The following is a 53,157-nucleotide window of genomic DNA, read 5'->3' on the forward strand; positions in this document are numbered from 1 at the left end:
ATATGGGTGGGCGAGCCATGAAATAAATTCATCGGCCAAAACTCCGCTATGGCTCGTAAAGCTTGGGGATTGGTCTTACTCGCTCTACCTCACGCATTACATTGTCTTGGTGGCATTACGGCGCCTTTATAGATCCGCTGTGCCGGAGGGTCTGAATGTGGGCGCTCCAGGTGTTTGGGATAATCTCATTTTTGCCATTATCGCTTTATCCTTGAGCATTTTGACGTCCGCTATTTTCTATAATTTTGTAGAGCGTCCATCCTTACGGATTTTCAAATCGCTTAGGCGCACGACTTAACCTTTTTCTTTCACTGCAAGACTGAAAGCGGCTCTTGCGTGTCCCTTCGATTCTGCCCATAAGAGGGTATCCGAGGGGCACCGTAGCGCTCTGGCGGAGCCGGAATTTTTGATTGAGAATCAAAAATGGCGAAGGTGCCGAGAGCGCAAGCGATCGGAACTCAAACTGGCCTCCTAGACAATACGGTTGAGACGCACCCTTTGAACTTGATCCGGTTGATACCGGCGCGAAGGACGGAAAATGAAACTGAAGGCTCTCACATCTCTTTTTGCTATAGCGTGTCTTGGCGGCGCGGCATTGGCCCATGACCACCCTTCCACCGCGCATTACATCGCGAATGAAGGCGTTTTGGTCAGTCACGGAGAGACGAAAATCATGTTCGATCCGCTCCCTCTCTCTGGCTTTGGCGTTTATCCTGAGCCAAGCTTTGTGCAGATTGCCAAGATGATGTCGCGGCAGGGTGAATATGAAGGCGTTGATGCTGTTTTCATCAGTCATGCCCATCGCGATCATTTTTCAGCCATAGCGATGATAACGTACTTAACCTCAAATCCTGAAGTCCGCCTTGTCGCGCCTCAACAAGCGCTTGATATGATGCAGGATGATGACAATTGGAATGAAGCTTTGCAAAGCCGTATGACCATTCTAGATATGGAAGCAGGGGATACGCCCAAAGCGATCACTATTGGCGATATCACCGCGACAGCCGTTCGCATCCCTCATGCAGGGTGGCCCGCCCCCGCACGCGCATCTGTTCAAAACATGGTTTACCGCGTAACATTAGGCGATGGGGCCACGGTCATGCATATGGGCGACGCTGACCCTCGCCGCCAACACTTCATCCCGCATAAAGAGCATTGGCAAGCCAAACGCATCGACACAGCCTTTCCGCCATACTGGTTCCTAACATCCATGCAGGGCCGTAATATCCTTGAAGATGATATGAATGTGGCCAAAAGCATCGGCGTGCATGTCCCACTTAAGGTGCCAGATGACCTTAAAGAGTCCGGTCAAGATTATTTCTCCAAACCCGGCGAAACGCGGGAGATTGGGGAGTGATAAATGAGCAATTACACGATGACCTTAAGAACGATATTCCGTCAGATGAGACGTTAATTTGGTTAGAAGAGGTTAGTCTAAAGCCATATGTTAGGAATAGGTGGTTTTGGAATCTGACAGTTTTTTTTGGATCTAACTTAGTTATTATCGTTCTTTATTTAACCCAGTTTGGCGAACTAAGCTTTAAAACAACTTCAATTTTGCTTGCTAGTATGAATTTGGGTGCTGTTTGTTTATTTGCGTTAGAAGCACGTAATGACATAAAGCTAAGAAAGGTTCGTACCGTAAATGTTATAACTGATCGACGGGTAATGACATTTGCTTTTAACGATATAGGCAATAAAGCCTCTGCGCATGTGGAATTCGACAACGTAGATGACTTACGTATAGTACCTGAAAATAAAATAAATCGAGTCGAGTTCTTAGCTCCGAAGACAAGCAAAAAAACGTCAATTTTATTTCAAATCCAAACAGCTGAAAGTGTGTCAAATTTTGAAGCTGTAATTTTACCAATACTTGAAAAAGGCAAAATTTCATGAACAAGCCCATAGACCAGAGTGAATTTAAGACCCCTGAGGTAACTACGGGGGGATTGCCGTCATCAAGCAAGGTCTACACCGCGCCCGACGCTGACCCCACGCTGCGCGTGCCGCATCGCTTGGTTCACCTTCACCCCACAGCGAATGAGCCGGATGTGCCTGTCTATGATACCTCTGGCCCTTATACAGATCCCGATGTGGCGATTGATGTTGAGAAGGGCCTTGCCCGTCCACGCACGGCTTGGGTGCTGGAGCGCGGCGGTGTTGAGGAATATGAGGGCCGCGATGTTAAGCCCGAAGATAATGGCGGCGCGACGGGGCGGTTTCTGGCGCGGGAATTTCCGACCAAGAACAAGCCCTTGCGCGGGCTGCCCGGTCACCCTGTCACGCAATATGAGTTCGCCAAGGCGGGCATCATCACCAAGGAAATGATCTATATCGCCGAGCGCGAAAATCTGGGCCGCAAGCAGATGGTCGAGGGCGCAGAGGCCCGCGTCGCCGCAGGGGAGAGCTTTGGCGCGAATATCCCCGCATTTGTCACGCCTGAATTCGTCCGTGATGAAATCGCTGCGGGCCGCGCCGTGGTTCCCGCCAATATCAACCATCCGGAGCTGGAACCACAAATTATTGGCCGTAACTTCCTCGTTAAAATCAACGCCAATATCGGTAACTCCGCTGTGGCCTCTTCGGTTGAGGAGGAAGTCGATAAAATGGTCTGGGCGACGCGCTGGGGCGCGGATAATGTCATGGACTTGTCCACGGGCCGGAACATTCACAATACCCGCGAATGGATTATCCGTAACGCGCCATGTCCGATTGGCACGGTGCCGATTTATCAAGCGCTGGAGAAAGTCAACGGCGTCGCCGAAGACCTGACTTGGGAAGTTTACCGCGATACCCTGATTGAGCAATGCGAGCAGGGCGTGGATTACTTCACTATCCATGCAGGTGTGCGTCTGGCCTATATCCACCTGACCGCCAACCGCGTCACAGGCATTGTGTCGCGCGGCGGCTCTATCATGGCGAAATGGTGCTTGTCTCACCATAAGGAGAGCTTCCTCTATACGCATTTCGAAGACATTTGCGACATCATGCGCGCCTATGATGTAACCTTCAGCCTTGGCGATGGTTTGCGTCCCGGCTCTGTGGCCGATGCCAATGACCGCGCGCAATTCGCGGAACTTGAAACGCTGGGCGAGCTTACAAAAATCGCTTGGGCCAAGGGCTGCCAGGTCATGATCGAAGGCCCCGGCCATGTGCCGATGCACAAGATTAAAATCAATATGGAGAAACAGCTAAAGGAATGCCACGAAGCGCCCTTCTATACGCTTGGCCCGCTGACGACGGATATTGCCCCTGGCTATGACCATATCACAAGCGGCATTGGCGCGGCGATGATTGGCTGGTTCGGAACCTCCATGCTTTGCTATGTCACGCCCAAAGAGCATCTAGGTCTGCCTGACCGTGATGATGTTAAAGTCGGTGTGATTACTTATAAGCTCGCGGCCCATGCGGCGGACCTCGCCAAAGGCCACCCCGCTGCGCAAATTCGCGATGATGCACTTTCTCGCGCGCGCTTTGACTTCCGCTGGGAAGATCAATTTAACCTCGCGCTTGACCCCGAAACGGCCAAGGACTTCCACGACCAAACCCTGCCGAAAGACGCGCATAAAGTCGCGCATTTCTGCTCGATGTGCGGCCCGAAATTCTGCTCCATGAAAATCACCCAAGACGTGCGCGATTATGCGGACGGCCTCACTGATAATGAGAAACAAGCGCTCTATCCCGTCGAAGCCCAAGAGGGGATGGATGAGATGAGTAAAAAGTTCAAAGATCTCGGCGGCCAGATCTACCTCAATGCGAATGGGGACGTAAGAGAACCGATTGATTAGGAGCTAAAGATGCACAAACTCATTAAAGCTTATTTTATCATTGCTTTTACTAGCTTTGTTTTCGTGGGTAATGCTCTTGCTCAAACGGAGAATAGCCGCATTTTTGGTTCTAAAAGTGGCCCAATTGTAGCCGAGGCACAGAGGTATCAACTAGGCAGGCAGCATAAAAAGGCTATTGAGAAATTGAATAAGGCCGTTAAAATAGAAGGCCTTACCCCATACGAAGTGTCAACTATACAGAGAATGATAGGGGCATCATATTATTCACTTCGCAATAATAAAAAGGCCATTCGTGCATTTGACACAGCAATTGAAGCGGGTGGGTTGCTTGATCATGAAGTAAAGACATTTCAGGCGAATATTGCCCAGTTGAATATTGTTGAAAGAAAATATGCGTTAGGCGCCGAGCAATTAGAGAGCTATTTTCTAGAGGGCGGGCCCCAAAAACCAAACCTGATTAAGCTCATTATACAAGCATATTTTAAAACTGAGAATTATGAAGCCGCAATTCCCTGGGGAGAAAAGATGTTGAAAGATGATATTGTTCAAACGCGAAAAGAATATGATACATTGTTATTTCTCTTTGACTCTCCTGAAAAGCGTTCCGAACAAATGATGGTAGCCAATAAAATGGTAAAGTTATGGCCTGAAGATACATCTCTGTCACTACAAGTCGGTTTGTTGCGCGGGAAGGCCAATAAAGAAGGGGTGGACCCGGTATTGGTGACAGGTCAGTCCTATCTCTTGGAAAAAACTGAAACCCCTTCGTCAACGACAGTTTCTAATCAAGAGGCTAAGCCAATTGTTCGAATTCCGGGTATATTTCCAGCTAATGCCGAAAAATCTGGCCACTGTAATTTTCTTTTTGATGTAAATCGCGAAGGCCGCGTTTTTAATATTCGTACAGTAAGTTGTACTGATATTGTATTTGAAAAACCTTCTATCAAAGCTTTAAAGAAGTGGAGGTATAGTCCAAAAATCATCAGTGGCGAAGCTGTTGAAAGTAAAAATCTAGAAAATAGAATTTCCTTTAGATTACGCAATCAATTAGGAGAGCTCATTCCCGAGTAATCCATGCAGATGTAAACATTTGTATCTTGTCGCGAGCCGATTGATTAATCCATTAAAAAGTTGCGGCGACCAAGTTCGCGTCGTCGCTATAATGTAAAGGAGCGACATCATGACGAAAATCTCAACACTTTAAGCTATTCCAGTTACACTTGGCCTTCTATTACTCGGCGCTTGCGCGTCTGTCGCAACAACACCAGAGCAAGTCGCTGAAGCCAAAGCGACCAAATCCGTTGCGGACCAGCTGAACCAGACAAAAAGAACAGCAAAGTCGGAAGATGGCAAAATGATTTGTAAGCGAACACAGGCCATAGGCTCTAAGTTTAACAAAAAAGTCTGTGCCACAGCCGAAGAATGGGAGGCTCGTGCGGCTGCCGATAGAAAGACAACTGAGGGCATATAGCGAAGCACAGGGCCAGGCGCTACCAACTAATCAAGAATTTGTACTAATTGTCTCACTGCTCTTTCGAGATGCGGACCTGACAAAAGGAGTTCGTGGTACCTACGCTTAAGCGGGTTCGCTCGCTTAAGTATTTTCGGGAGCGATGGCCGAGCTTGCGCCCTTTCTCCAAAACCTCTCTCTCACAGCAATCCCGAGAATAGTCGCCGCCAGAGCGAGAGTTACAGCATTGGCAAGTATAATGGGCATCGCCTTGGACGCGATCCCATAGACAAGCCAAAAGGCGACCCCCAGTGTAAAAAGAGAATACATCATAAGGCTAATCCCGCCCGTTTGCCGGGTACGGATCACCAGTAAGGCTTGGGGTAAAAATGAGAGCGAGGTTAATATCGCCGCTGCATAACCGAGCCAGACCACCGCGCTCATGCGAAACGCTCCTGTCCCGTGCGGTTCTTTTTAGCCTTATAGCTATTTCTAAATGTTAGGCTGAGGATGATAGATGCCAGGCATAGCGTAAATGTTTGGGAGAGTATCAAAGGCCAAGACGTCACGAGCACGCCGTAGCTGAGCCACAATATTTTGCCGCTCGTCAACATGCTATACATTAACAGGCTGATGCCTGTGGTCACGCCAGTGCGGATGATCATCACGGCTTGGGGAAGGTAAGCCATGGACGTGAGTAGGGCGGCGATAAAGCCAAATAATTCAATCTGTGTCATATGTCCCATTTAGCTGAGGCGGAGTTTTCGGGAAGCGCCGTTACACCAATTGACCTATGCAAAAATAAGGGGACTAAAATCATCAAATGATGTGATTTTGCACGGCTTTGAACAGGATTTGTGCTATTCATAGAATATTAAGAGAGTGAAATTCTCATAATACATGCCTTTTGCTGAAAGAGCGCCATGTGGACTCCATACATTGCCGCATGATATGTCTTCACCATCATAACTTGCTTGGGGCGATACCATGCGCCAAACTCCGTACAGAGGCTTAGAGGGAGCATATGTCCATATCAACGCGTATAACTTTGCTTAAAGTTTTAGCATTTCTTCTGCTGATCGGGCCGGGGCTGCTTATGGTGACTGCGCCTGTTACAGGGCTTGGCGGCTTAACTGAAATGTTTCTGGATTTTGCTTATCAACCCTATGAGGGCGCGCAGCCCATAACAGGAAAATCTGCGCATTTGCTCAATGCGATACTGGGCGGCATTCTAGTCGGGTTTGGCGCGATGATCTGGGTAGTTTCACAACATGTCTTGCGCAAAAATATCGCCCTCGGCCGGCGCTTGATTCTAATCCCGCTCATTTGTTGGTTCATCACTGATAGCCTCGGTTCAGTCCTCACAGGCGCCTGGTTTAACGCGGTTCTGAATGCAGGAATATTCGGCTCTTTCTTGATAGCGCTTTATGCAGGGAAGGTGGCTGAGTGAGATAGTTTTGGGTGTTATCGCTAAAGGTTCACCGAATAGAACTGGCTTTTGAATCAAAACGGAGTCTTGATTGCCCTAAGTCTCGAGGCGTTAGTGCTTAATTTACTCCGCTCTTTTCGAGTACATTAAAGTTTTTGTTCTATTATATATGAACGAAGGAGTAAGTTTATGCTTTCTCAAATGATATACACATCAACTTCGGCCCCACATGTGACCTTAGAGGATAAGGTCAACGTTGCCTCTTACAGTGTGGCGACTTGTGATGAATTAGGCTTAACGGGCCGTGTTTTGGTTGTGCCGGAAATGGCGATAAATGTTCTTGAAGGTCCAGAGGCTATTGTAAGTGCCTATGTGGCTGCGATCAGAGACGATGCCCTCATTGACCTCTTAATTGTGCATAATACAAAGGCCATAGAGGAGCATGAATTTGACGATTATTCCGTCTGGATGACATATAAGCCCGATGAAACTCCAATAAGGGGCGTTTATCGCCTGACGCCTGACAATTTTGAACAGGCCTTGCCCAAAAATTTACCTCTTAAGACGCGATTATTCATTGAAGCAAACTTTGCCGATCACGGGCTGGAAGTCTAAGCGACTTTCTGTAAAGCAATTCTGCTCTGCACGCCCATCGTCAGTTCCATGCTCTTCTCTCGCGCCGCCTGATCATAAAACGGCATGGAGATGATATATTCATCGGGTTGTAGCTGCTCTTGGAAGCTCGACAGCCGGGTTGCGACTTGGTCGGGGGTGCCGACACAGCTAGCGGCGAGCATACTCTCGACATGGGACGCGATTTGCGGCGGCACTTTTAAATCTTCAACGGGGGCGGGGACTAAGCCGCGCTTGTTTGTAACCATACCGACAAAGGATTGGACAAGGCTCGAGAAGTGAAACCGGGCTTCGGTTTCAGTATCGGCGGCAAAGACGCTACACGCCATCATAAAATAGGGGCGCTCCAGATATTTGGACGGCTTGAAATCGCGGCGGTAAATATCTGCGGCGTCGAACAAGTGCTGCGGCGCAAAGTGGGAGGCAAAGGCATAAGGTAATCCCAAATGTGCGGCGAGCTGTGCCCCAAAGAGGGACGAGCCCAAAATCCAGACGGGCACTTCGGTGCCTTCGCCGGGAATAGCGCGGACAGGGAGCGGCGCGTTTTCATCTCGGTTGGCGAGCAGTTGCATTAGCTCCACGACATCTTGCGGGAATTGATTGGCTGAGAGGGTACTGTCTTTCCTAAGCGCTCGAATAACATTGCGGTCGCCGCCTGGTGCGCGGCCCAATCCAAGGTCGATACGGTCCGGGTGCAGCGTGGCGAGTGTGCCAAATTGCTCGGCAATAGTTAGGGGTGAATGATTGGGCAGCATAATGCCGCCAGCGCCGAGGCGGATGCTCGATGTCTGCGCCGCGATATGCGCAATCAGGACAGAGGTCGCGGAGCTAGCGACGCTCGCCATATTATGGTGCTCGGCATACCAGACGCGGTTATAGCCGAGGCGTTCTGCGGACCTCGCCGTGCTCACGCAATCTTTAAAGCTTTGTGCAATATTGCTGCCTTCGGTAACGCGGGCAAGATCTAGGATAGAAAAGGGAATGCTCATATCCATAAGATGCTATGCGGCGCGGCTAAAATCAATGTTCATATATGAATACAGTCCAAAAGCGGATTTCAGGCCATGTTCAGCTCTATGGCGCTAGGAGCAGTCCGTAAGTCTATTGGAAACAATGAAATGAAAATGCGACCCCTATGCGCGGCGGTGCTCGGCGTGATGATGTTTTCGGACAGTGCATTTGCGCTGAGCTGTATGCGTCCTGATTTGGTCAAGACCTTGGAAGAGGCCAAAACCAGTGAAAAGCTCTATTATATTTTGGTTGGGAAATTTGTCCCGCTCAACCCTCCGGCTAAGACCGAGTTTAATGGTGGATATGTATCGCCGGAAGATCAGTTCAAACCCAAGCCCCCTGTGATCACGCAAAGCTATTTTCAAGGCTATTCCTTGGCACAGGATCCGCGCCGGGATAGCCATCTAACGCGCTTTCCTGTGGATATAGAGACGAGCTGTGTTGGGCCGTGGTGTTCGGGCGTGCCGTCAGGGGATCGGGAGATCATTGCTTTTGTTGAGGCGCGTGACGGACAACCCTCACTGCTAAAAATATCGCCATGCCCTTATTGGACCTTTGGCGCAGAGCCTGAAAGCGTTAAAAAATTGCGCGTTTGCCTTGGTAAGACCTGTGAGTCTGAAGCGCCTGACTGGTAAGCTCTTGCTAATTCCTTTTTATTTGCCCAAAATCAAATAAAAGGGGATTAAACGATGTCACATTTTCTAACGCCGGCGCTCGCGCTGATCATATGGACGCTTATCATGATGATGGTTATGTATAAGCGGCGCATTCCGGCTATGGCGGCGATTTCGAAACGCACACAGGATTTTATCGACGATCCGGCTTTGGGTAATAAACTGCCGGCCTCAGCGCGCTGGGCCGCAGATAATTTTAACCACTTACATGAAAATCCGACGATATTTTACGCCCTAATGTTCGTGATATTTCTCATGGATAAAGTCACGCCGCTCGCGCTCTATTGCGCTTGGGCTTATGTCGCTATTCGGATCGTGCATTCCCTTGTGCAGATCACCACGAATAATGTGTTGGTGCGTTTTGGCTTATTTGTGCTGAGCGCGCTTATGCTTATTATTATGGCGCTCAGCATGGCGGCGCGGCTTATATAGACTCGCTTTGCGCTGCAAGATAATCGGTTTTAAAGGTGTCGCAGCTATCTCTTGGGGCCGGCGTGTCCATGCCTGAAACAATGCGCCAATTCCCGCTATTATCTTTCGCCATGGAAAGCTGGTTCACGCCGCAGCCGACAATCTTGCCGTCAAAGGATATGACAAAGGGTGCCCAGACGGTTGCGAGCTTTCTATATTCCTCGGCGCGTAATCCAAATATCTCTTCATAGGCTTGCCCTGTCTCTAGGGTGCCAACCCAATCCCGCCAGCGCTCAAGGCCATCTGGCTCGACGCTGCCATCTGCTTTGACCCGGCTGAGTCGTCCATGCTCATGGAATATACGATCCACCATGTCCGTGTCGCCGCGATACATGGCTATCATCATGGCATAGGCCGTGCCTTGGGGCGTTGAGAGATCTATAGTCGCGCTGGCATATTCAATTGGGGTGTTATCCTTCGCGGCGGACTGTATGTCCTTGTTGGAACATGCAGCCGTAAGCGATAATATGAAACATGTTGCGAAAACTTTGCGTATAGTCATGGTTTGGCCTGTTAATCTCTATTAGTTTGCGCCTTAATCATCGCTGTTCTATCCACGGGGTCAAGTCTTGTGGAGGTTTCATGTCTGTATTCGTTTTGGCCCAATTTCAAATTCATGACCCTTCGGGTTATGCAAAATATGTCGAGATCGCGACGCCGATATTTATGCGCGAAGGGGTTAAGGTTTTAGCCAATGATGAAGCGCCGCAACCGATTACGCCTGGGCAGAAGACCGATAAGGTTGTCTTGCTCGAATTTCGGGATCACGACCATTATAAACATTTTTTTACGCAGCCGGATTACATAGAGGCCGCCAAGCACCGCGACGCGGCATCCACGATTACAGCCATGCAATTTAAACGGTTTGAAGGCTTTCCGGGTTAAACCGCCTGACATTGTTTACATTTCGTAAAGGCTAAATCTAAACGCTGTTACAACGAAACGGGTGTATTCTGCGTTAACGTTTATACGGGTCGCAACACAGATAACTTTTAATGCCTTTATCACAATTAATATATACCTCTACCTGCACGGCAGAGCTGACGCCTAAGCTGTCTCATGAGATGTCCTATCAAAGCATACAAGTCTGCCAGCAATTAGGTCTGACAGGACGTGTTTTTGCAAATGATATTACAGCCTTCGCAATGACCGAGGGGCCGACGGAGCTGGTAAAAAAATACTATCATGCTGTTTCAGTGGATCCCTTGGTTGAAACTATTTTACTACATGTTGATCGGCCTATTCCAAAACGAGAATTCTCTGACTATCGCGTTCTTCTAAATTCCAAAGAGCGCTATGATTACGGCCCGGCTATTGGTGTCTTAACACCTGAAACATTAGAGCAAGCCTTGCCCTCTCATCCGTCCTCACGCCTGCGGATTATGGTTGAGGCTTTTAAAGAGGACGTTTTGGGAGTCGAAGCTATTTAGCTTTAAGGCTCGAAAACTAGGTCTTAGGCCGATTTATCCACACATATGTTCATTATTTGTTCTTGTTAATTCAGGAATAAAGTCCTAGGAATATAGTCTCTAGGACATCACATGGCAAAACCGCATCTTATACCCTTTAAGCATATCAAACCCCGTCTTGAGAAAGGACGCGGCGCGCGCAGTAATGAGAGCGGACGTTATGAGACAGACCGCCGCGAGCGATTTGAGGATGGCTGGGGCAGCTTGGCTGACTCGGATAAAAAGGGACGCCGCACGACCGTTACGATAGAGCGGCCCAAAACCATTATCAATCGAGTCAACTCTCCCTATGTGGGTTTTGACCGTTCCATCAATCCTTACCGGGGATGCGAGCATGGCTGCATTTATTGTTTTGCAAGGCCCACACATGCTTATCATGGTTTGTCTCCGGGACTGGATTTCGAAACCCGCCTTTTTGCTAAACCTGACGCGCCGCAAATGCTGGTCAAAGAGTTGTCCAATCCCCGCTACAAGGTAAAGTCTATTGCCATCGGCACAAATATGGATGCTTATCAACCGATAGAGAAAGAATTGCGGATTATTCGCGGTGTATTGCGGGTGTTATCTGATTTTAATCACCCTGTATCGCTTTTGACAAAGTCCAACCTTATTATTCGGGACATTGATATTTTGGCGCCTATGGCAGAGCGCAATTTATGTCGGGCTATGATATCCATAACCACTCAGGACAGGGCGTTGGCGCGGGCGATGGAGCCGCGTTGCCCGACGCCAGAGCGCCGCTTCGAAGCCCTGGAAAAGCTCGCCCAAGCGGGTATTCGTACGGGGATTATGTTGGGCCCGATGATACCCGGCCTTAATGACAGCGAGATGGAAAGCATTATGAGGCGCGCCGCTGATCTGGGGGCCAGCTATTCAGCTTATACCATTTTGCGGTTGCCTCAGGAGGTCTCGCCGCTATTCCAAGAATGGCTGCAGGCTTTTACGCCAAACCGCGCAAGCCGAATTATGAAACATATTCGGTCTATGAATGGTGGGCGGGATTATGATCCGGCCTGGTCCAGAGGCGGCGAAATCCGCACGCCCTTTGCACAGCTTATCGCAAAACGTTACCGCTTTGCTCAGACCCGTTACGGGCTGATTCAAGGCGAGAGCAGCGCGCATTCGCGGCATAGTTTGGATTGTAGCCAGTTCAGAATTCCGACACATATAACGGGGCAGGGCGAGCTCTTTGCGTGAAGCGTCATAAAATCATCACTTGCAATGAGCCTTCATCCCGCCCATATGAGCATTACTCGATTATGGCCAGACAATCCGGCTGACTAACCGCGCAAACGATCGCACGGCAAATGTTTTTTCTTCCAAGTCGAATGCCCGCAATCTCCATACTGAGGTTTGCAACTTATATGACGTGAAAGGAAATACCCATGTCAGACGAAATGAAAACAGGAACAGTTAAGTTCTTCAATACAACAAAAGGCTTCGGCTTTATCCAACCTGAAGATGGCGGAACGGACGTATTTGTCCACATCTCTGCTGTTCAGCGCTCAGGTCTTGACGGACTTAACGAAGGTGACAAAGTCTCTTTCGATACCGCCATTGACCAACGCTCAGGCAAAACAGCCGTTGACAACGTCAAAATGGCCTAAGGCAACTGTCTTACAAATAAGACCCTCATCCGCTAAGCGGGTGAGGGTTTTTTTATGCGCTCTCAAAGCTGTAATTTCACAATTCCGTCATTTGCATGTGGCGGTTTAGTTGATATCAACACGCAATAACTCAGAAGATAGAAGGCTAAGTCATGGATGATTTAACGGGTGTGGATGCAACCAATGCGGATGTGCGTGATGATGTGCAAGAGCGTTACGGCGCGGGAGCGAATGCTGTTGAAGCCGCTTTGTGTTGCCCGATTGATTATGACCCGCAATATTTAAAGGTTATCCCGCAGGACGTACTCGACCGTGATTATGGATGCGGTGACCCGTCGCGTTATGTTCGTGAAGGCGAGACGGTTCTTGATCTCGGCTCAGGCGGTGGCAAAATTTGCTTTATCGCCTCACAAATCGTTGGCCCTGAGGGCAAAGTTATTGGTGTTGATATGACGGATGATATGCTTGATCTCGCACGCTCTAACGCACCGATCATTGCGGAGCGTGTTGGCTATGCAAATGTTGAATTTAAACGTGGCCACATCGAAGACCTAAAGCTTGATTTAGATAGTTTGAATGAGTGGCTCGCGAAGAACCCGGTCAAAAATGCCGGCGATATGGAGCGCATGGAAGCGGAAATTCTGCGGATGAAATCAGAAATGACCATGATCCCGGATAATTCGGTTGATGTAATTGTGTCCAATTGTGTGCTCAATCTTGTCTCCGATTCCAAGAAAAAACAACTCTTCGCTGAGATGTTCCGCGTGTTGAAAGTCGGAGGCCGCGTCGCTGTGTCAGATATTATTTCAGACGAAGACAGCCCTGAAGAGCTTAAGAAAGATGCGCGCCTATGGTCGGGCTGTATCTCCGGCGCTCTGACGGAAACAGGTTTCGTGGAGGCTTTAGAGGATGCGGGTTTCCACGGCATCACCATTGATAAATTCGAAGATGATCCGTGGCAAATCGTCGAGGGCATTGAATATCGCAGCGCGACCTATCTCGCCTATAAAGGCAAGCAAGGTGAGTGTCTGGAGAAGAACCAAGCGCTGATCTACAAAGGGCCTTGGAGCCATGTCAAAGATGATGATGGACATGTTTTTGTACGCGGAGAGCGTTCTGCGGTGTGTGAAAAGACATTCAACCTCATGCAGCAAGAACCTTATACAGATATGTTTTATACCGTTGAGCCAAGCGTACCGGTCACAGAGCGTATAGAGTGGCCGGCAGAGGATTGCGGCGTCAGACGTCGTGATCCGCAAGAAACGAAAAAGGGCGCGCCTAAGCTCACCACGGACCCAAGTCAACAAAGTAGCTGCTGCTAGGTCTAAAGCGATGCAACTTATAGGCGGCTTCATGCGTATGTCCTATATGAAAACATCTTTGAAAGTTGTGGCCCTCGCGGCCACCATGGCACTGAGCTTCGCGGCCTGTGCCCCCGTAACCTTGCTCAATGGAATAACGCCATCGGGCAGTTTTTCCAAGGCTGAGGATATAAGCTACGGGCCGCTCGCGCGTCAGTCGCTGGATATTTACAAAGCTGAAAGCCCCAAAGCTGACGCACCTGCTATTGTCTTTATTCATGGCGGGAGTTGGACAGAAGGCTCCAAAGACATCTATAAATTTTTAGCCGAGGGCTTTACCAAAGATGGCTATGACGTGGTTGTCCCAAATTATCGTCTATATCCAGAAACCAAATATCCCGGTATGATAGAAGACAGCGCAAAGGCTGTTGCCTTCGCGGCGCAACAATATCCTGACAGGCCGCTCGTCGTGATGGGGCATTCCGCTGGCGCTTATAACACGCTAATGGTCATGCTCGACCCGCAATATGCGAAGGGCGCGGATTTGGACTTATGTTCGCGCGTTGCTGGGGCGATAAGCCTCTCAGGGCCAACGGGTATAATTCCTTTAGACTCAGAGCCTTACATTACGATCTTTCCCGACCGTTTTACTGGCTCTGACGCGCCGCTGAATAATGTGGCATCACCATCGCCGCCGATTATGTTCGGTCATGGGGTGGACGATACAACCGTCTATCCGCAAAATTCCCAAGCCCTTGCCGATAAAATCAAGGCGCGCGGCGGCAAGGCTGTCGTCAAGACTTATGAAGGCATGAACCACATAGAAGCCGTGCAATTTCTCTCTCGACGTTTTGACGGGAAAGCGACATTGAAGGCCGATATTATGAGGTTCATTGACGGTCTTCCCAAGAGCGGCGGTTTTTGCCGTTAGGTTTTAGCCGCGCGCTTCAATCTCGCGCGATCTTCGGCGCTTAACGTGGTAAGATTTATGTCTAAGATCGCAGCTTCCAAAGCATAAAGAAACATCAAGTGAGGACGCTGCTGAGCAAAAAAATTGGCACGGTGATAAGCTTCTACTGCGCCTAATGCTTTAAGCTGATTTTCCGTATGAATGTCTGCCGCTGCCAACCACTTTTGACAGGCTGGACCCAAATTTCTCATTTCAGATATCTTACGGCTCATATATGCCTCTCCAAGGGGACTTTAGCGGAAAAGGACGATCCCATGCAATTCTATCAAGTCGATGCTTTCGCGGATGCGCTATTTAAAGGCAATCCAGCCGCTGTGATGAAACTCGAGGCCTTTTTATCAGACGATATGATGCAGAGAATTGCGACGGAAAATAACCTCTCAGAGACGGCCTATGTCGTGCCGAGCGGTGATCACTTCAAATTGCGCTGGTTCACGCCGACTGTAGAAATTGATTTTTGCGGTCATGCGACGGTCGCAACTGCTCATGTTATGGCGAGCGAATATGGCCTGACTCCGCCTTTTGCGTTTGAAACCAAAGTGGGGCGGCTTAGCGTTGATATTATTGACGAGCGCTATGTCTTGGATGCGCCTATTTCCCGAGCTGTGCCCACGGATGTAACTGCGCAAATGCGAGCGGCGTTTCCTGTGCCGATAGAGACCGCTTTTACGGCAGGCAATAATCTCTATCTCGTTTTCGAAAATACAGACGAGGTTGCGGCGATAGAGCCTGATATGTCAAAAATCATTCCGCTTTCTGATCATGGCGTAGGCATCACCGCGAAAGGTGAGGGCGAGTATGATTGTGTGTCCCGCTTCTTTGTTCCTGCAGAAGGCATTGATGAAGACCCAGTTACGGGCTCGGCTCATGCTGCGATTGGCCCGTATTGGGCGGCGCGTTTAGGGAAAACGACCCTGAAAGCATATCAAGCTTCAAAACGCGGCGGTATCTTATGGCTTGAAGTTGGGAAGGAACGCCTCACCATCTCGGGTCATGCCGTGACCTATATGAAAGCCGAGATTACAGGGCTTTAGAATAAATCTGGCCCGGTGCCGAGCGGCAGAACGTCAATCACATCATCCGCTGCCCAAGGCCCGGCCCCTTTGGGCAAACGTATCAACACATTCGCCTTCGTCAGCGGGGTGAGGAGTGAGCTGTCTTGGCGTGGGAAGGGCGTGACCTCTAATTGTCCTGTTTTAGACAGCTTAGCAAAGGCTCGCATATAGGTCTCGCGCGGTCCATTCGTATTTATAGGCCCACTCAGTTTGGCTCTGGCATAGTTTAAGCCTTTATTTCCGCCCATAAGCGTTTTTAAAAACAGATGTGCGCAAACTGTGGCCGAGGCAGGGTTGCCTGGTAAGCCTAGCACTGTTTGCTTACCCATCGTGCCGAACCATGTCGGCTTTCCAGGGCGCACCGCAACTTTCTCAAAAATAGAGGTCAGGCCGCATTGCTTGAAGGCGTCTCGCATATAGTCGTGATCTCCAACCGAAGCGCCGCCGACGGGGACGATAATATCGGCGTCTTTAGCTTTATATATGAGGGCTATAATGGCCTCAATACTATCCGAGGCGATGCCCATATCCATGACCTCTCCGCCCCAATGACGTATAAGCGCTCCAAGCCCTGCGGGGTTAGAGCTTATGATATCTGTGGTCGAGACGTGACTGCCAGGCGCTTTCAGCTCATCCCCATTGGCAATGAGAGCAATGACAGGGCGTTTATAGATGGGAAGATCGGCATAATTAGCTGCCGCCGCAATCGCTATATTCATAGGGCCAATGCGGGTGCCTTTGGTGATGAGGGTGTCGCCTAACTTAAAATCTATCCCAGCCTTTCGAATATGGCGCGGCGCATCATTATCAAAAAGTGTTGTGAGCGTGTCTCCTTCACGCTTTGCATTTTCCTGAATAACAATGTGATCAGCCCCTTCAGGTACCGCTCCGCCTGTGAAAATACGCACGGCTTGCCCTGAATTGACACGGCCTTGAAAAGGATGCCCTGCGGGGGATCGGCCGATCACCTTTAACCTTGCGCCGGCTTTGCGCGCATCACTAAGCCTAACGGCATATCCATCCATGGCAGATGCGGCGAGGGGCGGTAGTGTGATTTTGGCGTTAATATCCTCTGCCAATATAGCGCCCATGGAGTCCGCCAATAAGACAGACATAACAGGGCGCTTTGGTTGATGTTTAAGAAGTAAATCAATGGCGTTGATAACAGAAATCATGCGCTATGGATATATGAGCGCTTCTGCTTTACCAAGACCCAATGACGGCCCATTTTGATCATCCCGCGGACATATTGAGTTTTGCCCACGAAGCCGAGCAGCCTTGCGCCCTTATCTGCGTGACCGATATTCGCGGCGGCGCGATGCGGGCCAAAGGAGCTTTGATGGCCGTGCGCGAAGATGGCGAGGTTGCGGGCTATATTTCCAATGGTTGTGTTGATGCTGATATTATTTATCAAACGAAATCCGCGCTCAAAGATGGACAGGTTCGAAGTTTGAAATATGGCGAAGGGTCTCCTTTTAAAGATATTCAGCTACCCTGTGGGGGCACGATCGATCTCTTGGTGGTGCCTCATCCAGATCAAGACATGTTGGGCGAGGCCACATTGAAATTTGCGACACGGCAATCCGCCAAGCTTACCTTTGAAGATTTTACGTGGGAGTATGCGCCGAAATTACGCTTGCGTATAGCGGGTAGGGGCGAGGCGGTCAGAGCCTTATCATCTCAAGCCTTGCAGTCAGGTTTTGACGTACATCTTCAATCTCCCGAAGCGGATATGCATAATGATTTGCAGGTTGTGAAGTTTGATCACCTGACTAATCCTGCAGCGCCGCCCCGCCATAATGATGACGCTTGGAGCGCTGTGATTCTGATGTTCCATGACCATGATTGGGAGACCGCCTTGCTTAGCCAAGCGTTAGCCGGAGATGCGTTTTACATCGGCGCGATGGGGAGCATCCGCACGCATGAACTACGGATTATGGCTTTAAAAAATGCTGGACTTACCGCGGATAATATTGGGCGAATAAAAGCACCGATTGGTCTTATTCCGTTCATGCGCGATGCTAACTTACTCGCCCTTTCAACCCTCGCAGAAGTCGTCAAAACAGCCCAAGAAAGCGGGCGGCTATGACCCCTGAAAATTGTGCTCTGATTATTCTTGCTAGCGGGCTTTCCAAACGCTTTGGGGATGAGGATAAGTTGATGGCAAATTTTAGGGGTAAGCCCTTGGTTCAACATGCTATTGATGCCGCTGAGCCTGTCGCTTTTGCGAAGCGTTTTGCTGTCATTCCGAAACGTTCCGTAAAGCGACGAGAGTTGTTTAGCTCTCAAGGCTTCTCTTTGATAGAAAATGAAAACCCCGAAGCAGGGCAAGGCGGCTCATTAAAACTGGCAGCTACTACAATTCAGGCTAAAGGTTACTCCGCGATGTGCGTGATGTTAGGGGATATGCCATTTATTAGAAGCGAAGATATATCAGCGCTTTTAAAGAGTCCCATGCGTAAAGATAGGGTTATAAGTCATTGTAATAACACGCTTATGCCGCCCGCAATTTTCCAAAAACACGCGCTAACTGAACTCATGAGCATTGAATCAAAGAGCGGCGCCAAGGCTCTGTTTAAATCTGGTAATGTCTCTAAACATCCTTTGTCAGAGACTGCCTCGCGCGATATTGATACGCCTGAAACTTTGGCGGAGCTCTCATGATAGAGATACTTTTTTTTGGACGATTGGGAGATGCGAGCGATACACTGCGCATCGATAAGCCAAAGGATGTGAGCGACACAGATGCTCTTACGGCTTGGCTCTCAAAACAAAACCGGACTCTTGAGGCAGAGCTAAATAAAGCCGGAAATCGTATTGCTGTGAACAAGACGATTATTAGTGAAAATACTCCCTTAAACGACGGGGATGAAATCGCTTATATGTCACCCTTGAGCGGCGGTTAAAATGACGGCAAGCTACCTTAGAATCTGCGATACTTCATTCGACCCCGAGGCAGAGCATAAAGCCTTTCGCGAAGCCGTTGGTGGGGCGGGCGCTATCGTGGCCTTTACAGGATTAGTGCGCGGCGAGGGCAAGGGCCTCACACTCACCCTGTCCCATTATCCTGGCTTCACGGAAAGCCAAATTTCAGAGATTGCGCGGCAGGCCCAAGCCAGATGGCCGCTCGTCGGATGGCGCATACTGCACCGCGTCGGCGCGATGACAGCCGAAGAGCCAATTGTGTTTGTCGCCACGGCGAGCCGCCATCGGCGCGATGCTTTTGAAGCCGCAGATTTCTTGATGGATTTCCTCAAATCCGAAGCCGCTTTTTGGAAGTCTGAAAAGGTGGATGGTAATGAGCGCTGGATTGAACCGCGTGCGCAGGATATCACAGACAAAAACAGATGGAGCTAGGGCCATGGCTGGCATTGATGAAAGCTTAGAATTTAAACCTGTGACCGCTGCTGTGCTGACAGTATCGGATACACGCACGCGTGAGAATGATACGTCTGGGGATATTTTGCAGGCCCGTATCGAAGAGGCCGGTCACAAAGTGCTTGGCCGCGAAATTGTCCGCGATACGATTGAGGGCGTTCAGGCGCAACTAAAGAAATGGATGGATGACCCTGACATTGATGTCATTATCTCCACGGGCGGGACAGGGCTGACGGGGCGCGATATTACTGTGGAAGCCGTCACGCCGCTTTTCGATAAGGTCATAGATGGGTTCTCTGTCGTCTTTCATCAGGAAAGTTTTAAGACGATTGGCCTTTCAACACTGCAATCGCGGGCTTGCGCAGGATTAGCCCAAGGCACCATTATTTTCTGCCTGCCGGGCTCAAATGGCGCGGTGAAAGACGGCTGGGATAAGGTGATAGCGGCGCAGCTCGATAGTCGCCATCGTCCGTGTAATATGATTGACCTCATGCCGCGATTTGGGGAAATGTAAATGTCTAAACTCACTCATTTTGACGAAACAGGCCGTGCGGCCATGGTGGATGTGTCTGAGAAAGCCGTAACCACGCGTAAAGCTGTGGCCGTTGGGCAAGTCAAAATGGCTGCGGCGACGCTCGCATTGGTGCAAAAGGGCGTTAATAAAAAGGGCGATGTGTTTTCTGTGGCTGAACTCGCGGGGATTATGGGGGCAAAGAGGACATCTGACCTTATACCTCTTTGCCACCCGCTTCCGCTTTCAAAGGTCAATGTGCGCATTGAAGTAGATGAGATCCTGCCGGGTCTTACAGTTTCAGCCGAAACGAAAATAAGCGGACAAACTGGTGTCGAGATGGAAGCTTTGACAGCTGTCTCGGTGGCCTGCCTGACAATTTACGACATGCTGAAAGCGGCGGATAAGCATATGGTCATAGGCGAGGTGATGCTGACAGAGAAAACAGGCGGGAAATCCGGCGATTGGACGCGTTAGCCGTTTATCGCTGCAGCAATGCGCTGAAATGCGCCTTTAGCTTCTTTTGTAGGCATTAGCATGTAAACATGCGGTAGGTTTTCAGCCAGATCAATTTGGGCTTTGGGGTATTTGGCCGCGAATCGAATGATATCCGGGTGCAGAGGGTCTTGGTCTCCGGTAAAGATATGTGTTTCCGGCAGCGCTAAAGCTTTCGCAAATATCGGGCTGATCAATGGGTCTTTCACGCCTAGCTCCCCGGCATAGCGTTTTCCGGCTGCCCTCAAATCGGCGTGAACCAGTAATTGCTCGCCCGAACTAAGCTCTGCGTCGGGGCCCTCCATTTCGAGATCTACCCATGGCGCAAGCAAAATAAGCTTATCGGGAGCCTTATGACCGTTAGTTATCAGCCAATCCGCAAGGCCAATGGCGAGATTTCCCCCGGCAGAATCGCCCATGATAATGACGCGCTTTGGCTTCAGCGCCTCAACAGTTTCCATAAAATGGGCCCGCATCCATCCATGCGTTTCCATAGCGGTTGCGTCTGGTGGCAAGGGATAATCGGGCGCGACCAAGGTCGCTTTGGCTGCAGTCGCAATCCCGCCCATCATGGAGAAATAAAGCGGGGAAAACCCTAAAATGAATCCGCCGCCATGCAGATAATATATCAATGTATCATCACCCGCATAAGTCCAAACGGGCTGCCCCTTAAACTCTGATTCACTAATATTATAAGCGCTCATGCCTTTTGGCTTAGGCGCAGCTGTTGCAGAACGACCTTTAGCAAATTGTTTGCCCAGAATTTTACGGCCCCCCGTTAGGCGTAACAGTAGAACAAAGAAACGGTGGGAGAGGGAAACAGCCATGTCTTACCATAACGTCTGCGCCTTCTGTGTAAATTCTATATTTCTTGCCCTCGAACCTTGCTTTTTAAGCGTTAGGCGCATAGCTATGCAACAAATTGCATATAGGAGCTTATCATGCGCGAAGCCGTTATCGTCTCAACTGCCCGTACCCCCATTGGCCGGGCTTATCGGGGTGCCTTTAACAATACCTATTCTCCGACTATGGCCGGACATGTGCTTAAGCACGCTGTTGAGCGTGCGGGTCTTGAAGGTGGTGAAGTTGAAGATGTCATCATGGGTTCTGCGCTACAGCAAGGCACGCAGTCCTCAAATGTTGCGCGTATGGCGACGCTACGTGCAGGTCTGCCAGACAGCGTCTCTGCTATGACCATCGACCGTCAATGTTCATCGGGCATGATGGCCATTGGTATGGCGGCTAAACAAATCCTTGTGGACGGCATGGATGTCGCCATTGGCGGTGGATTGGACTCTATCTCCAAAGTTCAAACGGCCGAGATGCGCGTCGAAGCCGATCCAGAGCTTTATAAAATGCACCCAACGGCTTATATGCAAATGATCGACACGGCTGAAACGGTTGCCAAGCGTTATAATGTGTCTCGCGAAGCGCAAGACGAATATGCGCTGCAAAGCCAACAGCGCACACATGCGGCGCAAGAAGCCGGTAAATTTGATGATGAAATCGTCCCTATGACTTCGGTTATGGGTGTTAAAAATAAAGAAACAGGCGAAATATCCACCCAAGAAGTGACACTTGAAAAGGACGAAGGCAACCGCCCGGGAACAACCCTTGAAGGTCTTGCAGGTCTAAAAGCCGTGCGTGGCCCAGGTAATTTCATCACCGCAGGTAACGCCTCGCAGCTTTCTGATGGCGCGTCGGCTTCAGTGCTTATGGAAGCGAAAGAGGCGTCTAAGCGCGGTTTAAACCCGCTTGGTATTTATCGCGGTATGGCGGTTGCGGGTCTTGCCCCTGACGAAATGGGCATTGGCCCTGTCTATGCGATTCCAAAGCTGCTTGAGAAAAATGGCCTCAAAATGGATGATATTGGTCTGTGGGAGCTCAATGAAGCCTTCGCTGTTCAAGTTATTTATTGCCGCGACAAGCTTGGCATTCCGAATGAAAACCTAAATGTTAATGGCGGCGCAATTTCTATTGGTCACCCTTACGGCATGTCAGGTGCCCGCATGGTCGCTCACGCCCTTATCGAAGGCAAACGTCGCGGCGCGAAATATGTCGTCAGCACAATGTGCGTCGGCGGCGGCATGGGCGCAGCGGGACTTTTTGAGGTCGCGTAGCGTTCCGCAACGCGGAAAAATCGATTGATAATCGATTTTAGCGAAGCGCGGCGAGCGCAAGTGAGCCGCCACAAAATTTATTAGTTTTAGCCGCAAGCTAAGGCACGCGGTGAATTAGGAAAAGAACATGAGCACAGTAGAATTTAAAGACCGCGTTGCCATCGTGACAGGTGCGGGTGGCGGTTTGGGACGTTCCCATGCTTTGGCATTGGCCGCGCGCGGCGTGAAAGTCGTTGTTAATGACCTTGGCGGGTCTGTCGACGGCACAGGCGGCGGATCAACCATGGCCGAAAACGTCGTGGCTGAAATCATTGCGGCGGGCGGCGAAGCCATTGCTAATGGCGCGAATGTCACGAAGGAAGATGAAGTCCAAGCCATGGTCGATGAAGCAATCGCCAAATGGGGTCACATCGATATCCTCGTCAATAATGCGGGTATCTTGCGCGATAAGTCTTTTTCTAAAATGACTCTCGCGGATTGGGATCTTGTCGTGGCGGTTCACCTGCGCGGCTCTGCAACTTGTACCAAAGCCGTCTGGAACCACATGAAAGAGCGCGGCTATGGCCGTATCGTTATGACGACGTCCAGCTCAGGCATGTATGGTAATTTTGGTCAGACAAATTACGGCGCGGCGAAAGCGGGTCTTTCTGGCTTTATGCGTACGCTGTGCCTCGAAGGCGCGAAATATGATATCCGCATTAATACGCTTTCACCCACAGCGCGCAGCCGTATGACAGAGAACTTGATGCCCGAAGATATTCTGGAAAAGCTAACTGTAGAGTCTGTTTCTGCGGGTCTAGTTTACCTCGTATGCGACGACGCGCCCAACCGTATGATTTTATGTGCGGGGGCTGGCGGCTATTCGGAAACCAAGGTTGTTGAAACACAAGGTATCAATCTCGCCGAAGGCGACCAAACACCCGAAAATGTCGCCAAATTCATTGACCAAATCCGCTCTATGGAGGGGGCCGAAGAATTCACAAATGGCGGCCAGCAAGGCACGAAATTCCTCACGCGGATACAGAAGGGTGAATTTATGGTGTAGGGGCAATGCTCCTATCTCCTCATCACAAGACTTGTTCTTGTTACCCATCTCCTACTGTTCCCGCAGAGTTGGTAAGGTTATAAGTCTTGGCTTATTCAAATTCCTCTAATACCTCACTAAACCTCAACTTTGGGTGATGGGTTGCAAGAACAAGTCTTGCAATGAGGAAAGATTAAACAGCCTGCTTGACTAGAGAGGTTCACAAGCCTCTTCCAGCCAAGACTTAACCTTACCCTCAACTTGACCACCAATCTTCGCCCAAACATCAGCGTGATAATTATCGATGTAAGCACGTTCGGTTGGGCTCAATAATTTCACCTCAATCAAATCCTTATGTAGCGGCGCGAGTGTTAAATTCGCAAAGCCGAGCATCTTGCGCTCCCCGCCGTGTATAGCGGCTGGCTCTTTGACATATTGAAGGTTCTCAATCCGAATGCCGTAGCCGTCGGTTTTGTAATAGCCAGGCTCGTTGGACACAATCATGCCCGGCTTCAGCGCGACCTTATTTGGCATTTTGCTGATACGCTGCGGGCCTTCATGTACGCCGAGATAAACGCCAACGCCGTGGCCAGTGCCGTGATCATAATCAAGGCCGTGCTGCCAAAGCGCGTGGCGGGCAAGGACGTCGAGATTGCTGCCTGTTGTGCCTTCGGGGAAGCGCACCGTCGCGAGGGCGATGTGGCCTTTTAAGACGAGGGTAAAACGCTCGCGCATTTCGGCATCGGGCGTTCCGATGGGCACAGTCCGCGTTACATCCGTTGTGCCGTCCTGATATTGTGCGCCGCTATCAATCAAGAAGAGCGAACCTTTAGCGAGTTTCTTGGTTGTCGCTTTACTAACGCGGTAATGGACAATCGCGCCGTTAGAGCCTGCCCCTGAAATACTCTCAAAACTTAGGTCTTTGAGCTGTCCGGTTTCATGGCGGAAATGCTCAAGCTGCCCAGCGGCCTCTATTTCGTCCATCTTTCCGGATTGGGCCTCTGTATCGAGCCAGTGCAGAAATTTGATAAGCGGCACAGCATCACGATTATGTGCCTCTGTCGTGCCCGCAATTTCTGCGTTGTTTTTACAGGCCTTGGGCAGGGCAACAGGATCTTGGGCTTTTATGATCTTTGCGCCCGCCTTTTTCAAAGCTTCGAAATAAAATGCTGAACTGACAGAAGGATCAGCAATAACGGAGTGGTCTTTAAGTTCTGTAATAGCAGCCGATATATCCTCCTCAGAACGTATGGCAACATCATTACCAAGGTGGCTGCGAAGCTCATCGGTGAGCTTTTCAGGCTTCACAAAGAGATCAACTTGACCGTCCGCTTTCACGATAACTGTTGAGAGCGGCAGGGGCGTGCACATAACGTCACCCCCGCGAATATTGAGCAGCCATGCGATAGACGCGGGAGAGGTAATGAGTGCCGCATCCGCATTTTGCTGTTTCAGCGCTTTGCCGATACGCGCACGTTTGTCGCTATGGCTTTCTCCGGCAAGTTCCAAGGGCTGTACGGTAATCTTGGCGGTCGGTGCGGCTGGGCGATCTGTCCATGCCTCATCAATGGGGTTTGTGCTTAAGGCTTTTAAGGTTGCCCCGCTAAGCGCCACTGATTTTTTAAAGCTATCCAAAGCCGCGGGGCTATGTAGGCGTGGATCATACCCTATGATTTGTCCCTTTTGAGTATTTTTGCGAAGCCATGACGCGACGCCGCCCGCTTCCAATTTTTCATAGGTGAAGAGTACATTATCCACCTGCGCGCCGACTTGTAATGTATAGCGGCCATCAACAAACATGGCGGCCTTATCTGTCATCACAATAGCGGCCCCCGCAGAGCCCGTAAAACCGCTTACCCACATTAGACGCTCATTGCAGTCTGGCAGATATTCGTTTTGATATTCATCTTCATGCGGAACCAAAAAGCCATCTAAGCCTTGGGCTTTAAGCGCCTTGCGGAGCTTGGGAAGGTTTCTTCGTCCATATTCAGGTCCGCCTTGGACCTCAAAATTTTGTATCATGTCAAAGTCTTGGCGCATGTCGTGTCCTTATATCTTTAGGCCTTTGTAATGGCGGTCACAGAAAATCTCCAGAGCTGACTTATAAATGAGAGAAAAATCTGCTATAAGAGCAGATGGGGAGGGGTAAACCTTAACAGAGAGAATGACATGGCGCAGAAATTCTTCGGAACAATTTTTAGATATCAGAAAAATAATATTTCAGGGCGAAAGCTCAAAATAAATAACTTCACTCCCATCAAACCCGCAGAAGACATAGCTGATTTTGAATATCCTGCTGAGTCTAGCTTCTACAAAAAGACACATAAAACGATTGAGAATGGTTAAGGAAATATGACATTCTATGCATTTATGCATAGCTCTATCGGCCCTCTTGGGCGTAGAAATTAACCTTTAATATCTCCAAATAGGCTCCAAGAAAGAAAGCGGAATTTGCCGCAAAATTTGGAGCTGAAAATGACTACGCAATTTAACGGAACAGAGTTCACAACCGTCGAAACACGGACATTCCGTCCAACGTTTGAAGGTGCACAGGCTCGCCGTGAGCAAGCTACGATGAACCTTATCGGTCGTCGCAATGCACGCCGTGACCGCCGCGCCAACCGCGCAATTTAGTAAGTTTGAATTGATTTAGACGTCTCAAAAAACGACATAGTTAGGTCGTTCTTTTGAACCGCTAAATATAAATTTAAACGAGCGGCGCGAAGCGCGGACAAAGGACAGTTTAAGGCTTCTGGCCAAGTAAACTCGTCCATCCTGATAGAGAGGGCTGAGGTGAAACCTCCAGCCCTTTTTTTGTGAATGCGTCTGAAACCATCTCTGCTTGCTCGTTGAGGATACCAGAGAGGATAACTTTTCCGTCCGGCGCAAGTGCGTGTGCAATATCAGGCGCTAATCCCATGAGGGGCTTTGCGAGAATATTTGCAAATATCAAATCAAAGCGTTGGCCCTTTAGCTCTGGGCTGTCAAAACCATCAGCTTGGTAGCTTTTAACAAATTCGCTGACATTATTTGCAAGAGCATTTTGAAGCGTTACGTCAACGGCGTCTTGGTCAATATCGGTTGCTAAGATGTCTTGTTGTAAAGCTTTGGCCGCCGCGATAGCTAAAACGCCCGCACCGCAGCCTAAATCTAAAACGCGTTTCGGTTTAAAGCCGCTTTCGAGTAATTTATCAAAAATCAGCAAGCAGCCTTTTGTTGTGCCGTGATGCCCTGTGCCAAAAGCTAGCCCAGCATTGATTTCAATGGGGAAGGGGACGTTTGAAGGGATATTATCCGCATCATGTGTCCCGTAAAGCCAGAACCGCCCCGCTTTTACAGGGGGCAATCCAGCTTGGCTTTTGCTAATCCAGTCTTCATCCGGTAGCTGTGTTATAAAGCTCTCCATATCAGAGGGGAATTTCAATCCGTCAAGGCAAGCTTCTGCTTGAGCCTGCGTTTCAAACAACGCTTGCACATGCATCGTCTCCGGGCCGTCTTCAAATAGTGAGACCGCGAGGGCCTCCATACCCGTCTCAAATCCAAGTTGATCAGAGACGGCAAAGGCGTCAACTTTACTGCCGCGGATGAAAAGCGCAAATGGGGGGTGGTCTATCATCAATCCTGCATTTCTGTGGCGAGGCACTCTTTGTCGTTAAGTTGGCCGTCTACAGCGCCGCAAAGAAGATAAAGCATAAGCTCTTTCTCTCCTGCATGGCCGCTATGAGCGTCTTTGGGATCTACAAAACCGCCTAACATAGGAACGATTTTATCCGCAAATTCCAGCCGCATATCGATCATTTCAAAGCCTATATCTTCGGTGATTTTTTGCCTTATATTTGCATCTAGATAATCCATATTGTTTTGCTGTGGCCTGATGGTGCGCTTCCACAGCTGTTCATAAAAGGGAACGAGTTCATAGCTGAGAAAATCATTCAGCTCTGACATGGCGACAATTTTGGGCCGGTTAGCTGGCTTTATTCTCGCGATAGGCTCGCCAGCCTCAGAGCTGAGCGTACTAAGTGATAGTAGTGCGATTTGATTGGCCAGCATATAAGTCTCGCTGCCGCGTATCATGTCGTCATGTACTGTCTCGATCCCGTCAGAAAGCGCATCTTGCATAACATCAAAGGTAATCTTACTGCCGAGGCTCTCTGTAACGAAAGCAAATTGGTTGGTGTCCAAATTCGCAAAATTAGCTCTGCTGCAAATGCTGTTATAGCTGACGTTCTTGCCTTGGCTTTCAAAGCTTTTCCCAGCAGCATCTAGGGCCGCGCTGCACATAGCGCCGCGAATAGCTTTTCGGATTTCTTCTCCGGCAGGACCTAAATACATGACGGCATCGCTAAAACCGTAATTAACCAGATCATCTTTGAGGATGCCATTATATTTGCGGCGCAATCCCGCAATATCCTGGGAGGCACCGCGATTGTCATCTTGCCCGACATGGGCAAATTGAATGTTATCCCAAAAAATATTGTCCCAAAAAACACGGTAGAGCACAAATTCAAGATTATCATCGATATCCAGAGTTTGTTTGTCCATACAGACAAGTTCATCAAGCCTAAGCTTTGATCCTGGAAGGGAGGTTTCAAAAAATGTGGGTTGGTCGCCTTTAACATAAATATGCGGTGTTGGTGTTCCGGTATCATAATAAGGCGCTTCTCCGCATAAGGTTGTAATTAAACCATCGGACTCGTCCAAATTATAAGCCGCCGCAATACCGCCCAAAAAGTCTTCTGCAAGCTGTCCTTTAGTGCGGTCCTCCGTCCAGCCAATGCCGTGAAGATAGATAATATTAACGCGGTTTTTCAGCTTTCCGGGAATAGGGTCGGCCAAATATTCAAGGCCTTTAAAGCTTCCATCATTACCGTCTTCGGACGCCAAAGAATTTATATGATGCACCTTTAAAGGCACCTTACCGGATGTGACACAGCCTGTTAGCCACATCGCGGCCCACCCTAATATGAATAAACGCCACATCACGTTCGCTCCACAAAACCGTCTAACACTTTTTTCTCGCCTGCCTTCTCAAAAGCAACTGTTAGCTTCGTTCCGTCAGCCGCTGTAATTGTGCCATAGCCGAATTTTTGATGAAAGATACGCTCGCCTATAGCATAATTTGACGCTTTGCCTTTGGCGGGGCGCTTTACGGCATGGCCTTCTATATCTTTGGGAGCGCGGCCAAAGTTCTTGCCGCTATTAGCCTTATAACGTTGCCAGCCGGGAGAGTTGTAATTGCTTCGGGCTGACTCAAATGTTTCGGCAAAGCGCTCGCCCAACTCGCCTGCAATTTTATTGCTGTCATAATAACCTGTCTCAGACCCGGCTTCGACGTGATGAGGCGGAAGCTCGTCAATAAATCTTGAGGGCAGGGAAGATTGCCAAGACCCGTAAACCTGACGGTTGGCGGCGAAATAGATCTTGGCCTGTTCACGGGCGCGGGTAATGCCGACATAGGCGAGGCGGCGTTCCTCTTCGAGTCCAGCCATGCCCGACTCGTCCATCGACTTTTGGCTTGGGAACATGCCTTCTTCCCAGCCGGGCAGAAAGACAAGTGGGAATTCAAGCCCCTTTGCCGAGTGTAATGTCATCAGGGAAATTCCATCTTCCTGTGGCCCACTCTCCACATCCATCACAAGGCTGACATGTTCCAGATACGCATCCAGCGTATCAAATTCGCTCATCGCTTGAATAAGCTCTTTAAGGTTTTCAAGGCGTCCCGTTGATTTGGCATCTTTATTTTCGCGCCACATTTGCGTGTAACCGGATTCGTCCAGAATGCGCTCTGTGATTTCGGTGTGCTTTAGCGTGACCGCTTCGCGCCGCCATCGATCAACATCCAGAATAAAGGCGCGCAGAGCTGTACGGGCTTTGCCGCGGATTTCATCTGTCTTAGTAAGCTCGCGTGTGGCAGTTTCCAGGCTAACATTCATCGTGCGAGCAGCGGTTTGTAACTTCTGTACTGTGGTTGCGCCAATGCCGCGTTTGGGCACATTCACGATGCGTTCAAAAGCCAAGTCATCTGTATCTGATTTCAAGACCCTGACATAAGCGTGAGCATCGCGAATTTCTTGGCGCTCGAAGAATCGCGGGCCCCCAATAACACGGTAGGGCAGACCCAGCTGTATAAAGCGTTCTTCAAAGCTGCGCATTTGGCGTGACGCGCGTACAAGGATGGCAACGTCATTATATTTTCGGTTCTTATGCCGCCAGCTCTCAATTTCATCTGAAATGAGTCGGGCTTCTGCGGGGGCGTCCCAAACACCTGTGACGGTGACTTTATGCCCGCCTGCATCTTCGGTCCAAAGTGTCTTTCCGAGCCGCCCTTGGTTAGCTGCAATCAGGCCTGACGCCGCGCCAAGTATATGTTCCGTTGAGCGGTAATTGCGCTCCAGCTTAACCACTTTAGCGCCAGGAAAGTCTTTTTCAAAGCGCAAGATATTATCGACTTCTGCGCCGCGCCATCCGTAAATGGACTGATCATCATCGCCTACAACACAAATATTATGAGACTCCTGCGCGAGTAGGCGCAGCCATAAATACTGGCAGACATTGGTGTCCTGATATTCGTCCACCAACATATATTTAAACTTGGCATGATAGCGTTTCAGGATATCGTCATTTTCCATAAAGAGGGTCAGATTATGCAAAAGCAAATCGCCGAAATCACAGGCATTGAGAACTTTCAAGCGGGCTTGATAAATCTCGTAGATTTTCTGCCCCTTACCATCTGCAAATTTAAAAGCTTCATTCGAGGTAATTTTATCAGGCGTCCAGCCTTTGTTTTTCCAACTGTCAATTAGGCCCGCCATATATCGTGCGGTCCAGCGTTTCTCATCAATATTTTCAGCTTTAATAACTTGCTTGAGCAATCGAATTTGATCGTCTGTATCCAGAATTGTAAAGCTGGATTTAAGTCCCACAAGTTCAGCATGGATACGCAAGATTTTCGCGGCGATAGAATGAAAAGTCCCGAGCCAAGGCAACCCTTCAACCGCGTCTCCAATCAAATCACCAACGCGGTGACGCATTTCCCGCGCTGCCTTATTGGTAAATGTTACCGAAAGGATTTGCGACGGGAAAGCCATGCGGTTTTGAAGAATATGCGCGAGGCGGCAAGTTAGCACCCGTGTCTTTCCGGTGCCAGCACCCGCTAAAACTAGGACAGGCCCTTCTGTGGTCATTACGGCTTCGCGCTGTTCGGGGTTTAACCCGTCCAGATAATTGCCGCCTTGAACCTCGCGCACGGGCATGGCTTGCGCAGATAGTGTCGGAGCAGGGCGCGGAGGCACAGGCTGGAACGTATCTTTTTTAGAATCGGGTAGAGACATGGTCAGAACATAAGGACAACATTGTGCTTTGGCTATGGGCGCTGTTAAAAAAGCGCAGGGAGTCTTAATTTCGCCCCGTATTTGTGCTAAGTATATATATGCGTATAATTTTACTGATCTCTATCTTCTTATTCGGGCTGTCTTTTACGGCGAAGGCTCAAAGCTCCGGGCCAAAAGAGACTAGTCCGAAATCTGAACGCCCTCCCGAGAAGACTGACGAAAAATCGCAAAAGGCAGACAGTCAAGATGAAGCCAATGACACCATTGATATTGATGCTTTTTTCAAACGGGGCGAAGAGAATGCTCAAAAAGGTATGGGCTGCGAAATACCGCCTGAGCCTGTTGCTTAGCGTATCACACTGCCACGGATAGGTGAGTGAGATCACCTTGGGCTTTCGTGGCGATGGTCTCGGGGTCTTTTCCGGCATGATGTGAAAGACCATGACGTGTTGGTTTGCCCTGCGCATTTAACGCCACAAAAGTTACGGTTTCTATTTTTATGATATCGCGCTTGTTATGCATTGTGCGAACATGGCACCTCACAGACAGGTAAGTGCGTCCTATTTTGGCTGTCTCCACGCCGATTTCTAAAACTTCACCATTTGAAGCCGCAGAGATAAAGCTCATCTCGCTCATATATTTGGTAATGATGTGGGTGTGCTTCATTTGGCATGCGCAATATATACCGCATTCCTCGTCAATCCAACTGAGCAACCGCCCTCCAAAAAGAGCGCCGCGGCAGTTCAGGTCTTCGGGCTTTATAAGTTTTCTTGTGCGATATTTAAAAGGCATGACCTTCATCCAAGTTGCAACAGATTAATTGCATGTTTTGAGCTTAAGACATGGATAAAAAAGCCGTGCCTCTGTTTGCTAGACAGGCTTTGCTCTGTTTTTGTGCAATTTTTATGACGTTTTGCTGAAACTTACATGGCGTTTTGGGCTTGCAAACGCTTCAATACCCAGACGCGTAAATAGGAGGCAAGGTTCTGCTGCGTCCGATTTTCTGTTCGCAGATCGTCTAAATCCTGAATGAAACGGGCAAAGGATTTACCGCTAACACTTACGGCGGAGTCGATAATAGCCCAGAATTCAGCCTCTAGAGCCAGAGATGTTCGATGACCATGAATGGAAAGAGAGCGCTTAATCATCAGTCTTAGGGTTATCGCGCTTATGCCCATCCAAGTGATTTTGTAGCTTTTCCGTCAGAGCTTTGGCTTTGTCTTTCTCAGACTTTTTCATACCAAATTTCACGCGATTCTCTGCTGCGCGCAGCACTTTCTGATGCCGCGCTTTGGATTTTCGAACCTTGTTAAAGTTTACGACGTTGTCGGGCATTAGCGCGGCTTGATCATTAGTTCAGGCCGTACGACTTTATCAAATTCTTTCTCTGTGACGAAACCTAGCTTGACCGCCTCTTCGCGCAAGGTTGTACCATTTTTATGCGCCGTCTTGGCGACCTTCGTTGCGTTATCATAACCAATGGTCGGGGCGAGGGCGGTGACGAGCATTAGCGAGCGTCCCAGTAAATCAGCGATACGGTCTTCATTGGCCGTGATACCTACGACGCATTTATCTGCGAAAGCCATACAACTATCGGTCAGCAATTGAATAGACTGCATCATATTATAGGCCATGACAGGCTTATAGACGTTGAGCTCAAAATGACCTTGGCTCCCGGCCAGGCTCATTGTGGTATTATTCCCCATCACCTGCGTGCAAACCATGGTCAGCGCTTCGCATTGTGTTGGGTTGACTTTGCCGGGCATGATAGAGGAGCCAGGCTCATTAGCGGGTAAGGAAATTTCACCCAGGCCGGAGCGCGGGCCCGAGCCAAGAAAGCGAATATCATTCGCGATTTTAAAGAGCGAGGCCGCCACACTATTCAGTGCGCCATGGGCGGAGACATAGGCATCATGGGCGGCAAGGGCTTCAAATTTATTGGGTGCAGTCTTGAAAGGCAGCTTGGTGTAACTTGCGACCTCCTCGGCAAAGCTTTTTGCGAAACCAGGTTTGGCGTTCAGCCCCGTGCCGACCGCTGTGCCGCCTTGGGCGAGGGGGTAGAGTTCCTTAAGACCACGCTCGACACGCTTAATCCCATTATCCAGTTGCGCGACATAGCCTGAAAACTCCTGTCCCAAAGTAATGGGCGTGGCGTCTTGTGTATGGGTGCGGCCAATCTTGATGATCTTTTTAAACGTGCCCGCTTTATCATTCAGCGCATTACGAAGATATTGCAGGGCCGGGAGGAGGGAGTGATGAATTTCCTCAGCCGCTGCAATGTGCATGGCGGTAGGGAAAGTGTCATTTGAAGACTGGCTGCGATTAACGTGGTCATTGGGGTGAACCGGATCCTTAGATCCAATCACGCCGCCCATAATCTCAATCGCGCGGTTGGAGATAACCTCATTTGTATTCATATTGGACTGTGTGCCCGACCCTGTCTGCCAGACAGAGAGCGGGAAGTTGTCATTGAGTTTGCCTTCCGCCACTTCACTGGCCGCCGCAACAATGGCTTTACAAGTTTTAGCGTCGAGGTTCTTAGCCTTTTTATTAGCAAGAGCCGCAGAGCGCTTAATGATACCTAGCGCGCGGATAATGGCAGGCGACATTGTTTCAATCCCTATAGGGAAGTTAATGAGCGAGCGGGCGGTCTGCGCGCCATAATATTTATCCGCAGGGACTTTAAGTTTGCCGAAGCTATCGGATTCAGTTCTGGTCTTGGTCATAAGGCGAGTAATCCGCTTTGTATTTTAGGCTAAAGATGAAGAACAATATTGAGCTTATGAAAACCAATATTGCAATAGGTCGCGTGAGAGTCTGCTGAGGCCACAGGCCGAATAACACGAAGATCGGGATAATAAAGGTGAGTAAGTTAAAGCTAAAAATAGCTGAGCCCTTCATACCTACAGGCACGAGGTTGAAGCCTGTTTTTGTTGATTGGCGATACCAAACAGTCATGTCTATTTCTTACGAAAAGCATCCAAGCTTACGACTTTATTCGCCGGCTCTTTTGTTGTTTCGGCTTCTTCTGCTTTTGGCTTATCGGCTTTAGCGTCGCTGCCCTTTTTTGCTTTTGCCGTTTTCGGCTTAGGCGTTTTGGCGGGTTTGATTTGCGTAACGTCTGGGGCTGATGTTTCCATTTCTTTGGGCGGATCAAATTGCAGAGCAAAGCCAACGCTTGGGTCATGGAAACGCGTAATCGCATGATAAGGCACTTTGAGATATTTTGGGATGCCGCCAAATTTCAGCGTCACCTCAAACTCATCAGCATGGGCTTGTAGGTCCCAGAATTGATGCTCAAGCACAATTGTAATTTCTTCGGGGTATTTTTTGGCCAGCCCTTCATCAATTTCCGCGCCAGGATAGCGGGTTAGAAAGGTAATGTAAAAATGATGCGCTCCGGGCAGGCCGTCTTCACGGATAACGCGGCGGATCGCGTCTCGCACAACACCGCGCAGGGCAAGTTGTGTCATTTGCTCGTAATTCATCAAGTCTTGGCTCATGCCCTTACCCTAAATCACTGTTTCACGGCGTCAACTGCCGTTTTAACGAAATGGTCGCATAACTCTGTGCTTTCCATCTTTGCTGCGCTCGCTATCGTAGAGTCCATATGACAGATACGCTTGAAAGACGAGACGAGGGGTTTTTCTACCCGCCACACGCGCAGCCTTTAAATGGCGATGAGGGCTTTATCTATTCGACCTGGAAATTTTTGCGCAATCCCATCGAAGGATTCGGGCCCATGGCTTATAATCAGCCTATCGTCAGTGTGCCCAATTTCGGTAAGAAACTGCACGTGATTACAGACCCCGAAGGCATGATGCAGGTCCTCGCATTAGAGGCAAAGAAATTTACGAAAACCGCGATTGATGCGCGTATCCTCGGCCCTGCAACCAAGGAAGGCTTGCTCTCGGTGCATGGCGATCAATGGAAACGGCAAAGGCGGGCCGTGGCGCCGATGTTCGCCAAGCGGCATATGGCTGATCTTGCGCCTATGATAACGGAGGTGCTGAACGGGTTTAAAGCAAAATTAGATAAAGAGCCTAAGCTAGACTTAAACGCAGGTATGGCGGAGTTGACTTTTGATGTTTTGGCAAAAGCTTTGCTTGGCGATCCGAAAGGTCTGGATGGGGAGCGGCTGAAATATGCGACGCGTAATGCTGTGACCTCCGCGGGGACTTTGCGGCCTGATGATTTGGTTCCGTGGCCGCGTTGGGTGCCGCGTCCGATTTCGCCTAAGGGCTCTCGCGCCCTTAAGAAATTAAAAAGCGCCGCTGATGATTTACTCGATAGCCGCGATGTTAATAATCCAGGCGATGATCTCGTCGGTCTGTTGATTTCCGCGATTGACCCCAAGACAGGGCAGGAACTCTCTCGCCGTGAACGTCGTGATAATCTCATTGGCTTTTTCATTGCCGGGCATGAGACGACGGCGCTGACCCTGACATGGGCGCTTTACTTGGTGGGGATGCACGCGCCGACAGCAGAACGTATTCGCGCAGAAGTTATCGAGGTCTGCGGGCAAGGTGATATTGCCTATGATGATATTGATAAGCTGACCTTCACCCGTGCCGTCATTGATGAAACCATGCGCCTGTACCCACCTGCACCCATGCTTAACCGTGAATGCCATGAAGAGACCGAAATTCATGGCCGAAAGATTGAGATCGGCGATACCTTTTTACTTGCTAATTACGTCATGCACCGCACGGAAAGGCTTTGGGAGAACCCCAACGCTTTTGACCCCGACCGCTTCATCCGTCAGCCGGAGTTAAAGGCCAAGGGCGCGCCCTATATGCCCTTCGGCGCTGGCCCGCGTATCTGCGTCGGCATGGCTTTCGCGGTGATGGAAGCAGTGATGGCGCTGGGCACGTTAGTGCGCGATTATGATATTGAGATACCGGCTGATTGCTATCCGAGACCGCTGATGACGGTGACACTGAGGCCCGAGGGCGGGGTGCCTGCGCGGATGGTTAGGGTTAGCTAAACACTATATGTTCGAGCTTTCTTCACAAAGATTTCTATGGCTTCCTTTGAATAATCAAAACCACCAAATAACTCTCCGGCCTCGTTTAAAGTGTCGAAATCGATATTGTAAAGCCAAGTTTCTATAAGGTCCATTTGAGAAGATGTTAGGCCATAGAACAGATTTGTAGCAATATCCCACCTCACTGTCATAAACCACATCATACTATGAAAGTAACTAGATATGCAGGTCATGAGCGCTTCTTGTGTCTGCGCGACTTCGATAAATGCTCCAGTTTTCAGCGTGTGAGTTTCAATTTCGATATCATGCTTTGCTGTTAAACACATAAAGCCGGGTAAGAAGTATCTATTCCAAACACTAGACATTTGCCAAAATTCTCCTGCTACTTCTTCAAGCATATCAAGAGTTAAGTCAGGCCATTTAACGTGAACAAGGAATTCAAGCTTTTCACATCCACTTTCGCTTCTGATGCCTTCAAACAAACGTGACGCGTCAGGGTGTTGGATTGGAAATTGCTCTTTGACGAGTTTTATAAATGTGTCAGCTTGCATAATTTAGAAGAGCTAAAGCGCGGGTTGGGTTGGCGGGCGGCAACCCGCAAAATAATAGTGGAGAGTTTCTGTTGCCAGCTACTCTCCGAAGCCCGCCTAGGGTTATGACACGCTAGGAGTTAAAGTGCGATTTTGTCGCGCTGCTTACGCGGCGAGAGCAAAACCTTCATTAGAATTGTCATTTGCAATTACTAAAATTAGGCATTTAACGATACCAAATCGGATGAAAGCTAACTTCTTTAGACGTCTGTCGATCCTATTTCGGCCCCATCAAAAACACAGACCGTGATCTGTATTTATGGTGGAGCCGCCGGGTACCGCCCCCGGGTCCAGTCCGCTTATTACAAGCGCGTTTATCATCATAGCCAGCAAGCCAGCCCCCGATATGTAGGATAACACTGCAAATTTTTCAATAAAAACTCTGCTTTTTCTTGATACCGCCACAATGCGCTTCTATCGAAGCTTTGCAGGAGAGACCCATTCAAAACACATTAGATCATATTCTTGGCCACCTAGAGAAACTTGTCGCCTTTGACACGCGAAATGGCACGGGTGATGAAATGGCATGTGTGGAATATTTGCGCGGCGCTTTGTCGTTGCATAACCCTGATGAGATCATCGTCGATAGGGTCGGGCGATCACGCGGGAAGAGCGATAGCGGATACGTTATGGCGCGGTGGGGAGAGCCCAAAGTCCTGCTGAATGTGCATATTGATACAGTGCCAAGCGGTGAGGGGTGGGTATCTGACCCCCTCAAACTCCGCCGAGAAAAAGACCGCGTAATTGGCCTTGGTACGAGCGATATTAAAGGTGCTGCTGCCTGCATATTGGGCGCGATGGAAATGGCAAAACCCAAAGATGTGGCCATTCTTTTCTCTGGTGATGAAGAACATGGGAGTGAAGTCATGCCAGCTGTCATAGAGCGCGGCCATTATGCAGGCGCTAAGACGGCGATTGTGTGCGAGCCGACATGTTGCGAAGTCGGGCGGCGGCACCGCGGCATGCTGGCACTCAATGCCCTATTTACAGGGCGGGGCGGTCATAGTTCGCTCTCGGATGTCACTGAGCGTCCTTTGTTGCAAGCGGCAAGGTTAGCGGCGGCTTGGGGAGATTATAATGATATTCATCTGGGGTTCGGGAAAGACCCCTATAAAGGCTTGTGCTTGAATATCGGAAATATTGAAAATGATGGCGCCTATAATGTTATCCCTACGCGATCCAAACTTTGGGCGTCTATGAGGCCGCCCCCGGGAGATAATGTCGGCAAACGCCGCGAAGATTTGGTCGCCATAGCGCGGGACATAACGCCCGAGGCTGTTCTTGATACGATTGTGGCATTTGAACCTTTTGACTCCCAAGACCCCAATGCCTTTGCGCCTGTTTTTGAAGATACGCCCATCGTGGATCTGCCCTATTGGACAGAGGCGGCCATGCTATCTGAGGCGGGATTGAATGTTGTTGTTTACGGCCCTGGTGATGTGGAGCAAGCCCATAAGCCCAATGAATATGTGACCGAGGCACATCTTATGACCGCGGCAGAGGCTTATGGCCGCGCGGTTGCGGGCACAATGTCATGAGCCAGAAGACAATACGGGAAACTGTTCTTCGCAGCTTGTCCTCAATTGGGGCGACCAAAGAGGCTAAATTTTATGCAGAGCTCTTTGCCTCACAAGATGCTGAGCGCTTTGCCCTGATTGTTCTCGACCCACGCAGCCTAAAAAATCCGTTGCTTGAAGCGTTGATCTCAAATCTTAAAATTTTATCTGATCTAGGTTTGTCGCCCGTGTTGCTAATCGGGGCATTGGATGATGACCGCACCTCAATAAGGTTTCAAAGTCAGAGACTCGCGAAAGACTTGGAAATGGTATCCGTCAAGACAGCGAAGTTAAATACGGCGAGTTATCAACTTATACCCGAAGTACGCCAGAAGTCTCGCAAAGGCATGATACCCATTCTGGAAATGACCGAACGGCGAGGCAAGATGAATTTGACGCGCCTCGTCAGTGAGTTGAAGCCTAATAAAGTAATATTTCTGCAACCTTCAGGGGGGCTCGTGAAAGGCGACAAACGGCTTTCATTCATAGACATTGACCGCGTACAGGACAGTCTGCAACTTGATGAATTAACTGTCGGGCAATCCAGATTTATTGCATTGGCGCAGGAACTGGCACAGGAAAAGGCTAATCACGCCGTATATGTCATTGCGTCCCCGCTTAATCTTTTAACAGAGCTTTTCACGACCAAAGGATCGGGGACCATGCTTCGGCGCGCGGCGCCGATTATGGTGACGCCCACCTTGGCGCGAACAGATAAGCCATCTTTAAAAAGTTCAATCGAAGAAGCCTTTGGTAAACCTATAAAACCACTTTTTTTGCGCAGTAAAATCCACCGTGCCTTTATTGAAGAGGATTATCGCGGCGGCGCGATAGTAACGCAGCTTGCGGGTTTCCCTTATCTTTCAAAGTTTTGGGTGAGCCGCGAAGCGCGCGGAGAAGGTATTGCGCGGGATATTTGGGATCGTATGTGCGGGGAAATACCGGCCTTCTTCTGGCGCTCGCGCATGACAAATCCTTTTAACGATTGGTATATGAGCGTTTGCGAGGGGATGCAGATTAGTGGGGAGTGGCGGGTCTTTTGGAAAGGCTTAGAAGCGCCTGAAGTGCCGGGCGCAATTATTGCCGCGGCCTCAGCATCGGATGATTTTGAGCCGTCAACTTAACCGAAATAGACTCTGATTGTTCCGGAGGGCCATTGAAGGATTGACGCGGGAAATAAGGCGGCATAAGCCATCCCCAATGTGGGACTGAATCGTATATATAAAAACTACACAAAAAGACTCACGACATGACCCTGCTTCACATCACCAGCGCTTTTGACGGCGGCAATATCATTGTCCATGATGCCAAAGACCCGTCAAATATTCGTCTTGCCATCAGGCCGGATAATAATTCTGATTTTTTTCAATGGTTTTATTATCGCGTAACTGGCGCAAAGGGGCAGCCTCTCAAAATGGTGCTAGAGAATGCCAAAGATGCCGCCTTTACGGGTGGGTGGGAAAATTACCGCGCCTGCGCCAGCTATGACCGTGAAACTTGGTTTCGTGTTGAGACCACGAGCTATGTTAATGGGCAGTTGATCATTGAGCACACGCCTGAGATAGACAGCGTTTATTATGCCTATTTCGCGCCATATCCCATGGATCGTCATGCCGATGTCGTGGCCGAAGCTGCGCTGCAAGAGGGCGTCTCTTTGCGGGTTTTGGGCCAAACGGTTCAAGGGCAGGATTTAGATTGCTTGTCCGTTGGAACAGGCGAGAAAACAATCTGGATTATTGCCCGGCAGCACCCCGGCGAGACGATGGCAGAGTGGTGGATGGAGGGGTTTCTCTCCCGTATTCTCGACACTGAAGATGATGTCGCGATGGCGCTGCGGGAAAAGGCGACATTTCACATAGTCCCGAATATGTGCCCCGATGGCGGGCGTAACGGAAATCTTCGCACCAATGAAACCGGCGCGAACCTAAACCGCGAATGGGGTGTTGCGACCATTCAATCCGCGCCAGAGGTTTATCATACGATTAAGGCCATGGATGAGGCTAAGCCGGATCTATGTCTTGATGTGCATGGCGATGAAAGCTTGCCCTATAATTTTATCGCAGGGGCCGAAGGCATTCCGGGCTATACCCAAAAACAAGCGGATAATTTGGCGGCGTTTCTGTCTGCTTATGAAACAGGGTCACCGGAATTTCAGACAAAACACGGTTATCCCGTTACAGCGCCTGGCAAAGCCAACCTGACCATGTGCACCAATTATACCGCCCATGCCTATGACTGCCTCGCCATGACACTTGAAATGCCGTTCAAGGATAACGCCAATTCCCCAAACGCGGAATTTGGCTGGAGCCCAGATCGTAGCGCGGATTTAGGCGCGGCGGTATTGGATGCGATGATGGCGGTAGTTGAAGAGCTTTAGACTGAAGCCTCTTTCACAAAGTCATAAATATCGAGGACTTTATCCCAATTTTTTGTGCGGGTACGATTGCCGATTAGAAAGCAGTCAATAATTTGCCAGATTCCAAACCCGCCAAGTGTTACTAGCTTCAATATACCAAGGCCAATGTCTCCGACGACAAACCTGTCTATGCCAAGCCAACCGAGCCATGCATTCCAGCCGAAAAGCTCAACGGGATTTTGGGTCTCGCGTTGGACGATATCAATGAATTTGCGGCGGTCGCGATCATCTAGCGAAGCGGCCATTTCCATGAGGTTACGATCATATGTGTGTCTGTCCACCGGTTCTCTCCCTTATCGATTAACAATAAGGATGTAAGGAGGAGTTGGTAGACTTTCAAGGCTCTCGCCGCTGATTTTCAAATTGTGGATTATGCGGCGCGTGCCATTGCGGCGAATCAGTCTTTGCGTTTATGTCAGTATATGCAGCAATATCTCGACCTTCTCTCGCATGTTATGGATAACGGCACGGACCGTATGGATAGAACAGGCACCGGCACGCGCGGGGTCTTTGGCTATCAGATGCGTTTCGATTTGGCGGATGGCTTTCCAATGGTCACGACGAAAAAGTTGCATAAGAAATCAATTGTCCATGAGCTGATTTGGTTCCTCGCGGGGGATACGAATATTAAGTATCTCAAAGAAAATGGCGTGCGTATTTGGGATGAATGGGCGGATGGAAATGGCGACCTCGGCCCCGTTTACGGCAAGCAATGGCGACGCTGGGAGGGGCCCAATGGTGCTGTCATAGACCAAGTTGATAAAGTGATTGAGGCGATAAAAAATAATCCTCATTCCCGCCGCCACATAGTCAGTGCGTGGAACCCCGCCGATGTTGACGATATGGCTCTGCCGCCTTGTCATTGCCTGTTTCAGTTTTTTGTTGCGCCCCAAAATAATGGAAAGCCGAAGCTGTCTTGTCAGCTCTATCAACGCAGCGCCGATATCTTCCTAGGCGTGCCGTTTAATATCGCCAGCTATGCGCTGCTCACCCATATGATGGCGCAGGTCTGCGGCTTAGAGGTTGGCGATTTCGTACATACCTTTGGCGACGCACATATCTACTTCAATCACTTTGAACAGGTGAAGTTACAGCTAAGCCGCGAGCCCAAGCCGCTGCCGCGATTGAAGCTGAATAAGGATGTGAAGAGTATTTATGACTTTACGTATTCGGATGTGAAGATATTTGGATATAAGGCTCACCCGCATATTGCTGGGAAGGTTGCGGTTTAACATCGACGTGACCGCTGTGCGGTTTGCCTCGCGAAGCGAGGTTCGCGGCGATGCCCACTATGCCGAACAAGCGACTTTAACAAATCCAGATATTGAATAATTGTTTTCTATTTAGTCTTATGGTGTTTCATAGAAAACCGAGGAGCCATTTGAATGGATGAACAATTGGAGCTAAACGAAGATTTGCTTTTCGCGGCAGGTTCAGGTGACCACAAGAAGGTTGAAGAGTTGCTTGATGCAGGGGCTAATATTCATTTTTTTGATGAGTTAAGTAAATCTGCATTGCATTATGCGGTCCAAGGTGCCCATAGACAATTAGTCCATTTTCTTCTTGAAAAAGGTGCGAACGTGAACGCTCATTTGCGCGATAATGCTGGCGATACCCCCATTACTATAGCCGCCTATGAAGGTCATTATGCGGTCAGCAAGCTACTTCTTAAAGCAGGTGCTGACCCTTACATAACAGCATGGATGGGGAAAGATGCTCTTGATTATGCACTAGGACGCAAAGACTCAAATGGAGAGAAAATCAAAGAACTCATAGTTGGAATGCATCCCCCCTCTAAAGACAGGAAATATCGTTATAAGTAGTGTTCTGTGAGGTCCGTTTTAACGTGGATTAGCTGTATTTAAGCTTTCTTAACAAACTGCGTCTTCAGCTTCATCGCACCAATCCCATCAATCTTACAATCGATATCGTGATCTTCATCTATCAACCTTTGTATCCTCACCTTCGTCCCGACCTTCGCCACTTTACTCGTCCCCTTGACTTTCAGGTCTTTGATAATCGTGACCCAATCGCCTTCTTCCAGTAAATTTCCATTGGCGTCTTTATAGACGCGCTCATTGGTAAACTCTGGATTATTGCTCCATTCATGGGCGCATTCGGGACAGACGAGCAGGGCGCCATCTTCATATGTGTATTCACTGGCGCATTGAGGGCAGGGCGGGATTTCACTCATATCAGAGCCTTAATTTATGTGTCACTTTATGGATAGCGCTTAATATTCTTCTCAGATGAAATCTATAACACAGATGACGAAAATCATTTGCAACAGCTGGCTAAGGCTTACATGATTATGGGAGCCCGACTAGAGAGTGACACATGAAAAATATTTTTTTAACCGCCGCCTTAGCGCTTTCAGCTTGCGCGGCTGAATTGTCAGACTCAGATATGCCAATTGCTATTACAGATGACGCCCAAACATCAGCGGCGACAGCTACTAATGAGCTGCGCCCTCTCAGAGCCGGAGAGAAAATGGCGAAATGCGTGATTGGCCCTGACAGATATGAAGGGCCTTGTGTTTTTCTTCCTGAAAAAGGCGGAGCGTTTTCAATATCCCGCCGGAATGAATCGCCTCTCTACGCGGAAGTAACCATCGTGACGGTTGCTGTCACAGAGCCCGGCAAGGCGCAGGTTTACGGGCTTACAACAGCTGGGAATAATTCACGATGGGGCGAGGCAACGCGCTCAGAGGATGATAAAGCCTGCTGGATAGGTGCCGATTTTGAAGTTTGCGCATATTAGCCTAATGTGTGTCGTATAAACGCCTCATTCATCCTGCAAATTGTGATTATTGAAAGGGCATAAAATGAATACACCATCCCCCAAAGGCAGCGTTTGGATTGTCAGCTCGGCGCTATTAGCCGTCGGTTTCATCATTGGCAGTTTTTTGATCAGCACACTTGTTCTTAAAGCAAGGCTAGCGGATCGCAGCGTAACAGTCAGAGGTTTGGCTGAACGCGAGGTGATGGCGGATTTGGCGACTTGGACATTGGCTTATTCTGCGCAAGGCGAAAGTCTCAAAGCCGTGCAAGATGATATTGACGGCGACACCAAAGCAATAAATGCCTTTTTCAAAGAGCTTGGATTTACCACTGATGCGCTTCGTCCGACGGGCGTTGGCGTCAATCAATATAACAATAATTATGGAAAGCCCGTCTTTAACATACGTCAGCGGATTACGCTGCGAACTGATAATATCGAACGGGCTCAAAAAGCCGTCTCGCAACAATTTGACCTTATTCGCCGCGGCGTTGTTCTCGAAGACGGCTCGGGTATGAGTTTTACTTTCACTAAGCTTGATGAGATTAAGCCGGAAATGGTGGCTGAGGCGACTCAAGATGCCCGCCGCGCCGCGCAGCAATTTGCGCAAGACTCAGGCGCGGATGTAGGCGGTATTAAATCCGCGACCCAAGGTTATTTTTCTATTCAATCCAGAGATGGTGACTCAGGCGGATATGGTGTATCTGATACGCCGTTTAAAAAAGTGCGCGTTGTAACGACTGTGGATTTTTACTTGCGTTAAGCCCGTATTGAAACCGCCTTCAATCTTGGCGGCTTAGCCTGCGTCTTCGAATAGAAGGTGCGGGTTTACCATTGACTTGATTTCCAAGACGTTGCTGTTCGGGTCGGCGATGAAGAAGGTCTCTTGTTCGTATTTATCACCTTTAAAACGACGATAAGGCTCATCAATATAGTCAAGCTCTGCCGCTGCGATGCGTGCTTTCACGCCGTCAAAGTCTTCCTGCGTTAAATGTATGCCAAAATGCGGGACAAGCACGGCGCCCATATCGACATCATGCCGAACCGTCGGAAGACGCTCTTCGCTTTGGTGCAGAGTCAGCTCATTACCCCAAAAATTCACATCAACCCAACGTCCCTCTTCGCTGTTACCCAAGGTGCAACCCAGAACATCGGTGTAAAATTTAACCGTTTTGGAAAGATCTCCGGCAGGAATGGCAAGATGTAGGATAGCGGACATGGCGATACTCATATAGTTTTATTGGAAAGCTCAGGAGATAAATATTCTGAGTTGCGGGGTTTTTATATGCTAATTTAGGGCTTAAGCTATCTTGTCTGGTATAAATTGCCTCATTATGTCTTTCTGGGTGGATATCCTGCTTTACATCTTGGTTATGTGCTGTGCTTTTATGGCGGCAATACCTAAAAATCACTCACCGCTCCATCCTTTGCCTTATCAGCCACCAGATAATGACCGCGCCGAACATCTTGCCGCCGACGGACATCACAACATTTGGCACAGTGAATTGGGCGTCGCGGATAAAGCTGGCGCCGTAAAGAAAGGCGGTTGTGTCAATCGGGGCTGCGATGGCGGAGGACAGCAGGACCCGTGTGGAGAGCTTATATTTTGTGAAGGTGAACATTGCCCAATCGACGAGTTCTGAGATCAGAAACGCGGCACCGCTGGCTAAGGCCAAAGCGCCGCCGCTGGTGACATAGGTCAAAAAGAGCGCAATCGCCATGGCTATCAAAACCTCATGGCCAATTTCGCGCTGAGCAAAGTCCCTGACAACTAAGACGAGTCCCGTCACGATCGTCACAGGATTAAAAGCCCAAGCTACCAAACCCGGCAGTTCCACCATTGGCGCCCACGTAAAGCTCCAATTGATGAAGGGGATGAGCAGAATATAGATCAGCGTATATTTGAAATATCGCAGGGAGGTCTTGGATGGTTCTTTTTTGGCATATGTTGACATGGTTTTCCTATACGGAATGTTTTCAGGCGTGTAACCCATTTAACATGTCTACGAATCCAAAGCTCTCATTGATTGTGGCCAAATCCCGAAATGGTGTCATCGGCGTGGATGGCGATTTACCATGGCGGCTATCCTCGGATTTGAAATTCTTCAAAGCCACAACACTGGGCAAGCCTGTCATGATGGGGCGCGTTACATGGGAGAGCTTACCGTTTCCACTGCCAGGACGTCCTAATTTAGTGCTGACACGAAACAGCGCCTACGAGGCTCCCAAAGCAGAGCTCTTTACGGATGTCCATGCCATGATTGGACGTGGCTATGAACTTGCGGGGCTGACTGGAGCAGATGAAATCATGCTGATTGGCGGAGCAAAGCTTTATGCAAGCCTTATGAAATATTGCGACCGCATGTATATCACAGAAGTCGATGCCATGATTGAGGGAGATGCACATTTCCCGGCCATCCGCGCAGATGAGTGGGACTTGATATCTGAACAAGCTCACGCGCAAGGGGAAAAAGATGACTTTCTATTTACAGTGCGGCAATATGAGCGCCGATAAAGCCGCGGCTGATTTTATCACGTATAAACCTTGATAAAGCGAAGCGTTACCGCCACATAGTCGATAAGAAATTTACGGAGAGAACATGCCGGATAATAATAGTCCTTGGGGCAATAAAGGTGGCGGCGGCAAGAAGCCGGGCCAGAACCCTTGGGGAAGCCAAGGTAAGCCTGATCGGAATCGTCCAAAGCCAGGCGAGGGATCGCCCGATTTGGATAATGTAATTCAGGGATTTAAGAACCGGGTAAGAACAGGCGGCCCAAGAGGGCCTCGCGGAAGCGGCGGCGGAAACCCGAACGGTCCTCTTCAAAAATTCGGGCCCTTTGGGATTGCCGCAATTATCGGTTTGTTCTTCTTATTGATGACAACAATCTACACAGTTGACCAACAGGAAGAAGCTGTTGTCCTTCGTTTTGGTGAATTTAACAGAACGGCTGCGCCGGGTCTGAATTTCAAACTTCCGTCACCTTTCGAGACATATATTAAAGAGAAAACACGTGTTGTTACGAAAACAACGATTGGCGGAAATGATAATACGTCGCTTATGTTGACGGGTGACGAAAATATTGTGGATATTGATTTTACCGTCCTTTGGAGGATCAATGATCTTAAGAACTACATTTTCGAAGTGGATGAGCCGGCTGTTGCGCTTAAGGCTGTCGCCGAAAGTGCTATGCGCGAAATCATTGGCCGCAGTGAGCTTGAGAATATCATCACAACTGAACGTTTGAACACAACAATCGCTGTGCGCGATTTGATGCAAGCCACTCTAGATGAATATGGAGCGGGTATCGAAGTTGTTGAAGTGCAGCTCCAAAAAGCTGACGCGCCTGATGGACGGGTTGTCGATGCCTTCCGCGACGTTGTTGACGCGACGCAGGAAAAAGAGACGCTGATTAACGAAGCGACGGCTTACCAGAACACCGTGGTGCCTCAGGCCCGTGGTGCTGCGGCTAAGATCATCCAAGATGCCGAAGGTTATAAAGGCCAAGTTGTTGCCGAAGCCAAAGGTGAGGCTGAGCGCTTCACGCTTATCTTGGGCGAATATAAAGCTGCGCCGCGCGTGACGCGTCAGCGTATGTATCTAGAAACCATGGAAGACGTTTATAAAGACGCGGATAAAATGATGCTGGATACAGAGCCGGGCTCAGGCGTTGTGCCTTATCTGCCCTTAAATGAACTGAACAGAAACAGAGGAGCGAACTAATGAAAGGTGCACCTATAATTGTTGTCGTCTTAGGCATCATCGCGGCTATCGTTCTTCTTTGTACGCATACAGTCAAAGAATGGGAACAAGCCCTTATTTTAGAATTCGGACAAGCCAAGCGCGTTGAAAATGCATGGGGCAGTGAGCCCGAAGCCGGTCTGAAGTTTAAGCTGCCATATGAAAAACCAGTTACGCTTGATCGCCGTAATCTTGAGGTCGATTTGAAATCTGTTGAACTTGTCGCCTCTGACCAAGAGCGCCTCATAGTTGACGCTTTTATCCGTTACCGTATTGTTGACGGAATTAAATTCTATCAGGCTTTGCAAACAGAACGCGGTGCACAATTGCAGCTACAATCCATCATGGATTCTACATTGCGTGACGTTTTGGGCCGTGTGGATCGTCCAAACATTATTGCTGGCCGACGTGCTGAGTTGATGGGGGAGATTCAACAAGTCTCCAACAATGTTGTAAAAGATAAAGACTTCGGTATCGAAATTATTGACGTGCGTATTAAACGCGCCGATTTGCCATCTGCCAACACGGAACAAGTACTAAACCGTATGGTCACTGAACGTAAGCAAATCGCAGATTTGATACGCTCTGAAGGCCGTGAGGAAGCGCTTGAAATTACATCAACGGCTGACAAGGATGCGACGATCATTCGTGCGCAAGCGCAGCAACAGGCCGAGGTTATTCGTGGTCAAGGCGACCAAGAGCGTAATGCCATTTATGCGGCGGCTTATAATCAGGACCCTGAGTTTTTCGCGTTTTATCGCTCTATGGAGGCCTATAAAACTGGCTTAACAAAGGGCACGACATATGTGCTCTCTCCCGATAGCGACTTCTTAGGTTATCTGGACGATCAATCCGGCCCGGGACGCCGCTAAACAGATTATTTCATGGGTTTTGGCGGAATTGTAATGATTGCCATAGGGGGCACTCTCGCATTTGAGGGCGTCCTTTGGGCTATTTTCCCCTCTCAAATGCGGCGCATGTATCATGAGGCTATGTCGCAATTGGATGACAAATCTCTTCACATAGGTGGTTTAGTATCCGTGATGATAGGCGTTATTCTTGTTGGGGCCGCCGTAAAACTCGCCGGATGACGGAAATTTCATCCGATGCGCTGATTGTGCGTCTTGGCAAATCAATACAAGGCGCTAGGGTAGGGCTATGATAAAACGTTTCGGACTTTCCTTGATATTGGCTTCTGCTCTAAGCTTTGCAGTTCTACCTGCTCATACCGAAGCCAGACCCGTGCCGGATGGATTTTCTGAGCTCGCTAAGAGACTCTCGCCCTCCGTAGTCAATATCTCAACCGCGCAAACTGTCGAGGTGAATACCGAAGATGCGCCAGCCTTTCCTAAAGGGTCTCCACTTGAGCGGTTTAATGACTTTTTTGGCGGTGGAGGATCGCAAAATGGGCGCGTCTCTAAATCCTTGGGTTCAGGCTTTGTGGTCGATGCTGACGGCTATATCGTTACCAATAACCACGTTATTGAAGGCGCAGACCTTATCGAAGTGACTTTCCCAAATGGCGATACTTATGAAGCCGAGCTTTTGGGCCGAGATCCTGCGACAGATATCGCGCTACTGAAAATAGACGCTGGGAAGCCTATGCCTTTTGTCAAATTTGGCGATTCAGATAACGCCGAAGTGGGTGAGTGGGTCATGGCGATTGGTAATCCTTTTGGCTATTCCGGCTCAGTTGCGGCGGGTATTATCTCGGCGCGTAACCGCGATATTTCTCATGGCTCCTATGATGATTTCATCCAAACTGACGTGGCCATTAACAAGGGTAATTCCGGCGGGCCGCTCTTTAACATGGACGGTGATGTTGTTGGCGTAAATACAGCCATACTCTCGCCGACGGGTTATAGTGTCGGTATTAGTTTTTCCGTTCCGGCCGAACTTGCAAGCTCTGTCGTTGATCAGTTGCGTGAATATGGCGAGACGCGCCGCGGTTATCTTGGCGTGCGTCCTCAGAAAGTCAGCAATGCGATTGCAAAATCCTATGGCCTTGACGATCCGCACGGCGCCCTAATCACAACGGTTGTTAAGGACGGCCCCGCGGATAAGGCCGGGCTGAAAAAAGGGGATTTGATTACGCATTTGGGCGGCGAGAAGCTCGAAAGCTCACGGCTTCTCTCGCGCATGATAGCCGATTCAAAAATTGATGAGGAGCTTGAAGTCTCTTACATTCGCAAACGTAAAAAGAAGACAGCCAAAGTTGTTATTGAACGCCTCAAAGAAAAAGTCACAGAGGATGAACGAAAACGCCGCGAGCAAGAGGAAAATGACGCGGACCGCGTCGCTTCTGGTATCGCGGTAGAGGCGCTTTCAGACGAAACACGCAAAAAATACCGCATTAAAGATGAAATTAAAGGCGTGCGCGTTGTCAAAGTCGAAAAACGCGCCGAAGCGAGCGGTAAAATCCTCACAGGTGATATTATCGAAGAGGTCGGTTTTGAGGCTGTAGAGTCTCCTAAAGCTTTTGAAGAAGCCATGGAAGCCGCGAAAGAATTTGATACGCCGGTTACGATTCTCATCAATCGCGGCGGTAATTATATTTTCTACGCCCTGACGATCTAATTTAGCGGCTTAGTTTTTTAGCTTCACATCATGCTTGCTGGCGCGGCCACTGACACGCTTACGCCACATGCGGAAGCTGCTGGGCTGCATATGCCCTCGCATAATTTTAATGACCTCACTTTCGCTCAGGCCGGACTGCTTTTTGATATCATCAAAAGACGTTTCATCATCCCAAGCCATAGCCACGATTTCGGATGTTGTTAGTACACCTTGATCATGGCGCGGGGGCGCGGGAATGAAATCGTCTGGAAAGCTTCGCTGTGTCATAATCTTATTACGCTTGGCGAGGCCATTAGGTTGCCTAGGCTTTTAGAGCCGCCGTAATAATGATCTCTACCTTCAATATCTCCCGCGCCATTTTAACTTCGCCGCATGCGCGGGCAGGGGCGTATCCTTCTGGCACCCACGCGTTCCAAATCTCGTTAAATTCCGCAAAGTAAGACATGTCGGAGAGCCATATAACGGCTTGCAGAATATGTTCCCGGCTCGACCCGGCCTCATTTAGCAAGCTGTCGATACGTGACAGGCAATCATGGGTTTGCTCAGCTAGGCTCTCTCCATCGCCAACCTGTCCAGACAGATAAACAGTGTCGTTATGTTTGACATATTTGCTTGAGCGGGCGGTGGTGTGAAAGCGTTCTACAGTCATAATAAAGCCGAAGACACAAACTCACTTTCACGATACCCTTGAAAATATAGGGCAGTTGTGAGGTCGGAGTGGTTTATTGCGCAATGCGCTTGCACGGCGACGACGGGTTTGGCGTAAAAGGCGATGCCTAAGCCGGCCGCGGTTATCATGGCTAAATCATTTGCGCCGTCTCCTATGGCTATGGCGTTTGAGGCTCCGCCTAACTCAGCGCTATGTGCGTTTAAAGCCTCCAGCTTGGCTTCGCGTCCAAGGATAGGCATGCCAACTGTTCCCAAGAGCTTGCCGTCTTTTTCAAGCAATGTGTTAGCTTGGTGGATATCAAAGCCGCAAGCTTCGGCAACGCGGCCTGAGAAAAAAGTAAAGCCGCCCGATACAATAACAGTTTTTGCACCATTCCCTTTCATGGTTTGACAAAGAATGCGCGCGCCATCATTTAATCTGATGCGCTCTTCAAAGCATTTTTGCAGCACGGAAATATTTAGGTCTTTTAATAGGCTAACACGCTCCGTTAGCGCACCCTCAAAGCCTATCTCTCCGCGCATGGCGCGTTCGGTAATAGCCGAGACCCTGTCTTTGACGCCCGCAAAGTCAGCGAGCTCGTCAATGCATTCCTGCCCGATAAGCGTGCTGTCCATATCGCAAATCAAGAGCTGCTTTTTACGTTCTTTATGGGGCTGAATGCAAATATCCGCTTTAACGCCGCAGCTCTGTAAGGCTTTGAGAATATCGTCTTGGGTCAAGCTATCAGAGATGACGCCTTCAAAAGCCTTGCCTTCAGATAGAATGGCAACCTCTTCCAAAAGGGGGATGCTGCCGAGTGAAATCTCAAAATCCTTCGCGTCTCTTTTGGCTAGCACAATCGTGGCGATGCGAGGTAGAGAGGCAGACATGAGAAGACTCGTTTTATGAAACCGATAATTTGTATTACAGGCCCAACCGCGAGCGGCAAGAGCGCTTGGGCGGTTGAGATTGCAAAATCTGTGGGCGGCGAGATAATAAATGCAGACGCTATGCAAGTTTACAAAGATTTGCAGATTTTATCCGCGCGTCCGCTCCCGTCGGACATGCAAGGCATCCCGCATCACTTATTCGGGCATATTTCTGGACATGTGCGTTATTCTACGGGCGCTTGGCTAGCAGAGGTTCAGCCTGTCATTCTTGATTGTCTTGCAAGAGATGTCGTGCCGATCCTAACGGGCGGAACAGGGCTTTATTTTAAAGCGCTAATAGACGGCATGGCTCAAATTCCGGCAATATCAAGCTGTGCTATGTCCTCCGCGCAAGAGCTGCTTGACGTGCAGGGAATAGACGCTCTCAGGCGCAAAGCTGAGACCGTTGATGCGATAGCCACAAAGCGCGTCCTTGGACATGACCCGCAAAGGCTCTTGCGCATCGTTAGTGTCTATGAGGAGACAGGCAGAGGGCTGAGCGACTGGCAGTCCGACACGCGCCCCGTCATTCCAAAACAGTTTTGCCGCCTTGCTGTTGTTTTACCAGAGCGGCAAGCCCTTTACGCGCGTATCAATAGCCGCTTTGAGGCCATGATAAATAATGGCGGCTTGGAAGAGGCAAAGGCTGTATTTCAGGCGGGGTATGATGAAAGTTTGCCCATGATGAAGGCCATAGGGTTACAGCAATTTTTTCCTTATTTGAAAGGAGAGGCAAGTCTGGAGCAGGCCATAGATATCGCGAAACGCGATACGCGCCGCTTTGCAAAACGTCAATTTACGTGGTTCAGAGGACAAGCCAAAGAGTGGACATCTGTAAATAATCATTCTCAAAAGAAAGAGTTTGAGGCAAATATTCCCTTAGAAATCCTTTGACTCTAAGGCAAAAGGTAAATATTACCAGATATGCTCCTATTTGGAGCAGTCATGCGCAAACTTAACCAATTTTGGTAGGGTGTCCTTTCTTCGAAGAGGATGCCTTTTTTTTGTAACGAAGCTTGTGGGAATTTCATTTTCCTCGCTGCGGTATTCTCTGTAAAGCCAGAGAATGAAGTCTTTCTGGGCATTTTTTACGCATATGGATAAGCAAGCGCTGCGGGCTTTGTCCGTGCTTTTGGTAATGTTTGGTGTTGTAATCCTACTCATACTTCTAGGGCAGGATATGCTGAGCTTACAGGAAAGCGAGTTTCACCGCTTTTTCGAATATCTGCGCGAGTCTGGATATGGATTGCCCCTGACAATTCTGACATTTATTCTGGCCGCGTTTTTGGGTGCGCCGCAATGGGCTTTGATTGCCGGAGTCATAGTTGCCTTTGGTCCTGCTACCGGGGGCGTTTATGCCTGGATTGCGACAATGGTGTCAGCAAGTCTCGATTTCTGGCTGGGCCGCTGGATAGGGGCTGAGCGGCTGCAACGCTATGGAGGAGACTTGGTCAACCGTATTGTCCGTATTGTTCGGCGCAACGGTCTTGTCACCAGTTTTGCTGTGCGCTTTGTGCCGACAGGGCCATTCGTTCTGGTGAATATGGCGGCTGGAGTCTCTCGTATGACCTTTCCATCCTTTTTCCTAGGAACAGCAATCGGAATCATTCCCAAAATTGCAATCGTCGCTTTGGTGGCACAGGGGCTTATTTCGGGCAGTGAAGGGAAGGTCGTGATGACAGTTTTCATCGGTCTGGCTTTGTTGTTGGTTGGGTTTATGTTTTTGGCGCGTAAACGCTTAAGGGGCGAAGTTGCTGTTGAGCTTAAAAAAGACAGTGTTTAGCGCTATTTAAAGCTATGAGCCCTTGCTTTTTATCCACGTAAAAAGCATTAACACTTATTAAAGCGAATCCCGTTCTGCTGTGCATGTCAACACGTTATCTTCATCCAGTTAAAATGCGGGTAAAACGAATAAAATTATACTAGGGCCATCATGCTTCCATCTCTCCTCAGTGCCTTTTCATCGGATATCGCCATCGACCTCGGCACAGCGAATACATTGGTCTATGCCAAGGGCAGAGATGTTGTTCTTAACGAGCCGTCTGTTGTTGCCTTTTCCAATCGTAACGGGCGCAAGGTTGTTCATGCTGTGGGTATTGAAGCACGGAATATGTTGGGCCGAACGCCGGGTCATATCGAAGCCATCAGACCCATGAAAGACGGAGTTATTGCCGACTTCGAAGTGGCGGAAGCCATGATCGCCCACTTTATTAAAAAG

Annotated in this window: 68 protein-coding genes and 1 other RNA gene (2 of these 69 cut by a window edge); 43 read left to right on the plus strand and 26 right to left on the minus strand. The window is 49.3% G+C overall.

The genetic code is table 11. The features are described 5' to 3' along the window. From F569_RS0108280 to F569_RS18935, 5 genes are all read left to right on the plus strand, one after another. Positions 1–298: the 3' end of an acyltransferase family protein gene (locus tag F569_RS0108280; RefSeq protein WP_026941818.1), read on the plus strand. It extends 827 nt beyond the left edge of the window; only the last 298 of its 1,125 coding nucleotides appear in the window; the start codon falls outside the window, past its left edge; the stop codon is at positions 296–298. A 240-nt stretch (positions 299–538) separates the two neighbouring features. Beyond that, complete coding sequence (locus F569_RS0108285; protein WP_026941819.1) at positions 539–1,357, plus strand: MBL fold metallo-hydrolase; 819 nt, start codon at positions 539–541, stop codon at positions 1,355–1,357. After that, complete coding sequence (locus F569_RS0108290; protein WP_026941820.1) at positions 1,354–1,896, plus strand: hypothetical protein; 543 nt, start codon at positions 1,354–1,356, stop codon at positions 1,894–1,896. Before F569_RS0108285 ends, F569_RS0108290 begins: the two co-directional genes overlap by 4 nt. Then, positions 1,893–3,788: a phosphomethylpyrimidine synthase ThiC gene (thiC, locus tag F569_RS0108295; RefSeq protein ID WP_034388061.1), complete on the plus strand. Its 1,896-nt coding sequence runs from the start codon at positions 1,893–1,895 to the stop codon at positions 3,786–3,788. The genes F569_RS0108290 and thiC overlap by 4 nt, the downstream gene beginning before the upstream one ends. A gap of 9 nt (positions 3,789–3,797) precedes the next feature. Next, positions 3,798–4,859, plus strand: coding sequence for an energy transducer TonB (locus tag F569_RS18935; RefSeq protein WP_051279594.1), 1,062 nt, complete (start codon positions 3,798–3,800; stop codon positions 4,857–4,859). 523 nt (positions 4,860–5,382) lie between these two features. On the opposite strand, the gene F569_RS0108310 is transcribed toward F569_RS18935, so the two are convergent. After that, positions 5,383–5,682: a SemiSWEET transporter gene (locus F569_RS0108310; protein ID WP_026941823.1), complete on the minus strand. Its 300-nt coding sequence runs from the start codon at positions 5,680–5,682 to the stop codon at positions 5,383–5,385. Next, entirely contained in the window at positions 5,679–5,975 is a 297-nt protein-coding gene (locus F569_RS0108315; RefSeq protein ID WP_026941824.1) for a SemiSWEET transporter, read from the minus strand. Before F569_RS0108315 ends, F569_RS0108310 begins: the two co-directional genes overlap by 4 nt. A gap of 287 nt (positions 5,976–6,262) precedes the next feature. Between F569_RS0108315 and F569_RS17195 the strand changes: the two genes are divergently transcribed. Both F569_RS17195 and F569_RS0108335 read left to right on the plus strand, forming a co-directional pair. After that, on the plus strand, positions 6,263–6,688 hold the full coding sequence (locus F569_RS17195; protein WP_051279596.1) for a hypothetical protein: 426 nt from the start codon (positions 6,263–6,265) through the stop codon (positions 6,686–6,688). Between the two features lie 168 nt (positions 6,689–6,856). Then, positions 6,857–7,282: a BLUF domain-containing protein gene (locus tag F569_RS0108335; protein WP_026941825.1), complete on the plus strand. Its 426-nt coding sequence runs from the start codon at positions 6,857–6,859 to the stop codon at positions 7,280–7,282. Here F569_RS0108335 and F569_RS0108340 read toward each other — a convergent pair. Then, positions 7,279–8,289 (minus strand): LLM class flavin-dependent oxidoreductase, encoded by a 1,011-nt coding sequence (locus F569_RS0108340; RefSeq protein WP_026941826.1) that lies wholly within the window; start codon positions 8,287–8,289, stop codon positions 7,279–7,281. The two genes, F569_RS0108335 and F569_RS0108340, sit on opposite strands and share 4 nt — an antisense overlap. A 135-nt stretch (positions 8,290–8,424) precedes the next feature. On the opposite strand from F569_RS0108340, the gene F569_RS0108345 reads away from it, so the two are divergent. Next, positions 8,425–8,946, plus strand: a complete 522-nt coding sequence (locus F569_RS0108345) for a hypothetical protein (RefSeq protein WP_233353624.1) — start codon at positions 8,425–8,427, stop codon at positions 8,944–8,946. A gap of 54 nt (positions 8,947–9,000) precedes the next feature. Beyond that, positions 9,001–9,417, plus strand: a complete 417-nt coding sequence (locus tag F569_RS0108350; protein WP_026941828.1) for an MAPEG family protein — start codon at positions 9,001–9,003, stop codon at positions 9,415–9,417. Here F569_RS0108350 and F569_RS17200 read toward each other — a convergent pair. Then, positions 9,410–9,958: a hypothetical protein gene (locus F569_RS17200; protein WP_034388064.1), complete on the minus strand. Its 549-nt coding sequence runs from the start codon at positions 9,956–9,958 to the stop codon at positions 9,410–9,412. The two genes, F569_RS0108350 and F569_RS17200, sit on opposite strands and share 8 nt — an antisense overlap. An 80-nt stretch (positions 9,959–10,038) precedes the next feature. Here F569_RS17200 and F569_RS0108360 point away from each other — a divergent pair, with 80 nt between their 5' ends. The 6 genes from F569_RS0108360 (at position 10,039) to F569_RS17205 (ending at position 14,764) form a co-directional block, all read left to right on the plus strand. Further along, positions 10,039–10,341, plus strand: coding sequence for a DUF1330 domain-containing protein (locus F569_RS0108360; protein ID WP_026941829.1), 303 nt, complete (start codon positions 10,039–10,041; stop codon positions 10,339–10,341). 110 nt (positions 10,342–10,451) lie between these two features. After that, positions 10,452–10,886, plus strand: coding sequence for a BLUF domain-containing protein (locus F569_RS0108365; protein WP_026941830.1), 435 nt, complete (start codon positions 10,452–10,454; stop codon positions 10,884–10,886). A 111-nt stretch (positions 10,887–10,997) separates the two neighbouring features. After that, positions 10,998–12,122: a PA0069 family radical SAM protein gene (locus tag F569_RS0108370; RefSeq protein ID WP_026941831.1), complete on the plus strand. Its 1,125-nt coding sequence runs from the start codon at positions 10,998–11,000 to the stop codon at positions 12,120–12,122. Positions 12,123–12,322: 200 nt separating this feature from the next. Next, complete coding sequence (locus F569_RS0108375; RefSeq protein ID WP_026941832.1) at positions 12,323–12,532, plus strand: cold-shock protein; 210 nt, start codon at positions 12,323–12,325, stop codon at positions 12,530–12,532. A 152-nt stretch (positions 12,533–12,684) separates the two neighbouring features. Continuing rightward, on the plus strand, positions 12,685–13,854 hold the full coding sequence (locus F569_RS0108380; protein ID WP_026941833.1) for a methyltransferase domain-containing protein: 1,170 nt from the start codon (positions 12,685–12,687) through the stop codon (positions 13,852–13,854). Positions 13,855–13,885: 31 nt separating this feature from the next. Continuing rightward, entirely contained in the window at positions 13,886–14,764 is an 879-nt protein-coding gene (locus tag F569_RS17205) for an alpha/beta hydrolase (protein ID WP_162143758.1), read from the plus strand. Here the strand turns inward: F569_RS17205 and F569_RS0108390 are convergent. Further along, positions 14,761–15,015 (minus strand): TfoX/Sxy family DNA transformation protein, encoded by a 255-nt coding sequence (locus F569_RS0108390; protein ID WP_026941834.1) that lies wholly within the window; start codon positions 15,013–15,015, stop codon positions 14,761–14,763. The genes F569_RS17205 and F569_RS0108390 overlap by 4 nt on opposite strands. Before the next feature lie 42 nt (positions 15,016–15,057). Here F569_RS0108390 and F569_RS0108395 point away from each other — a divergent pair, with 42 nt between their 5' ends. Next, positions 15,058–15,837, plus strand: coding sequence for a PhzF family phenazine biosynthesis protein (locus tag F569_RS0108395; RefSeq protein ID WP_026941835.1), 780 nt, complete (start codon positions 15,058–15,060; stop codon positions 15,835–15,837). Here F569_RS0108395 and F569_RS0108400 read toward each other — a convergent pair. Continuing rightward, on the minus strand, positions 15,834–17,033 hold the full coding sequence (locus F569_RS0108400) for a molybdopterin molybdotransferase MoeA (RefSeq protein WP_026941836.1): 1,200 nt from the start codon (positions 17,031–17,033) through the stop codon (positions 15,834–15,836). The genes F569_RS0108395 and F569_RS0108400 overlap by 4 nt on opposite strands. Positions 17,034–17,074: 41 nt before the next feature. Between F569_RS0108400 and F569_RS0108405 the strand changes: the two genes are divergently transcribed. From F569_RS0108405 to moaC, 6 genes are read left to right on the plus strand one after another with little or no spacing between them, the layout of a single operon-like run. Next, complete coding sequence (locus tag F569_RS0108405; RefSeq protein WP_034388067.1) at positions 17,075–17,947, plus strand: XdhC family protein; 873 nt, start codon at positions 17,075–17,077, stop codon at positions 17,945–17,947. Continuing rightward, positions 17,944–18,522 carry a nucleotidyltransferase family protein gene (locus tag F569_RS18940; protein ID WP_051279600.1) on the plus strand — a complete coding sequence of 193 codons (579 nt, stop codon included), beginning with the start codon at positions 17,944–17,946 and terminating at the stop codon, positions 18,520–18,522. The genes F569_RS0108405 and F569_RS18940 overlap by 4 nt, the downstream gene beginning before the upstream one ends. Then, entirely contained in the window at positions 18,519–18,764 is a 246-nt protein-coding gene (locus F569_RS0108415) for a MoaD/ThiS family protein (RefSeq protein ID WP_026941838.1), read from the plus strand. The genes F569_RS18940 and F569_RS0108415 overlap by 4 nt, the downstream gene beginning before the upstream one ends. A 1-nt stretch (position 18,765) precedes the next feature. Further along, entirely contained in the window at positions 18,766–19,215 is a 450-nt protein-coding gene (locus F569_RS0108420) for a molybdenum cofactor biosynthesis protein MoaE (protein ID WP_026941839.1), read from the plus strand. A 4-nt stretch (positions 19,216–19,219) separates the two neighbouring features. Further along, positions 19,220–19,750, plus strand: a complete 531-nt coding sequence (moaB, locus tag F569_RS0108425) for a molybdenum cofactor biosynthesis protein B (protein ID WP_026941840.1) — start codon at positions 19,220–19,222, stop codon at positions 19,748–19,750. Next, on the plus strand, positions 19,751–20,224 hold the full coding sequence (gene moaC / locus F569_RS0108430; RefSeq protein WP_026941841.1) for a cyclic pyranopterin monophosphate synthase MoaC: 474 nt from the start codon (positions 19,751–19,753) through the stop codon (positions 20,222–20,224). Here moaC and F569_RS0108435 read toward each other — a convergent pair. After that, positions 20,221–21,069, minus strand: coding sequence for an alpha/beta hydrolase fold domain-containing protein (locus F569_RS0108435; RefSeq protein WP_026941842.1), 849 nt, complete (start codon positions 21,067–21,069; stop codon positions 20,221–20,223). The two genes, moaC and F569_RS0108435, sit on opposite strands and share 4 nt — an antisense overlap. Before the next feature lie 114 nt (positions 21,070–21,183). Between F569_RS0108435 and F569_RS0108440 the strand changes: the two genes are divergently transcribed. After that, positions 21,184–22,362 carry an acetyl-CoA C-acyltransferase gene (locus F569_RS0108440; protein WP_026941843.1) on the plus strand — a complete coding sequence of 393 codons (1,179 nt, stop codon included), beginning with the start codon at positions 21,184–21,186 and terminating at the stop codon, positions 22,360–22,362. 127 nt (positions 22,363–22,489) lie between these two features. Then, positions 22,490–23,407: an SDR family NAD(P)-dependent oxidoreductase gene (locus F569_RS0108445; protein WP_026941844.1), complete on the plus strand. Its 918-nt coding sequence runs from the start codon at positions 22,490–22,492 to the stop codon at positions 23,405–23,407. A gap of 189 nt (positions 23,408–23,596) precedes the next feature. Here F569_RS0108445 and F569_RS0108450 read toward each other — a convergent pair whose 3' ends face one another. After that, the gene (locus F569_RS0108450) at positions 23,597–25,408 is read right to left on the minus strand and encodes an aminopeptidase P family protein (RefSeq protein ID WP_026941845.1); all 1,812 of its coding nucleotides are present in this window, start codon (positions 25,406–25,408) and stop codon (positions 23,597–23,599) included. 147 nt (positions 25,409–25,555) lie between these two features. Between F569_RS0108450 and F569_RS19545 the strand changes: the two genes are divergently transcribed. Continuing rightward, entirely contained in the window at positions 25,556–25,732 is a 177-nt protein-coding gene (locus F569_RS19545; protein ID WP_154813689.1) for a hypothetical protein, read from the plus strand. Positions 25,733–25,861: 129 nt separating this feature from the next. Continuing rightward, entirely contained in the window at positions 25,862–26,020 is a 159-nt protein-coding gene (locus F569_RS19550; RefSeq protein WP_154813690.1) for a hypothetical protein, read from the plus strand. A gap of 109 nt (positions 26,021–26,129) precedes the next feature. Here F569_RS19550 and F569_RS17215 read toward each other — a convergent pair whose 3' ends face one another. The 3 genes from F569_RS17215 to F569_RS0108475 are packed head-to-tail and all read right to left on the minus strand — an operon-like array spanning position 26,130 to position 30,717. Continuing rightward, the gene (locus tag F569_RS17215) at positions 26,130–27,002 is read right to left on the minus strand and encodes a 50S ribosomal protein L11 methyltransferase (RefSeq protein WP_051279602.1); all 873 of its coding nucleotides are present in this window, start codon (positions 27,000–27,002) and stop codon (positions 26,130–26,132) included. Continuing rightward, entirely contained in the window at positions 27,002–28,366 is a 1,365-nt protein-coding gene (locus F569_RS0108470) for a hypothetical protein (RefSeq protein ID WP_026941846.1), read from the minus strand. Before F569_RS0108470 ends, F569_RS17215 begins: the two co-directional genes overlap by 1 nt. Then, complete coding sequence (locus F569_RS0108475; RefSeq protein WP_026941847.1) at positions 28,366–30,717, minus strand: ATP-dependent helicase; 2,352 nt, start codon at positions 30,715–30,717, stop codon at positions 28,366–28,368. Before F569_RS0108475 ends, F569_RS0108470 begins: the two co-directional genes overlap by 1 nt. Before the next feature lie 98 nt (positions 30,718–30,815). On the opposite strand from F569_RS0108475, the gene F569_RS0108480 reads away from it, so the two are divergent. Then, the gene (locus F569_RS0108480) at positions 30,816–31,067 is read left to right on the plus strand and encodes a hypothetical protein (RefSeq protein WP_026941848.1); all 252 of its coding nucleotides are present in this window, start codon (positions 30,816–30,818) and stop codon (positions 31,065–31,067) included. Between the two features lie 4 nt (positions 31,068–31,071). On the opposite strand, the gene F569_RS17220 is transcribed toward F569_RS0108480, so the two are convergent. The 6 genes from F569_RS17220 to F569_RS0108510 all read right to left on the minus strand — a co-directional run bounded on the left by F569_RS17220 (position 31,072) and on the right by F569_RS0108510 (position 34,220). Further along, a complete protein-coding gene (locus F569_RS17220; protein ID WP_084168959.1) occupies positions 31,072–31,509 on the minus strand; it encodes an acyl-CoA thioesterase in 438 nt (145 codons plus the stop codon). Between the two features lie 131 nt (positions 31,510–31,640). Further along, on the minus strand, positions 31,641–31,865 hold the full coding sequence (locus tag F569_RS0108490) for a ribbon-helix-helix domain-containing protein (protein WP_026941849.1): 225 nt from the start codon (positions 31,863–31,865) through the stop codon (positions 31,641–31,643). After that, positions 31,858–32,052, minus strand: a complete 195-nt coding sequence (locus tag F569_RS0108495) for a DUF4169 family protein (RefSeq protein ID WP_026941850.1) — start codon at positions 32,050–32,052, stop codon at positions 31,858–31,860. The genes F569_RS0108490 and F569_RS0108495 overlap by 8 nt, the downstream gene beginning before the upstream one ends. After that, positions 32,052–33,443 carry a class II fumarate hydratase gene (gene fumC / locus F569_RS0108500; RefSeq protein WP_026941851.1) on the minus strand — a complete coding sequence of 464 codons (1,392 nt, stop codon included), beginning with the start codon at positions 33,441–33,443 and terminating at the stop codon, positions 32,052–32,054. The genes F569_RS0108495 and fumC overlap by 1 nt, the downstream gene beginning before the upstream one ends. Continuing rightward, on the minus strand, positions 33,424–33,675 hold the full coding sequence (locus F569_RS0108505; RefSeq protein WP_026941852.1) for a hypothetical protein: 252 nt from the start codon (positions 33,673–33,675) through the stop codon (positions 33,424–33,426). The genes fumC and F569_RS0108505 overlap by 20 nt, the downstream gene beginning before the upstream one ends. Positions 33,676–33,677: 2 nt before the next feature. Then, a complete protein-coding gene (locus F569_RS0108510; protein WP_026941853.1) occupies positions 33,678–34,220 on the minus strand; it encodes an SspB family protein in 543 nt (180 codons plus the stop codon). A gap of 107 nt (positions 34,221–34,327) precedes the next feature. Between F569_RS0108510 and F569_RS0108515 the strand changes: the two genes are divergently transcribed. After that, positions 34,328–35,704, plus strand: coding sequence for a cytochrome P450 (locus F569_RS0108515; RefSeq protein WP_026941854.1), 1,377 nt, complete (start codon positions 34,328–34,330; stop codon positions 35,702–35,704). Here the strand turns inward: F569_RS0108515 and F569_RS0108520 are convergent. After that, a complete protein-coding gene (locus F569_RS0108520; RefSeq protein ID WP_026941855.1) occupies positions 35,701–36,255 on the minus strand; it encodes a hypothetical protein in 555 nt (184 codons plus the stop codon). The two genes, F569_RS0108515 and F569_RS0108520, sit on opposite strands and share 4 nt — an antisense overlap. A gap of 56 nt (positions 36,256–36,311) precedes the next feature. Continuing rightward, positions 36,312–36,672, minus strand: a transfer-messenger RNA (tmRNA) gene (gene ssrA, locus F569_RS19370). Between the two features lie 14 nt (positions 36,673–36,686). Between ssrA and F569_RS0108525 the strand changes: the two genes are divergently transcribed. The 3 genes from F569_RS0108525 to F569_RS0108535 all read left to right on the plus strand — a co-directional run bounded on the left by F569_RS0108525 (position 36,687) and on the right by F569_RS0108535 (position 40,227). After that, on the plus strand, positions 36,687–37,832 hold the full coding sequence (locus F569_RS0108525) for a M20/M25/M40 family metallo-hydrolase (RefSeq protein WP_154813691.1): 1,146 nt from the start codon (positions 36,687–36,689) through the stop codon (positions 37,830–37,832). Further along, the gene (locus F569_RS18945; RefSeq protein ID WP_051279604.1) at positions 37,829–38,974 is read left to right on the plus strand and encodes a hypothetical protein; all 1,146 of its coding nucleotides are present in this window, start codon (positions 37,829–37,831) and stop codon (positions 38,972–38,974) included. The genes F569_RS0108525 and F569_RS18945 overlap by 4 nt, the downstream gene beginning before the upstream one ends. A 125-nt stretch (positions 38,975–39,099) precedes the next feature. Then, on the plus strand, positions 39,100–40,227 hold the full coding sequence (locus F569_RS0108535; RefSeq protein WP_034388070.1) for a M14 family metallopeptidase: 1,128 nt from the start codon (positions 39,100–39,102) through the stop codon (positions 40,225–40,227). On the opposite strand, the gene F569_RS17230 is transcribed toward F569_RS0108535, so the two are convergent. Then, complete coding sequence (locus tag F569_RS17230) at positions 40,224–40,547, minus strand: TM2 domain-containing protein (protein ID WP_051279606.1); 324 nt, start codon at positions 40,545–40,547, stop codon at positions 40,224–40,226. The genes F569_RS0108535 and F569_RS17230 overlap by 4 nt on opposite strands. Positions 40,548–40,688: 141 nt before the next feature. Between F569_RS17230 and F569_RS0108545 the strand changes: the two genes are divergently transcribed. Together F569_RS0108545 and F569_RS17235 are read left to right on the plus strand one after the other, a co-directional pair. Then, the gene (locus F569_RS0108545; protein ID WP_026941858.1) at positions 40,689–41,498 is read left to right on the plus strand and encodes a thymidylate synthase; all 810 of its coding nucleotides are present in this window, start codon (positions 40,689–40,691) and stop codon (positions 41,496–41,498) included. Positions 41,499–41,651: 153 nt separating this feature from the next. Beyond that, positions 41,652–42,089, plus strand: coding sequence for an ankyrin repeat domain-containing protein (locus F569_RS17235; RefSeq protein WP_051279608.1), 438 nt, complete (start codon positions 41,652–41,654; stop codon positions 42,087–42,089). Between the two features lie 38 nt (positions 42,090–42,127). Here the strand turns inward: F569_RS17235 and F569_RS0108555 are convergent, their stop codons facing one another. Further along, positions 42,128–42,460: a zinc ribbon domain-containing protein YjdM gene (locus F569_RS0108555; RefSeq protein WP_026941859.1), complete on the minus strand. Its 333-nt coding sequence runs from the start codon at positions 42,458–42,460 to the stop codon at positions 42,128–42,130. Positions 42,461–42,603: 143 nt separating this feature from the next. Here F569_RS0108555 and F569_RS18950 point away from each other — a divergent pair, with 143 nt between their 5' ends. Both F569_RS18950 and F569_RS0108565 read left to right on the plus strand, forming a co-directional pair. After that, on the plus strand, positions 42,604–43,026 hold the full coding sequence (locus tag F569_RS18950; RefSeq protein ID WP_051279610.1) for a hypothetical protein: 423 nt from the start codon (positions 42,604–42,606) through the stop codon (positions 43,024–43,026). Between the two features lie 64 nt (positions 43,027–43,090). Beyond that, a complete protein-coding gene (locus F569_RS0108565; RefSeq protein WP_026941860.1) occupies positions 43,091–43,807 on the plus strand; it encodes an SIMPL domain-containing protein in 717 nt (238 codons plus the stop codon). Between the two features lie 33 nt (positions 43,808–43,840). Here the strand turns inward: F569_RS0108565 and F569_RS0108570 are convergent, their stop codons facing one another. Together F569_RS0108570 and F569_RS0108575 are read right to left on the minus strand one after the other, a co-directional pair. Beyond that, positions 43,841–44,263 carry a VOC family protein gene (locus F569_RS0108570; protein ID WP_026941861.1) on the minus strand — a complete coding sequence of 141 codons (423 nt, stop codon included), beginning with the start codon at positions 44,261–44,263 and terminating at the stop codon, positions 43,841–43,843. Positions 44,264–44,456: 193 nt separating this feature from the next. Continuing rightward, on the minus strand, positions 44,457–45,038 hold the full coding sequence (locus F569_RS0108575) for a hypothetical protein (protein WP_233353627.1): 582 nt from the start codon (positions 45,036–45,038) through the stop codon (positions 44,457–44,459). A gap of 5 nt (positions 45,039–45,043) precedes the next feature. Here F569_RS0108575 and F569_RS0108580 point away from each other — a divergent pair, with 5 nt between their 5' ends. The 5 genes from F569_RS0108580 to F569_RS0108600 all read left to right on the plus strand — a co-directional run bounded on the left by F569_RS0108580 (position 45,044) and on the right by F569_RS0108600 (position 49,361). Continuing rightward, a complete protein-coding gene (locus F569_RS0108580; protein ID WP_026941863.1) occupies positions 45,044–45,559 on the plus strand; it encodes a dihydrofolate reductase in 516 nt (171 codons plus the stop codon). 85 nt (positions 45,560–45,644) lie between these two features. After that, the gene (hflK, locus tag F569_RS0108585; RefSeq protein WP_026941864.1) at positions 45,645–46,766 is read left to right on the plus strand and encodes an FtsH protease activity modulator HflK; all 1,122 of its coding nucleotides are present in this window, start codon (positions 45,645–45,647) and stop codon (positions 46,764–46,766) included. Further along, complete coding sequence (gene hflC / locus F569_RS0108590) at positions 46,766–47,656, plus strand: protease modulator HflC (RefSeq protein WP_026941865.1); 891 nt, start codon at positions 46,766–46,768, stop codon at positions 47,654–47,656. The genes hflK and hflC overlap by 1 nt, the downstream gene beginning before the upstream one ends. 12 nt (positions 47,657–47,668) lie before the next feature. Further along, positions 47,669–47,875 (plus strand): DUF2065 domain-containing protein, encoded by a 207-nt coding sequence (locus F569_RS0108595; RefSeq protein WP_034388072.1) that lies wholly within the window; start codon positions 47,669–47,671, stop codon positions 47,873–47,875. A gap of 67 nt (positions 47,876–47,942) precedes the next feature. Next, positions 47,943–49,361 carry a Do family serine endopeptidase gene (locus F569_RS0108600; protein ID WP_026941867.1) on the plus strand — a complete coding sequence of 473 codons (1,419 nt, stop codon included), beginning with the start codon at positions 47,943–47,945 and terminating at the stop codon, positions 49,359–49,361. Positions 49,362–49,370: 9 nt separating this feature from the next. Here the strand turns inward: F569_RS0108600 and F569_RS17245 are convergent, their stop codons facing one another. The 3 genes from F569_RS17245 to serB are packed head-to-tail and all read right to left on the minus strand — an operon-like array spanning position 49,371 to position 50,900. Then, positions 49,371–49,628, minus strand: a complete 258-nt coding sequence (locus F569_RS17245) for a TIGR03643 family protein (RefSeq protein WP_051279612.1) — start codon at positions 49,626–49,628, stop codon at positions 49,371–49,373. Positions 49,629–49,662: 34 nt separating this feature from the next. After that, the gene (locus F569_RS0108610; RefSeq protein ID WP_026941869.1) at positions 49,663–50,010 is read right to left on the minus strand and encodes a RidA family protein; all 348 of its coding nucleotides are present in this window, start codon (positions 50,008–50,010) and stop codon (positions 49,663–49,665) included. Further along, the gene (gene serB, locus F569_RS0108615; protein WP_026941870.1) at positions 50,007–50,900 is read right to left on the minus strand and encodes a phosphoserine phosphatase SerB; all 894 of its coding nucleotides are present in this window, start codon (positions 50,898–50,900) and stop codon (positions 50,007–50,009) included. Before serB ends, F569_RS0108610 begins: the two co-directional genes overlap by 4 nt. Before the next feature lie 15 nt (positions 50,901–50,915). On the opposite strand from serB, the gene miaA reads away from it, so the two are divergent. From miaA to F569_RS0108630, 3 genes are all read left to right on the plus strand, one after another. Further along, positions 50,916–51,833: a tRNA (adenosine(37)-N6)-dimethylallyltransferase MiaA gene (miaA, locus tag F569_RS17250; RefSeq protein ID WP_034388075.1), complete on the plus strand. Its 918-nt coding sequence runs from the start codon at positions 50,916–50,918 to the stop codon at positions 51,831–51,833. Positions 51,834–52,005: 172 nt separating this feature from the next. Continuing rightward, complete coding sequence (locus tag F569_RS17255; RefSeq protein WP_051279614.1) at positions 52,006–52,722, plus strand: TVP38/TMEM64 family protein; 717 nt, start codon at positions 52,006–52,008, stop codon at positions 52,720–52,722. 150 nt (positions 52,723–52,872) lie between these two features. Continuing rightward, positions 52,873–53,157: the 5' end (the start) of a rod shape-determining protein gene (locus F569_RS0108630; protein ID WP_026941871.1), read on the plus strand. It continues 759 nt past the right edge of the window; the window shows 285 of its 1,044 coding nt (coding positions 1–285); its start codon is at positions 52,873–52,875; the stop codon falls past the right edge of the window.

Source organism: Hellea balneolensis DSM 19091 (genome assembly GCF_000428525.1).
GTDB lineage: Bacteria > Pseudomonadota > Alphaproteobacteria > Caulobacterales > Maricaulaceae > Hellea > Hellea balneolensis.

What these genes read in the sequence shown, in the direction of transcription:
- F569_RS0108285 (WP_026941819.1), top strand. Translation starts at nt 539, where the DNA reads ATGAAACTGAAGGCTCTCACATCTCTTTTTGCTATAGCGTGTCTTGGC.
- thiC (WP_034388061.1), top strand. Translation starts at nt 1,893, where the DNA reads ATGAACAAGCCCATAGACCAGAGTGAATTTAAGACCCCTGAGGTAACT.
- F569_RS18935 (WP_051279594.1), top strand. Translation starts at nt 3,798, where the DNA reads ATGCACAAACTCATTAAAGCTTATTTTATCATTGCTTTTACTAGCTTT.
- F569_RS0108310 (WP_026941823.1), bottom strand. Translation starts at nt 5,682, where the DNA reads ATGAGCGCGGTGGTCTGGCTCGGTTATGCAGCGGCGATATTAACCTCG.
- F569_RS0108315 (WP_026941824.1), bottom strand. Translation starts at nt 5,975, where the DNA reads ATGACACAGATTGAATTATTTGGCTTTATCGCCGCCCTACTCACGTCC.
- F569_RS17195 (WP_051279596.1), top strand. Translation starts at nt 6,263, where the DNA reads ATGTCCATATCAACGCGTATAACTTTGCTTAAAGTTTTAGCATTTCTT.
- F569_RS0108335 (WP_026941825.1), top strand. Translation starts at nt 6,857, where the DNA reads ATGCTTTCTCAAATGATATACACATCAACTTCGGCCCCACATGTGACC.
- F569_RS0108340 (WP_026941826.1), bottom strand. Translation starts at nt 8,289, where the DNA reads ATGAGCATTCCCTTTTCTATCCTAGATCTTGCCCGCGTTACCGAAGGC.
- F569_RS0108345 (WP_233353624.1), top strand. Translation starts at nt 8,425, where the DNA reads ATGCGACCCCTATGCGCGGCGGTGCTCGGCGTGATGATGTTTTCGGAC.
- F569_RS0108350 (WP_026941828.1), top strand. Translation starts at nt 9,001, where the DNA reads ATGTCACATTTTCTAACGCCGGCGCTCGCGCTGATCATATGGACGCTT.
- F569_RS17200 (WP_034388064.1), bottom strand. Translation starts at nt 9,958, where the DNA reads ATGACTATACGCAAAGTTTTCGCAACATGTTTCATATTATCGCTTACG.
- F569_RS0108360 (WP_026941829.1), top strand. Translation starts at nt 10,039, where the DNA reads ATGTCTGTATTCGTTTTGGCCCAATTTCAAATTCATGACCCTTCGGGT.
- F569_RS0108365 (WP_026941830.1), top strand. Translation starts at nt 10,452, where the DNA reads ATGCCTTTATCACAATTAATATATACCTCTACCTGCACGGCAGAGCTG.
- F569_RS0108370 (WP_026941831.1), top strand. Translation starts at nt 10,998, where the DNA reads ATGGCAAAACCGCATCTTATACCCTTTAAGCATATCAAACCCCGTCTT.
- F569_RS0108375 (WP_026941832.1), top strand. Translation starts at nt 12,323, where the DNA reads ATGAAAACAGGAACAGTTAAGTTCTTCAATACAACAAAAGGCTTCGGC.
- F569_RS0108380 (WP_026941833.1), top strand. Translation starts at nt 12,685, where the DNA reads ATGGATGATTTAACGGGTGTGGATGCAACCAATGCGGATGTGCGTGAT.
- F569_RS17205 (WP_162143758.1), top strand. Translation starts at nt 13,886, where the DNA reads ATGCGTATGTCCTATATGAAAACATCTTTGAAAGTTGTGGCCCTCGCG.
- F569_RS0108390 (WP_026941834.1), bottom strand. Translation starts at nt 15,015, where the DNA reads ATGAGCCGTAAGATATCTGAAATGAGAAATTTGGGTCCAGCCTGTCAA.
- F569_RS0108395 (WP_026941835.1), top strand. Translation starts at nt 15,058, where the DNA reads ATGCAATTCTATCAAGTCGATGCTTTCGCGGATGCGCTATTTAAAGGC.
- F569_RS0108400 (WP_026941836.1), bottom strand. Translation starts at nt 17,033, where the DNA reads ATGATTTCTGTTATCAACGCCATTGATTTACTTCTTAAACATCAACCA.
- F569_RS0108405 (WP_034388067.1), top strand. Translation starts at nt 17,075, where the DNA reads ATGACGGCCCATTTTGATCATCCCGCGGACATATTGAGTTTTGCCCAC.
- F569_RS18940 (WP_051279600.1), top strand. Translation starts at nt 17,944, where the DNA reads ATGACCCCTGAAAATTGTGCTCTGATTATTCTTGCTAGCGGGCTTTCC.
- F569_RS0108415 (WP_026941838.1), top strand. Translation starts at nt 18,519, where the DNA reads ATGATAGAGATACTTTTTTTTGGACGATTGGGAGATGCGAGCGATACA.
- F569_RS0108420 (WP_026941839.1), top strand. Translation starts at nt 18,766, where the DNA reads ATGACGGCAAGCTACCTTAGAATCTGCGATACTTCATTCGACCCCGAG.
- moaB (WP_026941840.1), top strand. Translation starts at nt 19,220, where the DNA reads ATGGCTGGCATTGATGAAAGCTTAGAATTTAAACCTGTGACCGCTGCT.
- moaC (WP_026941841.1), top strand. Translation starts at nt 19,751, where the DNA reads ATGTCTAAACTCACTCATTTTGACGAAACAGGCCGTGCGGCCATGGTG.
- F569_RS0108435 (WP_026941842.1), bottom strand. Translation starts at nt 21,069, where the DNA reads ATGGCTGTTTCCCTCTCCCACCGTTTCTTTGTTCTACTGTTACGCCTA.
- F569_RS0108440 (WP_026941843.1), top strand. Translation starts at nt 21,184, where the DNA reads ATGCGCGAAGCCGTTATCGTCTCAACTGCCCGTACCCCCATTGGCCGG.
- F569_RS0108445 (WP_026941844.1), top strand. Translation starts at nt 22,490, where the DNA reads ATGAGCACAGTAGAATTTAAAGACCGCGTTGCCATCGTGACAGGTGCG.
- F569_RS0108450 (WP_026941845.1), bottom strand. Translation starts at nt 25,408, where the DNA reads ATGATACAAAATTTTGAGGTCCAAGGCGGACCTGAATATGGACGAAGA.
- F569_RS19545 (WP_154813689.1), top strand. Translation starts at nt 25,556, where the DNA reads ATGGCGCAGAAATTCTTCGGAACAATTTTTAGATATCAGAAAAATAAT.
- F569_RS19550 (WP_154813690.1), top strand. Translation starts at nt 25,862, where the DNA reads ATGACTACGCAATTTAACGGAACAGAGTTCACAACCGTCGAAACACGG.
- F569_RS17215 (WP_051279602.1), bottom strand. Translation starts at nt 27,002, where the DNA reads ATGATAGACCACCCCCCATTTGCGCTTTTCATCCGCGGCAGTAAAGTT.
- F569_RS0108470 (WP_026941846.1), bottom strand. Translation starts at nt 28,366, where the DNA reads ATGTGGCGTTTATTCATATTAGGGTGGGCCGCGATGTGGCTAACAGGC.
- F569_RS0108475 (WP_026941847.1), bottom strand. Translation starts at nt 30,717, where the DNA reads ATGTCTCTACCCGATTCTAAAAAAGATACGTTCCAGCCTGTGCCTCCG.
- F569_RS0108480 (WP_026941848.1), top strand. Translation starts at nt 30,816, where the DNA reads ATGCGTATAATTTTACTGATCTCTATCTTCTTATTCGGGCTGTCTTTT.
- F569_RS17220 (WP_084168959.1), bottom strand. Translation starts at nt 31,509, where the DNA reads ATGCCTTTTAAATATCGCACAAGAAAACTTATAAAGCCCGAAGACCTG.
- F569_RS0108490 (WP_026941849.1), bottom strand. Translation starts at nt 31,865, where the DNA reads ATGATTAAGCGCTCTCTTTCCATTCATGGTCATCGAACATCTCTGGCT.
- F569_RS0108495 (WP_026941850.1), bottom strand. Translation starts at nt 32,052, where the DNA reads ATGCCCGACAACGTCGTAAACTTTAACAAGGTTCGAAAATCCAAAGCG.
- fumC (WP_026941851.1), bottom strand. Translation starts at nt 33,443, where the DNA reads ATGACCAAGACCAGAACTGAATCCGATAGCTTCGGCAAACTTAAAGTC.
- F569_RS0108505 (WP_026941852.1), bottom strand. Translation starts at nt 33,675, where the DNA reads ATGACTGTTTGGTATCGCCAATCAACAAAAACAGGCTTCAACCTCGTG.
- F569_RS0108510 (WP_026941853.1), bottom strand. Translation starts at nt 34,220, where the DNA reads ATGAGCCAAGACTTGATGAATTACGAGCAAATGACACAACTTGCCCTG.
- F569_RS0108515 (WP_026941854.1), top strand. Translation starts at nt 34,328, where the DNA reads ATGACAGATACGCTTGAAAGACGAGACGAGGGGTTTTTCTACCCGCCA.
- F569_RS0108520 (WP_026941855.1), bottom strand. Translation starts at nt 36,255, where the DNA reads ATGCAAGCTGACACATTTATAAAACTCGTCAAAGAGCAATTTCCAATC.
- F569_RS18945 (WP_051279604.1), top strand. Translation starts at nt 37,829, where the DNA reads ATGAGCCAGAAGACAATACGGGAAACTGTTCTTCGCAGCTTGTCCTCA.
- F569_RS0108535 (WP_034388070.1), top strand. Translation starts at nt 39,100, where the DNA reads ATGACCCTGCTTCACATCACCAGCGCTTTTGACGGCGGCAATATCATT.
- F569_RS0108545 (WP_026941858.1), top strand. Translation starts at nt 40,689, where the DNA reads ATGCAGCAATATCTCGACCTTCTCTCGCATGTTATGGATAACGGCACG.
- F569_RS17235 (WP_051279608.1), top strand. Translation starts at nt 41,652, where the DNA reads ATGGATGAACAATTGGAGCTAAACGAAGATTTGCTTTTCGCGGCAGGT.
- F569_RS0108555 (WP_026941859.1), bottom strand. Translation starts at nt 42,460, where the DNA reads ATGAGTGAAATCCCGCCCTGCCCTCAATGCGCCAGTGAATACACATAT.
- F569_RS18950 (WP_051279610.1), top strand. Translation starts at nt 42,604, where the DNA reads ATGAAAAATATTTTTTTAACCGCCGCCTTAGCGCTTTCAGCTTGCGCG.
- F569_RS0108565 (WP_026941860.1), top strand. Translation starts at nt 43,091, where the DNA reads ATGAATACACCATCCCCCAAAGGCAGCGTTTGGATTGTCAGCTCGGCG.
- F569_RS0108570 (WP_026941861.1), bottom strand. Translation starts at nt 44,263, where the DNA reads ATGTCCGCTATCCTACATCTTGCCATTCCTGCCGGAGATCTTTCCAAA.
- F569_RS0108575 (WP_233353627.1), bottom strand. Translation starts at nt 45,038, where the DNA reads ATGGGTTACACGCCTGAAAACATTCCGTATAGGAAAACCATGTCAACA.
- F569_RS0108580 (WP_026941863.1), top strand. Translation starts at nt 45,044, where the DNA reads ATGTCTACGAATCCAAAGCTCTCATTGATTGTGGCCAAATCCCGAAAT.
- hflK (WP_026941864.1), top strand. Translation starts at nt 45,645, where the DNA reads ATGCCGGATAATAATAGTCCTTGGGGCAATAAAGGTGGCGGCGGCAAG.
- hflC (WP_026941865.1), top strand. Translation starts at nt 46,766, where the DNA reads ATGAAAGGTGCACCTATAATTGTTGTCGTCTTAGGCATCATCGCGGCT.
- F569_RS0108595 (WP_034388072.1), top strand. Translation starts at nt 47,669, where the DNA reads ATGGGTTTTGGCGGAATTGTAATGATTGCCATAGGGGGCACTCTCGCA.
- F569_RS0108600 (WP_026941867.1), top strand. Translation starts at nt 47,943, where the DNA reads ATGATAAAACGTTTCGGACTTTCCTTGATATTGGCTTCTGCTCTAAGC.
- F569_RS17245 (WP_051279612.1), bottom strand. Translation starts at nt 49,628, where the DNA reads ATGACACAGCGAAGCTTTCCAGACGATTTCATTCCCGCGCCCCCGCGC.
- F569_RS0108610 (WP_026941869.1), bottom strand. Translation starts at nt 50,010, where the DNA reads ATGACTGTAGAACGCTTTCACACCACCGCCCGCTCAAGCAAATATGTC.
- serB (WP_026941870.1), bottom strand. Translation starts at nt 50,900, where the DNA reads ATGTCTGCCTCTCTACCTCGCATCGCCACGATTGTGCTAGCCAAAAGA.
- miaA (WP_034388075.1), top strand. Translation starts at nt 50,916, where the DNA reads ATGAAACCGATAATTTGTATTACAGGCCCAACCGCGAGCGGCAAGAGC.
- F569_RS17255 (WP_051279614.1), top strand. Translation starts at nt 52,006, where the DNA reads ATGAAGTCTTTCTGGGCATTTTTTACGCATATGGATAAGCAAGCGCTG.